The organism is Bacillus sp. C1 (assembly GCF_054570475.1).
Window position 1 is genome coordinate 115,343 of sequence record NZ_JBTMZT010000008.1, and the last position, 57,671, is coordinate 173,013.

The window sequence follows — 57,671 nt, forward strand, 5'->3', positions numbered from 1 at the left end:
AGAACATGAGAGGAGAAACAGCAATTGGATGAAATGGAATTAATGGAAGTACGTTACCTAAAAAAGAACTTGAAAAGATATTACTTTCGGTAGTCGAATAGATGCATAGCCGGATAAATCGCTACATTATATAGATGTATGTCTAAAACAACTCTCGAATATAAGACATAATAATATTATGTTAACAATATATTCTCAATGATGCTGAATTATGGAGTTTAAAAAAATTTGCTTTTTTTGTAGTTGAGCAAGTATTCTATTTTTAGAGGTGATCATGTGAGTAACCCCAAAAAAATTATAGCTATTTCAGGAAGTATTCGAGAAGGTTCGTCTAACACCAATATATTAAAAGCTTTAGCAGCTTTTATCCCAGAAGATGTTGCGTATACGATTTATACTGGAATAGAAGAACTACCTCATTTCAATCCAGATATAGATCGAGTAAAAGCACCAGTTGTTGTTGAGGATTTTCGAAAGAAGCTAAATGAAGCGCATGCTCTTATTATTTGTACACCCGAGTATGCAAAAGGGATACCGGGAGTTTTAAAAAATGCATTAGAATGGCTTGTCTCATCAGCAGAACTTTATAAAAAACCAGTCGCTGTTATAACGGCTTCTCCATCGATTACTGGGGGAGACAAAGCGCATGAATCTTTATTACTTACGCTAGGGATGTTAGATACGATTGTAGTTGCAAACGGCTCACTATTAGTTCCATCTGTGCGGACTAAGTTTAGTAATGATGCGAAAGTAACAGATGAGAGCACAAAACAGGCTCTTATCGCTTTAGTTAATAGTCTAGTCGATGAGATAAAGGACGTATAATTCATCTTTAAGAATGAAAATTAATATGAGCTAGCAGAAAGGAAGAAAAGAATGATTCATAAAATTGGTCAAATTATGTTATATGTAAATAATCAAGATGAGGCTGTACAGTTTTGGACTGAAAAAGTGGGATTTAGCTTAATTGCTGAAGAAGATAACGGTCAAGGATTTAGATGGATTGAAATTGCGCCAACAAAGGAAGCTGAAACGAGTATTGTCCTACATAGTAAAGAATTAATCGCGAAAATGCAGCCTGAATTAAATCTTAATACACCTTCGCTCCTGTTGTTTGCGGATAATTTAGATGAATTATACAAACAGTTTGTAGATAAAAAGATTACAGTCGGAGAAATTGTAAACATGCCGTCTGGTAGAGCATTTAATTTTGCTGATCATGAGAATAATTATTTTGCAATTATGGAAAAGAAGTAAATATAAAGTTGATTAAGTTGATCTTTAAACGAAACAACACCATTTTTTTAGTGGTGTTGTTTTATGTTTTTTCTGGCAATTATTTATTACAAAATGCAAATGATTGTTTACATTTAGTTGGATATTATTTACAATAGAAGTGGTTGAAAAGGAGGGAAGTGAAGTTCGAATGCTTGAAAACAGAGTTAGAGAACTACGTGCAAGATTTAGATGGACGCAGCAAGACTTAGCTGATGCAATTGGAGTGACGAGGCAGACAATCGGGTTAATTGAAAAAGGTGACTATTCTCCCTCTGTCACGATGGCGTTAAAAATAGCCGCTGCGTTTCAACTTACAGTAGAAGATGTTTTTTATTTGAAGGGAGAGAGATAAGTATGATGAAGCAAGTTTTACGATCTCCGCTTATAGGAGCTAGTATGTTTGGATTGATTATTGCATTTTTACTATTTTCTCTTATGAGTACGCAGGTCTTTTTAGCTAGATTATGCTTTTATATTTTGGTGACAGTTACTTTTTTATGGTTCAGTCTCACAAAGCTTTATAATCGGAAGAATGCGGATGAAAAGATTAAATTATTTAGCTTTATACCATCCGAATTTCGTGAAATAGATGAAGGGCAACAATGGGTAACGTATAAGGCTTGCCGAAATGTGTATATGTACTATAGCATTGCACTTCCAGTAACGGCAGGGATCTGCTTCCTCTTTTCTCAACATCATTTTGTTCCATTACTGTGCATTGGTGTATTAGGTGCAGGCCAGTATATTGTCTATTGGTTAACGACTATTCTAATTTTAAAACGTATTTAATCTAACGAAAAAAAGGAGATGAAACAATATGTTAGAGTGGGCTCAAAATGCAGGTGAAATGTGGCAGTATGTCGTTTTATTTTTATTAGCTTTTGCTCCGTGGATGGATGTGTCGATCGTTGTACCTCTTGGTATTGCATGGGGATTACAACCATTTGCCGTAGGCGTGACAGCGTTTTTCGGGAATCTTATTTTGGTTCTATTATTGGGCTTCTTTTTTAAACAGTATGCAAAATGGCAAACTGCAAGAAGATTAAAAAAGGGGATAACAACACCTTCTAAAAAGGAAACAAGGTCGAGAAAAATATGGGAACGATATGGTATTCCAGGTTTGGCTTTGCTTGCTCCTATTCTTGTAGGAACTGATATTGCAGCTGTATTAGCTTTAACGTTTGGATCTAATAAAGCGCACGTCATAAGTTGGATGACAGTCAGTCTAGCAGTATGGACAATCGTTTTTGTAGTAGCTGCGATGTATGGGTTTAGCTTTTTACAGATTATTTAGGATCGTGTGTTATGAGGGGAAATGTCATAGATTAATAGAATGTGGACGTAAAATAAGTAGAATTTTGGTTTTAAAAGTCGGAATTTTCTTTTTAATATACCTAAGATTACACATATAGAAATATGTAAGGGGGAAAAGGAGTGAATTTAGGAAATCCAATAGCCACTGGCAATACAGCGAAGATATATCTTTGTGATAATAAAATTGTGAAAGTGTTTAAAAAGCATTTTCCAAGTACAGAATCTTTGTATGAGGCGAGGAAACAAGAATACGCGTATTCTTGTGGGCTTCATGTCCCAAAAGTATTAGAGATTACAAACATAAACGGCAGACAAGCAATTATAATGGAATATGTAAAAGGGCAAACAGTAGGTGAACTCTTCAGTCATAATATGGAACGAGCGGAGCATTACATAAGTATTTGTGTTAATGTACAACAAAAGGTACATGCTGTTGTTGTTGAATCGGATTTGCTTGAACCGATGTCAGAAAGGCTACGTCGCAAAATTGAATCTGTACAGAATCTAGATGAGAAACAAAAGGGTAATTTGTTAAGACAATTGGATTCAAAGGTATTTGAATCTAGGTTGTGTCATGGAGATTTTCATCCGTTTAATTTGATCATGAGTCATGACAACGTGAAAATTATTGATTGGGTAGATGCAAGCGCAGGAGATATTCGTGCCGACGTTTGTCGAACATATTTGTTGTATGCTCAGTCTTCAGTAGAATTAGCTGAAATGTATTTACATATATATTGCAAGCATGCCGGCTTATCAAGGGATGAAGTTTTGGGGTGGGCTCCGATTATTGCTGGGGCAAGATTATCGGAAAGTGTATCTTCAGAAAACATAGAGCATTTAAAGAGGTTAGTAGACCAGTACTAGCAGTAAGGAAATGATAGTATTGGAATTTTTATACGAATCAAAAAAATAGAAAGAGCCTTAGGTGTAAAGTAATAATAAAATTATTAAATTTAGATATAAACGTATAAGAGCCTTGATACATTTCATTGTAGTAAGGCTCTTGAAAGTTGTTTAATTTTTAAAATCCATTACTTTTTCTAATATGTTATTTATAAATTCTGTTTTACTTAATGTATAAGATTTGCGGTCTTTTACTGTATTTGCTAAATTCCTTTTTATATTTTCGTACTCAATTACGGCTTGTGGGTTATTCCGTAAATAATCTCTAAATGCTACATGCTTTGCAAGTTCTTTACTATTTTTGTTACATACATAAAGGTGGTGCTCCATCCATTGTGTACCTTTTCCATCCCACGGGGTAGAGATATCCTTTCTGCCAAATGTTTCTCTACCTTCAAAACTCCATTCTTCTTGATGAAAATATCCTATCTGTTCAAGTCCTAAGATGACCTTAGGAAAAACATCATAACTTTCTATTATAATATCAATATCCAAAATTGGTTTCGCTCCAAGACCTGGGATTGAAGTGCTTCCAACGTGTTCAATCCCAATAATTAAATCATTTAAATGCGTACTCATAACTTGTTTTATTGATTGAAATGTTTCTGCCCATTGCTCATTGAATGTAACAATTTCTATGCTAGAATGTGTCACCTTGCTTCCCCTTTATTTATTATAAATGAAATAACTTTGTCGTCACTTAAGATTAGGATAGTTAACCTCACAATTCTATCCTAGGGCTTTTTCTAATACATATCTTTAGATGGATGAAAATCCTTGTCTATAAAGAATCCACAATTTTCTCATCATCTACTTCATATTTTACTAAGCAATCATTTTCCATGACTAGTTCTTTGCCAACTAAGTTGCCCGTGACACGATCAATTATTTTTTTATAAACTTTATTTTGTCTGTATACGTGACCATCTGCTTTTTTTACAAAACGATGATCTTCTTCAACGATAGAATACGTGTATGGAGGATACCGGGATGCCCTAATTTCTCCATAGATGTATTCTTCATCAAGGTGTAGATTGATTTGATAGGGGATATTTGAATTGTTTCTTAGTTTCAGATCAATAATACCATTCATCAAGGTGGCGCCTGTTCCAAATGGAATCACACGTCCATAGTCAGGGAATGGATCGAAACTATGACGATATCTTTCTACTGTTTCCAACTCTGAGTGAAGAAACATCCAATAGAGAAGATTCCCTAATTGACAGAGACCACCGCCGATTCCTTTTATTGCTTCACCATTCATTAAAATAATGCCTTCTTTATATCCAGCCTTTTCATTGGAATTACCAACAAGGTGCCAAAAGGAAAATGTTTCTCCTGGTTTAATGACAACCTGGTTTATTTTGCTGATAGCTAGCTTTAAATTGGTGATTTTGTTATATTGCAACTGGATATCCGTATCACCTAACTTTCTAATAAGCAAAGATTTATGTTTATAAATCCTGTAAGGTAATGGATTTTGCTCAAATGTTTTTGAAAATGTATATCCTTTAAGACGGTCACTTATTTTTTTAAACAGCCTACGTTGTCTAATTCTAACAGGAATTAAAAGAGGGAATCTTTGTGTTAATAATTTTCTTGCCATTGAGAGTTGAGCTCCTTTATGTGTTATTCTCCTATTATTATATTAGAATTTACATCTTATTTATTATTATAAGCAAATTTATATGTATTTCTTATAGTCTATATCAATTTAGTTTACTCATTCACGCGTCAATAGCTAGTAACGGAATCACATCTTCGTTTGTATCACTTTCTTTCCCATCCTTATGAAACAAAGTTGATTTTAATAGAGGGGATGTTATTTTCATAGAGTTGTTCCCGTATATACGGTTTGCTGTCCTCGTTTTTGACAGTTTCAAAATCTACTTTTTTAGAGTCTTGAGTGTAAGCTTATCTCATGGATTATTCTTAATGCTTATAGTAAAACCGTTCGGAAATTCCGAACGGTTTTTACTATTATTTCATAATTTAAAATATCAAATCGTAAATGTATGATGCTAAATCGTTATTTCAATCTGATTTCCTTCTGGATCAAGAATTACGCTCTCGTAATAGCCATCTCCAGTGAAACGTGGTCCATTTAATACAGGGTATCCAGCTTCTTTTAATGTTTTTGTTAATTGATTTACATTTTCTTCACTATCAACAGAAAAAGCCAAATGAGCATACCCAGTTATATTAGGATTCGGTTTATCTTCTATTCCTTTTTTTCGCATAATTTCAAGGCGTGCTCCAGATTCAAACGTAATAAAATAAGATTCGAAGTGTTTAGTTTTATTGTGATATAGATTATTTGCCGTTCCGTTAAAGTATTGTGTATAGAAAGTACGCATTGCCTCTAAATCCTTTACCCAAATTGCTATATGTTCAATTTTCATTTGTTTCACCAATCCTGTTCTTACGTGAATTTGTAGGTTAATAATTAACGAAGATGAAAAATGCCGATTCGAATTTTACTTTATGAAGTTTGAAATAATATGTCAAGAAATAAGAGTGGAGGTTGAAAGAAATCGATTTTAAACATAGAAATGAAAAAGTTATTTAGCAAAGAATTATGTTAATTTTCTGATGTGGAAATACATAGGATTTTTAATAGAGTACATCATAATTTAATATTTTTACGGTAATGACAAGTAAGGAGGGGAAAGATTTATGGGTCAATATGAACAAATGTTGCTCGTTGGAACAATTATGTCTATTATACTATCCATAATGATTTTAGGGTCATTATATTGTAATCCTCGTCTATGGTTAAATGACTATCCTAAAGATATTCAAAAAGCTGTTTTGCCAAAAACAATTAATGAAAAGAGACAAACGATATACTTTGGCATTGTATACAATGTAATTCTCTTCGGAACCCCGCTTATTTCTACTTTTTTACTAAATCATCATGAGAAATTATTATTTATCGATGCGTTCTTACATTCTTTTGGAATTTTAATGATTTTTAACTTAGTTGATTTACTCATTATAGATTGGCTTATATTTTGCTGGATGACGCCGAGATTTGTTGTTATTCCGAGTACAGAAGGAATGAAGGGGTATAAAAATTATAGGATGCACCTAAGAGGAGCTATCATTGGTACGCCTTTCCTCATAATAGTTAGTTTATTCATTGCAGGAATTGCTATTAATATTTAGTACAAGGAATATATCATATTTTACTTAGAGGAGATAAAGATGAACATTGGTATTAGGAAACTAGAAATAGAAGATTTGGATGAACTACCTGAATTTGATGATAGTTTTACGGTTGATTCTAAGCTTGTTCTTTCGCTATCAGCAATGGATCAAAAAATTGAATATACCGTCAAAAAAATACAAAGCTATGAGAAAAATTATTCAGAAGATACATATAAGGAGCATCAAGAGGATGATTTTGATTATAGTGAATACGTTGATAATCCAGACAAAATAATGTATTTGGCATTTATAAATCAACGTATAATTGGAATGGTTATATTAAAAAGAAATTGGAATAGTTTTGCCTATGTAGAAGATATAAAAGTAGATAAACAGTATAGACAGCTTGGAGTTGGTAGAAAATTAATGGAGCGAGCCAAGCAATGGGCGCAAGCCTGTAACATGGCAGGAATCATGCTGGAGACACAGAATAATAATGTTGGAGCATGCAGGTTTTATGAGAGTTGTGGCTTCGTTATAGGCGGCTTTGATTTTCTTGTATATAAAGGTATTCATGAGCAAAGTGATGAAGTTGCAGTATATTGGTATTTGCCCTTATGATGAAGTATTTCGCACAAACAAAGAGTGTCTTTAAATCGTTTTCTGACACTCTTTGTTTGTTATCATGAAATGTACAAGGAGTAGGTTCATTCACCGTATGTGAGAATTTCATTATCAGTAAAGCCAAAGTGTAAATAGAACTTTTGTCCTGAATCATTTTCAGGATGCACAGTTAAGCGAACGCGATGGCAAGATAGATGAACGATTTTTAAATGGTGAATTAATTCTTTTATTGCAGTAGCTCCAACGCCTTTTCTTTAATATCTTTGATCGATAAAAAAATGAAGCAGCCAAAAGTCCTGTTGACAATTTGGTTTGTAATGTAGGCTAAAGAACCCAACTATTTTCTCGTTATCATATATTCCGAGCGGTTCAATCATTACATCATCCGGTCTAATATATGCTTTAGCAAGTGTGATTGCAACTGGTGGTGTAACTTCAGAAACAAACCGTTGTTGTTCAATATTTACAGAAAGAGTAAGAGCTTCTCGCCAGTTTTTAGATGTTATTTTTTGTAGCGTTATTTGAGACATGAGTCGCAACCTCCAGTATAGGGGATATGCGAAGAGCTATTGAATAAATGTATTTTGTCCAGCAGCAATTTTCCACGTTTCCTTTTCTTTAACCATCACATAAATAGCAAGGCTGCCTTGCTCATCTTCTATTCTTGTTCCGTCAGAGGTTGTTGGATATTGTTTAATATGTGCAATCGCTACATCAGAACGTACAAAATGAATACTTTCGACGGTATAACAAGCGTATGAATTACGAAGTGGTCCTGGTAATAGAACTTTGTGCGTTTCATTGATTTGCTTCCAACCAGAAAGCCGCTTGCCGAAAACATTGACCCATGTGGCATTTAAAGTGAAGTGGCGATCTAGTTCATCCGCATCATGTGCATTAAATGCACTCTCGATTTCAGTAATCGTTTGCTGGATTGCATGTATTTCTTTTTGCTGATTTTCTTTTGAATCGTAGCCTTTAGACATCTTTATTCCTCCAATGTTCGTTTGATATCTTTAGATTACTAAATGAAAGATGCTGTAACATCCAGCAATAGTAGTATTTTTTGAGGTGAGACTTATACGAAGGTATGAAAGCAAGAAGTTTTTATATACATATATATTCGCTAACAAATAAGAGGAGTTAATTCAAGGATTCTAGAATATTATAATGTTATGTATAAAGAGGTGAAATATGTTATTTCAAAAAGGTAGTTTATCGATTAGGTATGCCATAGAAGATGATGTAAACGCCATATCAAAATGGTTAACAAATTCAGAAGTTTTACAGTATTACGAAGGCAGAGATCATCCGCAATCTCCAGAAAAAGTGCGCACTAGCTTTATTAATATTCCAAAAGGGAAAGAAAAGAGATGTGTGGTGGAATACGCTGAAGAAGCGATTGGTTACATACAAATTTACCCGATTGATTCAGAATGGAAAGAGCTATATGGATATAAAGAAGCCCAAAATATATGGGGCATGGATCAATTCATTGGAGAACCAACATATTGGAACAAGGGAATCGGTACAGAGCTCGTACAAGATGCAATCATATATATCACTGATGAATTAGGGGCAGAAGCAATTGCGATGGATCCAAGAGTAAGTAACGAACGTGCAATACGGTGTTATGAAAAATGTGGATTTCGCAAGGTGAAAATATTAAAAGAGCACGAGCTTCATGAAGGGGAATTAGAAGATTGCTGGATGATGGAGTATAAAAAATAAGGGGCAGGGAGCGATGGATGATGAAACAAGCATTGGTAGTAATAGATGTACAAGAAGGTATGTATACAGCAGGAGGACCAGTACACAAAGGTCAAAAGTTATTGGAAACGTTGCAAGAGTTGACTCGAAAATGCCGCTTACATAAAATTCCTGTTATATACGTACAGCATAATGGGCCAAAAGGGCACCCTTTAGAAAAAGGAAAACCGGAATGGAATATTCATTCGGCCATTGCACCGAAAGATGGTGACATCATTATCGAAAAAGAAACACCAGATTCTTTTTATAAAACAGATCTTCGTAACGTATTACAGGATAAGAAAATTGAACATGTTATTCTATCAGGAATGCAAACCGAATACTGCGTTGATACAACAACTCGTAGAGCTTTTAGTGAAGGATATAAGGTTACTTTAGTTTGTGATGCGCATAGTACGTTCGATTCTGAACAATTGTGTGCAGACGAGATTATAAAGCATCATAATGCAGTATTAGGGGCATTTGCCGATGTTATCAGTGTAAAAGAGTTACAGGTAGAAGGATAGGTTTAAAATGATATGTTAAGAAAAAGGATGTCATGATACAGGTGATGACATCCTTTAGTTTGTTGGGAAACAGGAGCTAGGGGACTTTCGTTTTTGTCGTTTTTTGTTAATTAGTCGATATCCTTTGTCGAATCGCTGATATATTTGAAAAATCGTCGATAAAATTTCATTCACCAATATATACGAACTAACCACCATGTTCCTTTTTTTATTTTTTCTTCTCTTTATCTAAGACATTTTGTTCTTCAGCAAACTCAGTTCCATACGCGAACCGACCATTCATATTCATTCTTTCAGTTTTATGCTTTTCATGCGTATGAGAAAAACGATGTACAAATACTTCAGCTAATGTAAACACAAGCGCAGATAAAATGCTCCCCCATGCGATTTGCATATAATTGTCCAATAAAATATTACCGAAAATCCATACGCTTAAATATGTTAATAAAAAATCAGCCATAATCGCCGCGGAATTGCCAATGCGGTCTAACAGGATATTATCAATAAATACATAAGAAACGATTGTTACAAATAGGCTAAAGGAAATAACATCAACAAGTGTTGCGTCGAAAAATAAATCAAGTCCGATAGCGAAAGCGATGATACATGATATAAATTTGATAAGAACAATAGTAAAATTGCTCAAATTTCACACCTCCTGTTTTTACATAGTTTTGGTATAAAACGAGAAGTTCATACATGTGTTATAGATGAACAGGGTTGTAACTAAAAATTTTTTCATGTTAAATCACTTGTCTAAATATTAAAAAAATAAACAAAAAATGTTATAGTAAAATGAGAGAAGGTGACAATTTTAGGTAAGGGGGGATCCGGATGTGGATTACTTCAGAAGTAGAAATTCCAGATGAACTATTTGATAATCTTGAGCAAGGAAGACTTGTATTATTTGTCGGAGCAGGAGTTTCTATGAAAGGGAAATCAAACTTACCGAATTTCGATGATTTAGTTGATGAAATTGCGGAAACTTTGTATGTTGAAAAACGTGTAAAGACAGAACCGCATGATTATTATCTTGGAAAAGTTGCGAAGACGAAAGATGTACATCAAGTTGCCCAAGATCTTGTGAATGTGAAAAATTCAAAACCGAATCCATTACACTATGCAATTCCACGACTTTTTTCAAATGATATAGATGTTCGTATTGTTACTACAAATTTTGATCAGCATTTTACAAGTGTAATCCGGGATATGAATCGAGATATCAATATATATTACGCCCCTGCGCTTCCGACAGGTAGAGCGTTTAAAGGTTTAGCATATATACATGGAAATGTAGAACAAGAAAAAGAAAATTTAATATTAACGGATGGCGATTTTGGAAGGGCCTACTTAACGGAGGGCTGGGCAAGAAGGTTTTTAGTGGATTTATTTTCAAATTATACAGTGTTATTCATTGGATATAGTCATAATGATCCTGTCATGAAGTATTTAGCGACAGGTTTACCACCTAGTACGAGACGCTATGCATTTGTTGCACAAGGAGATAATACATATCACTGGGAGCATTTGGGGGTAAGGCCTATTGTGTATCCAAATAAGGCAAATAACCACCAAGCACTTGTCCAAACGGTGAAGCGCTGGGCTGAATTGATGGGGGATAATTATATTACAAAAAGAATGCGAATTCGTGATATTGTGACAGTACCACCATCAGTCGAACAAGAGCAATTATCATATATAAAGCAATCAGTAAAAAAAATTGAAACCCTTCGATATTTTATCGAATTTGCGCGCGATTATGAGTGGGTAGAATGGTTAGAGGCAGAGGGGAAGCTTCAAAGTTTATTTGTAATGTCTACTACTCATAGTGAAGTGGATGAATTGTTGGCGGAATGGCTAGTAAAACAATTTCTTTTTAGCCATCAAAAAGAATTATTCCAGCTCATTTACAAAAATCATTCCAAAATTTCTCCGTTATTATGGAGAACGATTTGTACATATTTGAATGACACAAAAGAGAAAATTGAACCGTTATTATTTGCGAAATGGACATTATTGTTGTTAGAAACAGCCGAGAGGAATAGCACGTCTATCGAACTGGTTTCATATTTGTTACATAAGTGTTCTTTTCCTGAACATAAAGAGATTTTTGTCTTATTGCTTTCGTTCATTTTGGATGGGAAAATTAAATTAAAACGTGTCAGAAGATGGGAACACGATATGCAAGATTCAATTGAATTAGAGGAAACAAGCCGTTTACCTGTTCCGGTATTTTCATTTGTACAACAAGTTTGGGATGAAAAGATGAAACCACATATTGCTTATTTTGCTGATCAAATTATGGTTATGGGACTAGAAAAAATGCAAATGTTATTTTTGAGACAGGCTGCACTAGAGAAAAAGGATGGCGTGACATATCAGACAGTTGAGTTTTCTGAACATGATTTACAACCAAAAGATTTTACCTTTTTAATTCGTATTGTGGAGGAATCTCTCGCATATTTATGTGCAAATAATAAGAGGAAAGCAAATTATTATATCGCCCAAATGATTGAAACAGAGAGTATATTACAAAAACGAATTGCTATAGCTGCGATGAGTAAAAATTCATTTGCAACTAACGATGAAAAAATGAGATGGTTACTAGAACAAAAATTACTTTTACACGGTACATATAGGAAAGAAGTATTTGAATTTTTAAAGAAGTATTATCCAACTGCTTCAGAACAAAGTAAACAAGACGTACTACAAAAGGTGATGAAACACCTTTTTAATGAAAGGGATTTTGAGGCTTGTCTTATTATAGATTTACTTTACACGTGTGATTCAAATAGTAATTGTACAGCGCAGGCATATAAAAAAATGAAACAAAAAAACCCGCATTTTTCTTCAGAACGTTACGGTAAAAAGCGAGTAGGTGATGCTACGCAAAGTATTACATGTAACGTAACTGCTGACGGGTTATTGCAATTGAAAGATGATGAAATGTTGAAACAAGTTCAGCTCTTTTCTCATGATGGTATTTTTGAACAACGCCATTTTTTAGAAATTTTATCAAAAGCATGTAAATTGAATACAGAGTGGAGTATTTCGCTTGCCTACCACTTAGTAGGGGAAAATCAAATAAGTAATGAAGTATGGTTTGTCTGTATTAGAGCATGGAGGAATAATCGTAAGCTTACAAATCAACAGATACAAAAAATCATTCCACTTTTGCAACAATTTGTAAGAAATACATCTTTTCATTGGTTGATTAGCAGTTTTCTTTATGAAATCAGTAATCGATTAGAAGAATTTCAAGAAGATAGTATACGTGCTGTGAAACGCTTTGCTTTTTCTTTATTTCCTCAAGTAATGAAAAGTGATCCGCATTCCAAAATAGAAGAGCACGACTTTTATAATGAATCTATACAACATCCTATTGGAAAGATGGTGTCAGTATTATTAAAGCTATTAGCATATGATCACTTATACGATCGTAATATCCACGAATATTTGTTTTTATTTGAAGAACAAATGCGAACATTTTCACAGAGTACAAATTTTATGTTTGCACGATTAACAGCCGATATAACATTTTTGTATCATATTGAGAAACAATGGTGTAGAAAACATGTGCTATCTTATTTTGATTTAAAAAAACAAGATAATACAGTAATCAAGTATGCATGGGCAGGACTTTGTTATACACAAATAAATTTACCGTTATTTACAGAGATAAAGCGATATATTCAATATGCAGTCGAACATTTATATGTACTACATCCGCATACAAAGAAAGTATTTTTAAAGTGGATCAGCTTTGTTTTTATTAAATGTGTATTATATTGGGAGCAACGAACAGATTGGCTATATCCACTTTTTATACAAGCAGCAGAAAATGATAAAATTAAGTTTATGGAACATTTATGTTATTATGTAAAAACATTAAGTGCGAGAGAACAACAGAAATTTTGGGAATCTTGGTTAGCAGGATTTTTAATTGAACGCCCAAAAATGAGTGCTATAACTGGTAGGGAATATGTTATGTATTTGCGTTTTGTATTATGTATGGATGAAGTGGCGGAAAGAGGCGTACAAACAGTTCTTACTCATTTCTCGCCGCCATTAGAAGGGTATAATCAAGCGGAAATGAAGCAACTATTTTTGGTTATTTTGGAAAAGAAAAAGAGTATTCAATATCATGTAGAAACGTATGGTGAGTTGTTTTTTTCACTCTTAGAACACCTTCGTGATGTAAATTCCTTTGAAAACGAAATTATCGAGATTAAGCAATTGTTACTAGCGTACAAAGTGAATGAGGATTTACTAATATCTATTCAAAACGAGATGATTCGTATTGGGATTGTGATGACAAATTTACAAGATTGACCCTAGGTAAAGCGTGGAATTTTAAAAAACAAATAAAAAGTTATTGACAGTCGTTAAAGAAGCATTCTATAATACAAATCATACTTATTCAATTTCATAAGCATTTGAATAAACAAAATGCAATGAAGGGATCACAGTAGTGCTTATCTTACTGTAACAGAGAGCTGATGGTTGGTGTGAATCAGTACAGAGATAACCGTGAATTACAGTCCTGGAGCATCTTTTCCTTCATAAAGATAATCATATCTTTATGAAGGAAAAGCGGTCGAATGATCGTTAACAGTGAAGAGAGGTAGACGAAATAAGTCTACAACTAGGGTGGTACCGCGATAACTATCGTCCCTACTGATTGGATCAGTAGGGGCTTTTTGTATTTTGGTGGCCTGGCTTGAAAATGGAATATTATGCGGTGAAAGGAAAAGAAGTAGCAGTTGTTTCCCTGTAACAGAGAGCTGGTGGTTGGTGTGAACCAGTACAAAAACAAATGCGAATTACAGTCCTGGAGCATCTTTTTCGTAGTAAAGGTAATCATATCTTTATGAAGGGAAAGACGGTCAAATGATCGTTAACAGTGAAGAGAGGTAGACGAAACGAGTCTACAACTAGGGTGGTACCGCGATAACTATCGTCCCTACTGAGTAGATCAGTAGGGATTTTTTGTACACAGAAAAGGCGGTATCGATCTCATAATAAACTTTTGAAGGGAATCGATTCAGAAAATAGAGAATTTTTGTTCTCTTTCTATACATGTAAACATTAAAAGGAGGATTTTAAAATGGCAAATCATGAGTTAGAACAATTACGTAAACAGGTGGATAAAATTAATTTACAATTACTAGAGCTATTAAATGAACGAGGTAAAATCGTTCAAAAGATTGGCGAACAAAAACAAGTACAAGGTACGAAACGTTTTGATCCAGTACGTGAGCGCGAGGTACTTGATATGATCGCAGAACATAACGAAGGGCCATTTGAAACTTCAACAGTTCAACACATTTTCAAAACAATTTTCAAAGCAAGTTTGGAATTACAAGAAGATGACAATCGTAAAGCATTGCTTGTTTCACGTAAAAAGAAAAAAGAAAATACAATTGTTGATGTAAAAGGTGAATTATTAGGAAATGGAACACAAACGTTCATCATGGGACCTTGTGCGGTAGAAAGCTTAGAGCAAGTTCGCCAAGTAGGGAAAGCGATGAAAGAACAAGGATTGAAATTAATGCGCGGTGGTGCTTTCAAACCGAGAACGTCACCATACGATTTCCAAGGACTTGGGGTTGAAGGTTTACAAATTTTACGCCAAGTAGCTGATGAGTTCGATTTAGCGATTATTAGTGAAATTCTAAATCCAAATGATGTAGAAATGGCTCTTGATTACGTTGATGTGATTCAAGTTGGAGCACGTAATATGCAAAACTTCGATTTACTTAGAGCAGTAGGGAAAGTAAATAAACCAGTATTATTAAAACGTGGTTTAGCGGCAACAATTGATGAATTTATCAATGCAGCTGAATACATTATTGCACAAGGAAATGACCAAATTATATTATGTGAGCGCGGCATTCGCACATACGAAAGAGCAACGCGTAATACGTTAGATATTTCAGCAGTACCGATTTTAAAGAAAGAAACACATTTACCTGTTGTTGTGGACGTAACGCATTCTACAGGACGCAGAGATTTATTATTACCAACAGCGAAAGCAGCGCTAGCAATTGGAGCAGATGCAGTTATGGCAGAAGTTCATCCAGACCCAGCAGTTGCATTATCTGATTCAGCACAGCAAATGGATATTCCAGAGTTCCATAAGTTCATGGAAGAATTAAAAGGATTTAAAAACAAATTATCTTAATTGCATATTGAATATGCGCAGAAAGGGAAGCAGTAGTGCTTATCTCCCTGTTTATAGAGAGCTGATGGCCGGTGAGAATCAGTACAAAGATAAGCATGAATTACAGCCCTAGAGCATCTTTTTCGTAGTAAAGATAATAATCTTTATGAAGGGAAAGACGGTCGTATAGATCGTTAAAAATGATAAGAGGTAGACATGGTCTACAATTAGGGTGGTACCGCGATAATACTCGTCCCTACTGAGCGCTCAGTAGGGACTTTTTTGTACAAAAAAATAATAAAGGGGTAAGAGAAATGAGATATATTACAGCTGGAGAATCACATGGTCCGCAGTTAACGGTTATTTTAGAAGGTGTACCTGCAGGATTATCGTTACAAGCGGAACATATTAATAAGGAATTGTTAAGAAGACAAAAAGGGCATGGTCGCGGGAGACGCATGCAAATTGAAACAGATACAGTAGAGATTGTAAGCGGTGTACGCCACGGGATGACACTCGGTTCACCAATTACATTAATCGTAAAAAATGATGATTTTAAACATTGGACAAAAGTAATGGGAGCAGAACCGATTTCGGAGCAAGAAAGTAAAGAAATGAAACGCACAATTACAAAACCACGTCCAGGACATGCCGATTTAAACGGTGCAATTAAATACGGTCACCGTGATATACGAAATGTTTTAGAACGTTCTTCTGCAAGGGAGACAACGGTAAGAGTAGCTGCAGGCGCAGTTGCAAAACAAATTTTAAAAGAATTAGGTGTACAAATTGCAGGGCATGTTCTTGAAATTGGCGGAGTCAAAGCAAGTCGCATCAGTCAATTACCAATAGAAGAAATGCAAACAGTTACAGAAAACTCACCTGTTCGTTGTTTAGATAAAGAAGTAGAGAAAAAGATGATGGATGCGATAGATGATGCAAAAACAAGCGGAGATTCAATTGGTGGGATTGTAGAGGTCATTGCAGAAGGAATGCCAATTGGCGTTGGAAGTTACGTACATTACGACCGGAAATTAGATGCCAAGCTTGCAGGGGCAATTATGAGTATTAATGCTTTTAAAGGTGCTGAAATTGGTATTGGATTTGAGGCGGCAAGGCAGCCAGGAAGTTCAGTACATGATGAAATTATTTGGGATGAAGAAAAAGGGTATGCAAGAAAAACAAATAACGCAGGTGGATTAGAAGGCGGTATGACAACGGGAATGCCAATTGTCGTACGAGGAGTTATGAAGCCGATTCCTACATTATATAAACCACTTGCAAGTGTAGATATTGATACGAAAGAAGCATTCAAAGCAAGTATTGAAAGGTCTGATAGTTGCGCGGTTCCAGCTGCAAGTGTTGTCGCGGAAGCTGTTGTGGCATGGGAACTTGCAGATGCACTAGTTCACCAATTCGGACAAGATCGTATGGAATTAATCGAACAAAATATTATGCAGCATAACAAATATGCAAAAGAATTTTAAAAAGGATGGATTACAGATGAAGGTAAAAGAGCAACTATCATCATTACAGCCATATAAACCAGGGCGATCACCACAGCAAATGAAAGAAGTATATGGGGATCATTCATTTGTAAAATTAGCATCAAATGAAAATCCATTCGGTTGTTCACCTCGTGTTATGGAAGAATTACAAAAAGCGTGGCATGAACATGCCTTATATCCAGATGGAGGAGCTGTAGAACTCCGCCAAACAATTGCAGAGAAACTACAAGTTAAAAAGGATCAAATTATATGTGGAAGTGGACTTGATGAAGTCATTCAAATGATAAGCCGTACAGTGCTTTGCGCGGGCGATAATATTGTAACAGCGGGAGAAACTTTTCCGCAATATCGTCATCATGCAGTGATTGAAGGGTGCGAAGTAAAGGAAGTTCCATTAAAAGATGGAGCATATGACTTAGAGGAAATGTCTACAGTGATAGATGAAAGAACAAAGATTATTTGGATTTGTAATCCAAATAACCCGACAGGCACATATATGAATGAACAAAAACTAAATACATTTCTAAAAAAAGTGCATGACAATACGTTAATCATAATTGATGAAGCGTACTATGAATATGTTACGGCGAAGGACTTTCCAGATAGCATACATCTATTGAAAGAACATAAAAACGTTCTTATACTAAGAACGTTTTCTAAAGCGTACGGATTAGCATCATTCCGCATTGGTTATGCAATTGGGAATGAAGAAATCATAGAAAAGTTAAATGTCGTTCGTCTTCCTTTTAATGTTTCTTCACTTGCACAAAAAGCAGCAACAATTGCTTGTAAGGATGAAGCATTTATTACAGATGTCGTTCGTATAAACCGAGAAGGATTAGAGCAATATGAAAGTTTTTGTAACGAGCAGGAGATTCCATTTTATCCTTCTCAAACAAACTTTATCTTTTTACCAGTAGAAAATGCTGGGGAAATTTATGAACAATGCGCGCGCGCAGGGTTTATTATTCGTCCGTTTCCAAACGGCGTCCGGATTACAATTGGTACAAGGGAGCAGAATGAGGGAGTGATTTCAGTGTTAAAACAGCACTTTATAAATAGAAAAAACATGTCTCAGGATGAGGCAAATGTGTAACAAGGTTGTATTGATTGGTACAGGATTAATCGGCGGTTCTCTAGCACTAGCCATTAAACGAGAACATAAAACAGCAATCATTACTGGTTATGATATTCATAGGGAACAAGTGGAGCGTGCGAAAGAGCTTCACGTAATTGATGAAATTGCAGAAGATTTACAAACGGCTTGTGAGGAGGCAAAATTAATTATTTTTGCCTCTCCAGTTGAAGAAACAACGAAGTTATTCCGTCAGTTAGCATTATATGACCTACAAGAAGATGTAATTGTTACAGATGTAGGAAGTACAAAAGGGAAAATTATGAATGAAGCGGAAGCTTTATTACCAGAAGGAATTTCTTTTATTGGTGGGCATCCGATGGCAGGATCTCATAAAACGGGAGTTGAAAGTGCAAAAGCACATTTGTTTGAAAATGCATTTTACATTTTAACACCAATGGGTCATGTATTAAACAATCAAGTGGAGCAACTAAAAGAATGGCTACGGGGAACGGGATCACATTTTCTCGTATTGAATACAGAAGAACATGATTATGTAACAGGAATCGTTAGTCATTTTCCGCATCTTATTGCGGCAGGCTTAGTAAAACAAGTCGAGAAGCATGCAGGAGATAATCCACTCATTCATCAACTAGCTGCAGGTGGCTTTAAAGATATAACACGTATTGCATCAAGTAGTCCGAAAATGTGGAGTGATATTGTAAAGCAAAATCGTGAGCATTTAATGGTATTATTAAAAGAGTGGATCTTTGAAATGGAAGAGTTATATAAAACGGTTTCCACAGGAGATGCAGGTGAAATACAAAACTACTTTGCAGATGCGAAAGAATATCGTGATTCTTTACCAGTGAGAAAAAGAGGAGCTATTCCTGCCTATCACGACTTATACGTCGATGTTTTAGATAAAGTAGGGGCATTAGCTCATATTACGAGTATTCTGGCGCGCGAAGAAATTAGTATTACGAACTTGCAAATATTAGAAGCGCGCGAAGGGTTGCTTGGGGTATTACGTATTAGCTTCCAAAGGGAAGAAGATCGTATGAAAGCAAAGCTAGCGCTTGGAAAAGAAGAATACCAAACATACGAAACAATTTAAATGGGAAGGTGAAAACGTGAAAGAAAGCATAATACAACCTGTTAATAACGGATTGAATGGGACCATTACAATCCCTGGCGATAAATCCATTTCACACCGCGCTGTTATGTTCGGCGCAATTGCAGAGGGAAAAACGACAATTAAAGGCTTTCTACCTGGTGCAGACTGTTTAAGTACTATTTCTTGTTTTAAAGAAATGGGAGTAGACATTACGCAAAATGGTGATGAAGTTACTGTAATCGGAAAAGGAATTGACGGTTTACAAGAACCAAAAGCTGTATTAGATGTTGGTAATTCTGGAACTACAATACGATTAATGTCGGGAATATTAGCAAACACGCCATTCTTTTCTTGCGTACAAGGTGATGCTTCTATCGCAAAAAGACCGATGAAACGTGTGACCGATCCATTAAAGCAAATGGGCGCAAACATTGATGGCCGAGAAGACGGGACGTACACACCGCTAACAATAAGAGGTGGAGCGTTAAAAGCAATTCAATACACTTCCCCAGTTGCAAGCGCGCAAGTGAAGTCAGCTATTTTACTTGCAGGTCTTCGTGCAGAAGGTGTAACAGCTGTTACAGAACCGCACATTTCACGCGATCATACGGAGAGAATGCTTGAGGCGTTTGGTGTTACAGTAACTCGTGAAGGGAAAACTGTAAAACTAGCAGGTGGTCAGAAATTAACTGGAACAGACGTTCAAGTTCCTGGTGACGTATCATCAGCGGCATTTTTCTTAGTAGCAGGAGCGATTATTCCAAATAGTAAAATACAACTACAAAATGTAGGGATGAATCCGACTCGTACAGGTATTATAGATGTTTTAGAGAGAATGGGTGCTACGTTCACTGTAGAACCAATTCACGAAGGAGCGCCAGAACCAGCTGCAAACATTACGATTGAAACATCTTCACTAAAAGGAATCGAAATTGGTGGAGATATGATTCCAAGGCTTATCGATGAAATTCCAATTATAGCACTTGCAGCAACACAAGCAGAAGGAATTACAGTTATTAAGGATGCACATGAACTGAAGGTGAAGGAAACGAATCGAATTGATACGGTTGTAGCTGAATTAACAAAATTAGGAGCACGTATTGAAGCGACAAACGATGGCATGATTATTTATGGTAAGTCTTCGTTAAAAGGGAATAGGGTAAATAGTCATGGAGATCACCGAATCGGTATGATGCTTGGGGTCGCAGGCTCTATAGCAGAGGGGAAAACAGTACTTATAGATGCAGAAGCTGTTGGCGTTTCGTACCCGACATTCTTTACAGAACTAAACAAATTACAAACTGAATAGAAGAAATCATAAATTGAAACGTCTATAACAAGAGGGGAAACATTTGTTATAGACGTTTTTGCTTACGTTACCAGAGGGGGAAGCTTAGCTCCTTCAAAGCGTGTAATACTGCTAAGTAAATGAATTGTACCAGCTATACTAGAGGAAAAAAATACTTCAACAATATCCTCACCTTTTAATTGAGCAATAGTAGCAACTGAGATGATATTTTTAATGTCCAGGTTTGCGCCAAAGAAATCATTATTAGCAGCTACTTCCTTCCCGTTCACTTGAATGTTAATTCGTCCTCTGTGCATATCATTGAAATTAATAGGTGAAAAAAGAACACCTGCAATTAAAGAATATATACCTGGCGTTTGCGGGATGAACATAGAGGCAGCTGAATTAAATTCATTTGCTAAATCAAAATGGATATTAGGGTATAAAACTTTCACTGTAGTATTAGCAGGGATTTGTTGCAGTGTAGATATGTTGCTTGCTTTGAATGCTGACTGCTTTACGGATTCAGAAGCAGAAGTAGGGGGAGGAGTAGGAGTAGAATTAGAGTTGTCGTCCATGTTAAGGCTTCGATTTCTGCTTTGAGACAGGGAACTTTGGTTGGCATTCAATCTATTTAATCTATCATAATAAGAGCCCATAAGTATTTACTCTTCCTTTCTTTTTATTAGTAAATGATAGAGGAGGAATTGGATAAATTACGCATCAGCCATACAAACAATGCTTAAAGAAGTTGTTTGTACGGCTATAGGAAGGTACTTTTTACTTTGCATATTTTATCCAGCTATTAAAAGTACACTGATCACAGTTTCACTTTATATGGTATACAGGGGACGGGATGAAAGTGATTAATAAGTACAGTTTTTTGTTTTATGACAAATAATCGATCTGTAGGTGAATGGAGAAAAATGTAATGAATTGTTTTTTGATATCAATATATACAGTAATTATATAAAAAGTGGTTTATATTCCATCAACCTTTCGGATTTTGAGGTAGGATTTGCTATGCAGGAGTTCGAATGTATTAAGGGAATAGGAGGAGAAAAGTTATGAAAGTAGTTGAATTATTAGAGGATCGATATAGGGAAGCAATTACTTTATCTGAATACGCCTTTCGGTACAAGGTGCCAGAAGATCAAGTTGAAGAACGTCTTACATTAATGAAAAAACATCATCAGCTGTTTGGAATTTTAGAAGAAAATCAGCTTGCAGCAAAACTACACCTTCTTCCACTAGAAATACATATTGGTGATGAGATTTTTAAGATGGGTGGAATTGCAGGCGTGGCCACATACCCAGAATATAGACGAAGTGGGCATGTAAAGGAATTACTAAAGCACGTGTTGCAAAATATGAAACAAGAGGGGTTTAGTGTATCAATGCTACATCCGTTTGCAGTTTCATTCTATAGAAAGTACGGATGGGAACTATTTGCAAACCGTTTCATATGTTCAATGACGAAGAGTGATTTAATGATGCGAAAACATGTAAAAGGAAAGATAAGACGGTTTAACAAAGCGTGTCATCCTCGTGAAATTGAGTCAATATATGAAACATTTGCGCAACGCTTTGCTGGGATGTTGGTTCGTAGTCGTGATTGGTGGTTGCAAGCAATTTATGATGATTTGACAGTAGCGGTCTATTACAATGAAGAAAATGAAGCTACTGGTTATATGTTGTACAAAATAAATGAGTCAAAGATGACAGTAGCAGAATTTGTACCGTTAAATAATGAAGCTAGAAATGGACTTTGGAATTTCATTTGTCAACATGACTCCATGATCAAAGAACTTAAGATGATACTAAGTGAAAGGGAACCGTTACTTTATACGTTACAAGAACCTCGAGTTAAGGCTGAAATTACCCCTTATTTTATGGTTCGAATTGTAGATGTGGAGCAGTTTTTAAATCAATATTCATTTGTTTGGAGCAATCAACAAAATGAAGTCGTCTTGCATATTTCAGATTCATTTGCACCATGGAATAATACGACGGTTACATTGCAGGAAAAAGAAGTAATAATCAGTAACAAAGAAAAAACAGAAAACCGAAACAACAAGGGGATTCATGTAAACATAACTGATTTATCAGCAATGTTATTTGGATATAAGCGCCCGTTAGAACTTTACGAAATTGGTTATATTTCAGGAACAAAGGAAGAAGTACAAGAGCTAGAACGTTTGATACCATTATATAAACCGTTTATATATGATTTCTTTTAAGGTTTTTAATGCGGGTGTTTAGAATAGAATGTTCGGTTGCTGAAATAGAAAGATGATTAGATATACCTTTACATGACTAAATATGTTATAGTAAATGAAGTATGTATATAAAAGTATCAAAATTGGAGGAACCACATGATTACAGTTAGTAACGTAGGATTACGCTTTGCGGATAGAAAATTATTTGAAGATGTTAACATAAAGTTTACACCAGGTAACTGTTACGGTTTAATTGGAGCGAACGGCGCTGGTAAATCAACATTTCTAAAGATTTTATCTGGAGAGATTGAGCCATCAACAGGTGATGTACATATTACACCAGGCGAGCGTTTAGCAGTATTAAAACAGAACCACTTCGAATATGAGGAGTTCCCTGTATTAGAAACAGTAATTATGGGACATACGCGTCTTTACAAAGTCATGCAAGAGAAAAATGCGATTTACATGAAAGAAGATTTCAGTGATGAAGATGGTATGCGTGCTGCAGAACTTGAAGGTGAGTTTGCTGAGCTGAACGGTTGGGAAGCTGAATCTGAAGCTGCAATTCTTTTAAAAGGATTAGGCATTGGAGAAGACATTCATGATAAAAAAATGTCTGAGTTAACAGGGGCAGAAAAAGTAAAAGTATTACTTGCTCAAGCGCTATTCGGTCAACCTGATATTCTATTATTAGATGAGCCTACCAACCACTTGGATTTAAAAGCGATTCAATGGTTAGAGAACTTCTTAATGAACTTTGAAAATACAGTTATCGTTGTATCCCATGACCGTCACTTCTTAAATAAAGTATGTACGCATATGGCAGATCTTGATTTCGGTAAAATTCAATTATATGTTGGTAACTATGATTTCTGGTATGAATCAAGCCAATTAGCATTAAAATTAACACAAGATGCAAATAAGAAAAAAGAAGAGAAAGTAAAAGAGTTACAAAACTTCATTGCACGCTTTAGTTCAAATGCATCTAAAGCGAAGCAAGCGACTTCTCGTAAAAAATTATTAGATAAAATTACATTAGATGATATTAAACCATCATCACGCCGTTATCCATTCGTTGGTTTCACACCGGAACGTGAAGTAGGTAATGACCTATTAACTGTAGAAGGTCTTTCAAAGACAATTGATGGCGAAAAAGTATTAGATAATGTGTACTTTACTTTAAATAAAGGTGATAAAGTTGCATTTATCGGACGTAACGATATTGCGATGACAACATTATTTAAGATTCTTATGGGCGAAATGGAGCCAGATAGTGGTTCATTTAAATGGGGCGTTACAACATCTCAAGCACATTTCCCAAGAGATAACTCTGAGTTCTTTGAGAACAGTGACTACAACTTAGTGGATTGGTTACGTCAATTTTCACCACAAGATGAATCAGAAAGTTTCTTACGCGGTTTCTTAGGTCGCATGCTCTTCTCTGGCGAAGAAGTGAAGAAAAATGTTTCTGTATTATCAGGTGGAGAAAAAGTCCGTTGTATGCTTTCTAAAATGATGTTAAGCGGAGCAAACGTATTAACACTTGACGATCCAACGAACCATTTAGACCTTGAGTCTATTACAGCATTGAACAACGGTTTAATTGCCTTTAAAGGGACGTTACTGTTCACATCTCATGACCATCAGTTCGTACAAACAATCGCAAACCGTATTATCGAAGTAACGCCAAATGGTGTAGTCGATAAAGAAGCAACATATGATGAGTTCTTAGAAAATGAAGAACTACAAAAGCAAATAGAAGCAATGTATAACAAAAAATAATCTATAGTATAAAGTCCGCACTCTTATTATGAGAGTGCGGGTTTTTCTTTTTTAGGAGCGTAGTGAAATATCATGTTATTTTTTGGTTCATCATCGTAACATAGGGTTGATTTTTGAAAATGGTTCTTTTTAATAAACGGAACGGAAAGCGTCCACTTGGAGTAGACATGCTCTCTATATGGCACCCTCGACTTATAGTGACGAACCTATTTTTTATAAATACGAATAATTATAGAAAATAACAGGAGAGCAATGATTTGAAAGAATTAGTCTATGAATAATTTAGCAGCAAAAAATCTAATTGGTAATTTTGGAAATAACAATATTTGCGGAGTAGTGTTATAAAGGTTTATAGTAATTGTGTCGTGTTACACAGGTTGTCTTTAGATTGTAACGGGGAAAAATGTTACAAATGTATTTCATTAAATATATATCTAGGTCAACATATTTCATAAGAAATGGTTGAATAAATAAAAACTTCAACTTATAATTACTAATATTCTTCACATAGTTAAAAAATTTAGAAGACTATTTGGAGAAGACACATAAAAAAGAGAGATAGACTTATAGAAAAATAAGCCTTGGATGATTAAAAGAGGTGGAGAGATGAAACAATTATTGTTACAGAGCAAACGTGTGTTAAGTAACCATTTTGGATTTTTCATTTTTGCTGTTGTTTTATTCTGGTTAAAAACATATGCAGCATATGTGACAGAATTTAACTTAGGGATATCAAATACAATTCAAAAATTCTTGCTATTTTTTAACCCGTTAAGCTCAGCTGTCCTATTTTTAGGACTTGCATTATTTGCAAAAGGGAAACGATCCTATATTTGGTTAATTATTATTAACTTGTTACTATCAATTCTTTTATATTCAAACGTCGTATATTATCGCTTTTTCAGCGATTTTATTACGTTCCCGACATTAACACAAACAAATAACTTTGGAGATTTAGGTGGAAGTATTTTAGCGTTATTACACCTGTATGACCCGTTATATTTCTTAGATACGATTATCTTGCTTGTGTTAGTTGCGACAAAATTTGTAAATCCAAAACCGATTCGTGTTGCAAAGTATAAAGTGTCACTTGTATTTATTACAGGGATTTTGATTTTTAGCATTAACTTAGGTTTAGCAGAATCTGATCGCCCTGAATTACTAACAAGAACATTCGACAGAAACTATATTGTGAAATATTTAGGTGCATACAACTATACCATTTATGATGGGATCCAAAGTATGAAAGCATCGACAGAACGTGCTTTAGCAGATGGAGATAGTATGACAGATGTAAGAAATTATATTGCATCGAACTACGCAAATCCTAACCCAGAGTATTTTGGTAAGGGAAAAGGCATGAATGTTATCTACATTCATTTAGAATCGTTCCAAAATTTCTTGATTGATTACAAGTTGAATGGGCAAGAGGTAACACCATTTTTAAACTCATTTACGAAAGATGCGAATACACTGTATTTCGATAATTTCTTCCATCAAACAGGACAAGGTAAAACGTCTGATGCGGAGTTCATGTTAGAGAACTCATTATTCGGATTACCACAAGGGTCTGTATTTACAAATAAAGCTCATAACACGTATCAAGCTGCACCAGCTATTTTAGGGCAACAAGGATATACATCTGCAGTATTCCACGGTAACTATAAAACATTCTGGAATCGTGATGATGTGTATAAATCATTTGGTTTTAATAAATTCTTTGATGCAACATATTATGATATGAATGATAATGACGTTGTAAACTATGGTTTGAAAGATAAACCGTTCTTTAATGAGTCTATTCCATTGTTAGAAACATTGAAGCAACCGTTCTATTCGAAATTCATTACGTTATCAAATCACTTCCCTTATCCAATCGATAAGGAAGAAGCGACAATTGAACCAGCAAACACAGGTGATTCATCTGTAGATACGTATTTTCAAACAGCACGTTATTTAGATGAAGCTGTAAAAAGCTTTATGGATTACTTGAAACAGTCTGGTTTATATGATAATTCCATTATTGTTATGTACGGAGATCATTACGGTATTTCAGATAACCATAATGCTGCAATGTCACAAATAATGGGTAAAGAAATCAATTCATTTGAAAATGCTCAATTACAACGTGTACCATTAATTATCCGTGTACCAGGTGCGAAAGGGGGAGTTCAACATCAATATGGTGGAGAAATTGATGTACTTCCAACGCTGTTACATTTACTAGGTACGGATACAAAGAATTATATCCAATTTGGTACGGATTTATTATCACCTGAGCATAAGCAAGTTGTTCCTTTCCGTAATGGTAACTATGTAAGTCCAAACGTTACGGCACTGAACGGAAAATACTATGATACAAATACAGGAAAACCAGTAGAATTGACGGATGAGATTAAACAAAATGAACAAATGGTAGAGCAGAAACTTAAATTTTCTGATCAAGTCGTAAATGGAGATTTATTACGATTCTACACACCAGAAGGATTTACGCCAGTAGATCGTTCGAAATATAATTATAATCATCGTGATAAAAATAAGAAGAAAGTACAAACTACGCAGCAAGAAGGTTAAAAATAAGTCTCCTTATAAGGGTGTATATCCTTATAAGGAGACTTTTTTGTTTGGGAGACATACGGTAATTTCACATACCGTATTAATAGAGGATAATGAATGCGTGAAAAGGATACAATACGGAAGCAATAAAAAGAAAAAAAGACTTGATTTTCCGATAAAAGAAATCAAGTCTTTTCTATTACATACGCTTATCGTGCCAGAAATTTAATGGGAAATGTTCATCTTCTTTATAACTTTCTAGTTCATACCCTTTTTCTTTCAGACCTTTAACGATAGCAGGTACAGCTTTTACTGATTGTGGGTGAATATCATGCATAAGTACAACTTCAGTTGGGTTTGTTGCACCAGCAAGAACGTTTTGTACAATTTTTGCTGCAGCAGCATCGGCTGGCATTTTATTATATTGCCAGTCTAATGAATCGATTGTCCAGTCCCAAACTTTTAAACCATTCTCTACAACTTTGTTGCGAAGAGCTTCATTTAATCCTGGCATAGATCCGTAAGACGGACGAGTAAGTATTGGTGATTTTCCGATAACTCCAGCGATTAAGCCTTGGTCTTCTTTCATTTCATCTACATAATGTCCTTCTGTGTAAAGCTTCTTGTAGTTATGTGTCATACTGTGCATACCAACATAATGCCCTTCAGCGTGTTCGCGTTTTACAAGATCAGGGAATGCTTTAACATTTGCTCCGATTAGGAAAAAGGTAGCTTTCGCATCTTCTTTTTTAAGCATATCTAACAGCTCAGCTGTGTATTTTCCAGGACCATCGTCAAATGTTAAGTAAGCAACCTTTCTAACTTGCCCATTATATTGCTTTGGAGCTTCTTTTGGAGCTAGAGCCGTTTGAATTTCACTTACAAGTTGAACGGACTTTGTTTCATCATCCGTACTTGCACGAGCAATATGAGTTGATCCAGACATTGCCTCGTATAAAAATAGTACCCCGACGCAAATCAACGATGCTCTCTTTACTAAAGTTGTCATTCGAATTCCATTGTGCATAATTTTCCTTCTCTCTATAATAGTTCTACTCTACTATATTAGCAATTTTAGGTAGGTAAATGCAAAAAAAGATTTCCATAAATGCAAAAAAACATGCAAGATTTTCTATTTTTCTTGCGAGATCCATTCTCATTTAGTAGGTTTTTTAAAGTTTAAAGAAGAAATGGATAGAACAATGCATAGATAAAAAAGGAGTGATAAAAGTGAAAAAATTAGCTTGTTCACACGCTCATCATTCAAATGTTGAGTATATAGAGAGGGCATTTGCATCATTGGAGATAGAGTTGATCCATTTTTCCTTTAGATGTTTGTAAGTTTTTGCACCAGGACCTCTTGCTAGCATACAATGAATTACAGCAATTATGAGCTATTGCTTTAGTACTTATACACATTCTTATGTCTTTTTCAAACTTTGCAACAGAACGTAATATATCGCTTGGTAGGTGTTTGAAGTCATGAAAAAAATTGGCGTATGTGCTGCGATTACAGGTTCCATGACAACAAAAGAAACAATGCCCGGTCTTCCGGTTACTGTAGACGAGATTGTCCAATGTGCGTATGAGTGCTCTATTGCAGGGGCTGCAATTGTTCATGTTCATGTTCGTGACAAAAATGAAAGACCTTCTTTAGATGCTTCCTTATACAAGGAGGTGCTTATTGGAATTCGTGAAAAATGTGATATTTTAGTATGTATTTCTACCTCAAATCATCTTATCGATATATCAGATAAAGAGCGGATTAAATTAATGGAATTAAAACCAGACTTAGCATCTCTAGAAGTGACTTCTCTTAAACGACCTGGTGGCGGTATTAGAAACTCGAAAAAATTTGTTAAAGATATCCTTCTTGCTATGAAGCAATATGGTGTTAGTCCAGAATTTGAGATATTTAATCCGAAAATGTTAAAAGAGCTATGGCACCTGATGGAGCAAGGTTTCATTGAAGAAAATGCTTTTATTCAATTTGTCATTGGTTCAAGTGGTGGGATGAAGCCTGATTATAAAAATATGCAGTGGATTCTCGATTCTGTTCCAAAAAGTTGTACTTGGTCTGCCGCTGGTATTGCAGCAATGCAGTTACCGGTAAATTTTATTTCCATTTTAAATGGCTGTGACGTGATTCGAACAGGTATGGAAGACAATCGTTATTTTTTAAAAGGGATTCCTGTGAAAAACAATTTGGAATTTGTAAATAGGGCAGCAGCAATGATTCAAATGCTAGGTTGTAGTGTAGCTGATTCCTCTGAAACAGCAAAAATATTGGGAGTAAAGGGACAGAAATATGATTAAAATTGCCCAGCCACATATTGGTCAAGAGGAAATGGATGCCGTTAGTACAGTACTGAAAAGCGGGCTATTAGCAAGCGGAGAAAATGTGTTGGAGTTTCAAAAAGAGTTTTCAAAGTATTTAAACTGTGAATATTGTATTGCGACTTCTTCTGGGACGACAGCTTTAGAAATAGCCCTTAGAGCTCTTGGAATTAAAGAGGGGGACAAAATCATTACGACAGCGTTCTCGTTTATAGCGACATCTAACGTGATTGTGCATATTGGTGGCATCCCACTTTTTGCAGATATTGATGAAGCTACAATGAATATTTCTGCTGAAAGCATTGAGCATATTCTTCAAGAACAAGCAGGGGTTAAAGCGATTGTCATTGTTCATTTGTTTGGACAAAGTTGTAATATGGACAAAATGAAAGAAATTACAAACAGATACCAATTACTGCTCATAGAAGACTGTGCACAGGCACATGGAGCAGAATGGAAAGGACGTAAATTAGGAACTTTTGGGGATGCTGGTGCGTTCAGTTTTTACCCAACAAAGAATATGACAACTGCTGAAGGCGGTCTGGTAGTTTTCAAGGATGAACATGCAGCCAAAATTGCCAGTCAACTTATTCAGCATGGTATGAAAGAAAGAAATTCATTCGAACTCATCGGATATAATTATCGCATGAATGAGATTTCAGCGGCGATTGGTTTATGCCAACTGAAAAAGCTAGAACATATTAACTCAGTTAGAAGAGAAAATGCAGCTTTTTTTGATAAAAACATTGATCATTGTAACATAATCAAACCGCAGGAAGTTATTGGAGCAAAGCATGTATATAATCAGTATACATTACGTATTTTGAATGGGAGAAGGGATGCATTTATTGCATATATGGAAAAAGAGGGGATTGGAACTTCTATTTATTATCCCTATACGATTCCTGAGCAAGTCTGTTACAGAGCTATTCATTTTCTTCCGAAAAAATATGATAAAAAGCTTGAAGTTGCAAACAAAATAAAACATCAAGTAGTCTCAATACCTGTTCACCCTAGATTAATGCAAAATCAAATAGAATGTATTGTTACTACAATTAACAAGTTCTAAGTGTGTGTATTAGAAAATATTTTTAAGAAATTTGGTGAAATGCATTGCGACTTGGACTAATTGGGTTTGGAAAATGGGGACCGAATATCGCAAAAGAAATAGCATTGAATAAAAACATGCGGCTTTCAGCAATTTGTGATACCAATAAACGTCGACTACAAGTTGCTACAGATATCTATGCCAAAAATAATGATATTTTTCTAACGACAAACTACCGCTTGCTGTTATGCAATCATATTGATGCAATCGTAGTAGCTGTGGGAGTAGAGAACAGTTTTGAAATTGCAAAAGATATATTGCTTGCTAACAAACACTTATTTATTGAAAAACCATTTGCAATGACATGTGAACACGCAGTGGAACTTCAAAAGATTGCAAATGAGAGGGGTCTTACGATTCATGTTGACCATATCATGGTTTTTCATGCTGCGATACAAAAAATTAAATCTAGCATGGTTACATCTAGTAAGGTAATAAAATTTGAAACAATAAGAAATACGATCGGACAGTACAGTGTGTCGGGTGAAATGCTTAGGGATTTGGCAGTTCATGATTTAGCTGTACTAGATTACTTGTTAGACGGTCAAGAGATGGATGTTCTAAATATAGATTATTATTCTAATGAAATGATTTTAATTTTAAGTTGCGACTCAGTTTTAGGACGTATCAAGGTGGGGCAAAATGCGGCAGCCAAGGAACGTCATACAAAAATCAGTTTTGCCGATAAAGTAATTTATTTTGATGAATTGGAGAATAAAAAAGTATTCACCATCTATGAGAAAGATAGAAACGGTTATTTGTGCAATCCAATTATTCAAACTTATGATGGACCTAGTGCATTGACAGCCAGTTTAACTCATTTTATGGACTGTGTGCATCGTCGTAAAAAGTCAATTTCAGGCGCGGAACAAGCGATTCGCTGTTTAAAAGTAATGGAGAAGGCTGAAAGGATGATGAAAACAGAGATGCTAAAAAAGGGGATTCATGAAAGTGCGTATATAGGTAAAAACGTCATCATAGGAGAAAGAGTAACAATTGGAGAATATTCAATTATTAGTGATGGTGTACAAATAGGTGATGGAGTAACTATAGGCAGTCATACAAAGGTTCATGCAGCTACTTTCATTGGAAATGACACATTCATAGGAAGTTTTTGTTCTATTGGTGCCCTGCCCAATCTTAAAGATTTTGACATATCAATTGAATCCGGGCTTATTATTGGTTCAAACAATATGATTAATGATCATACAGTCATAGCTAGGTCCAAAGATCTGGGTGGCAATACGATTATTGGTGATTGCAATCATATCGGTCACGGTGCTTACATTGGCCATGATGCGATAATTGGAAAATCAACAACATTATCGGCCCACGTGCGGATTTCTGGGTACACCCGAGTCGATGATTTTGCTCATATTGGAATGTCGGCTTTTACACATCAGTTTACGAACGTAGGTAAATATGTAATGGTTGGAGCATTGGCGAAAGTGGTTCGGGACATTCCGCCTTATTTTCTAGTGGACGGCAACCCTGCGCTCATAAAAAAAATAAACAAGGTCGGTTTAGGAAGACAGGGATTCACTGTTGAACAGATTTATCAGCTTGAACGTATTCTAAAAGCATTTGCAAGTAGTTCCTATCCTGCTTTGAATACACAGGATCGAGCGAAGCTGATGAAGCAATTTCAATCATGTGAAATGTTCTCAAAGGTGATACAGTTTATTGATGATTCAAAAAGAGGGTGCATAAGAGTTGATGGATAGCGGGGGTACTGAAGCAATTTTGAATCGTTTAAAAAATAAGGATTGCGTGATTTCATTTTGTCATGATGATTACCGTAAAGCTACCGGAGGCGCCCAAAAATATGCATTAGAGCAACAAAAAATGATGAATGATCGCAGTATTTCTTTTGTGTCATTATTCATTGTTAGTAATCAAGATGTGAGTAAAGTCAGACCTATCCATTTGCTTGTTGAAATTGTGATTGATGGTGAAACAGCGGGCTTTCTGGCAGCTTGGGAAGTGGGATATTATTTCGGAAAACTTGTTGCTGAGAAAAAAATCAATCTCTTACGCATTTTTCTCAACAGCCTATGCAATATGAATATAGCGATGATTGATGGAATTATCTGTAGAATAAAACAAACAAAAGATATAGAAACGCTTCATATTATGCATGATTATTACTCTATTTGTCGTAATGTTTTTTTATTTTATAATGACGAAGAATTTTGCGGTCCGGCACCTGTCGCTTCACCGCGGTGTGCAGCCTGTCGTTATGGAGAAGGCCGTAAAGAGCATTATGATAGCATCAATGAGCTATTTATGAAACATAAAATAATCATTGTCGCCCCTTCGGAAAATGGGAAACGTATTTTTTTACGGGCATTTCAGCATCTAGAGAAACGTATTCGCGTTGTTTCTCATCAGAATATACTTCCAATGAAGAGTGCTTCTGCTGACTATTCAAATGTAGATCGTAAAATTAGAGTCGCGTATATTAGCTATTCCTCCAAATATAAAGGCTGGAATGCTTGGGTAAAGTTAAACGGTAGTACAAATAAATCCGATTATGAATTTTATCATTTTTCATTCTTAGATCAATCCTTACCTGGGACGATTTTCGTTGACACTAGTTTTCACAATGGTTCTAAGAAGGATACGACATCAAGGCTCGTAGAACATGAAATTGACGTTGTACTTCTATGGTCAAATTGGTTCGGTAACTATAATTACACTTATTACGAAAGTTTGGCAGCAAACTGTTTTGTGATCACATACAAAGACAGCGGCAATATTGCAGAACAGACAAAGTGCTTTAAAAATGGACTTGTCTTGGATTCTGAGCAAGAACTGATCGAATTGTTTAACGATACAAAGAAATTGAAAGAATGCATTGCTGCGTACAAAAATTCTAGTGAGGCCTACCGAGTAGTTGTTAATAATGAACTGGCAGATGAACTTATGGATCAGAGACTTTTTACAAACCTTCCTTAGATCATTTTATAAGGGGATTCTATCTGCGAAGAATGAAGAAAAAGAGAGTTAAAAGACGAAAAATTCCTTCTTTAAAAGGGATTTTTGTTGTTTAGGTGTAGTTAATTTCACATACCGTATTGAAAAAGAAATAGGAAAATATGAAATAATGTCGAATAATACCAATACCGTATATGCTTCTATAAGGCAAGAAGAAATAAAAAAGAGGTGACAAAATCGTACAGTATACAAAAAACATGGGTGAAAGAACCATTATTTGGTGTCAGTTTTGCAAACTTAAAGCAATGAAAGAAGGAGAACAGCATGAAGGCCATTGATGCTGCACAAAAAATTATTGAATCTCAATTTCCAAATTGTGATGTCGCTTTATTAGGAGGAAGTGTTGCAAGAGGCGAAGCGACTAAGACATCTGATCTTGATATTGTAATATTTGATGGTAGTCTATCTAATTGTTATCGGGAATCTTTTTTTAGTAATGGCTGGCCAGTTGAAGTGTTTGTACATAATTTTAAAACATATAAAGACTATTTTAAAAGTGACTGCAAGCGCGGCAAACCTACTTTGCCACAATTAGTTTCAGAGGGGATTGTTTTAACAGGAACAGCGCACATCATAGCGGGCTTAAAGCAGGAAGCACAGCAATTATTAGATGAAGGCCCTGAAAAGTGGACAGAAGAAATGGCTAGACAAAAACGTTACTTTTTAACAGATGCATTAGATGATTTTATTGGTGCGACAAAGCGGGAAGAAGAATTGTTTATTGCAAATCTTTTAGCTGATTTAGTTCATGAATATGTCCTTAGAGTAAATGGACAATGGGTTGGAAATTCTAAGTGGTTTATTAGAGTGTTAAGAAAATATGATGAGCTATTTGCAGAAGAGTTTGTTGAAGCTTTCGATCACTTTTATAGAACTGGAGAGAAGATAAAGCTTATTCATTTTATAGAAAGAACGTTGGAGAAATATGGAGGAAGGTTGTTTGAAGGGTTTTCTGTAGGAAAGTAAAAAGGAGATTGAAAAATGAATGTACCAGCTGTTAGATTAAGAGAACTTTTATTAGAAGATGTAGAAGACCGATATCAATGGTCATTAGATACAGAAGTAACAAAACATTTAGTTGTACCTGATCAATATCCACCTTTTACACGTGATGAGACAAAAAGATGGATTGGAATGTGTATACATAGGGAGAATGGATATGAACAACGAGCTATCATTGCTGAGGATGGTGTGCATATTGGGTGGGTTGATTTAAAAAACTTTGATAAAACGAATAAAAATGCTGAACTAGGAATTGCGATTGGAAATAAAGAATATTGGGGACGCGGATATGGTCTTGCGGCACTACATAGTATGTTACAAATTGGATTCTATGAGTTTGGTTTAGAAAAGGTGTGGCTCCGTGTTGATGTAGATAACAAGCAAGCAATAAAAAGTTATGAGAAGGCCGGATTCGTTTATGAAGGAATCATGAGAAAGGATAGATTACGAGAAGGGGGATATATTGATCGGTACCGTTTTAGTATGTTGAAAGAAGAATACGAAATTATAAACATATAATATTATTATGTAAACAAGAAATAATTTTAGAAACCGAATGATAAAGGGGATGCATAAAAATGATTCGAATTTTATCAGACTTAGAGGCAGTACCATATTGGGATTTACGCTTACAAGCACTACGAGTAAATCCAGAGGCATTTGTGACAACTTATGAAGAAGCGATGCAAAAAGAAAATCCTGTTGAAGAAGTTGCTCGAAATTTGAATTCAAAAACGAGTTACACATTTGGAGCTTTTAATGATGAAAATCAACTGTTAGGTGTAGTAACGTTACTGACAGAGCAAAAAGCAGCCTATAAACATAAAGGACATCTTGTTGCGATGTATGTAGATCATCAAAGTAGAGGGAAAGGTTTGGCAAAAGGTTTAATTCAGGCGTTAATTGAACAAGCAAGAGAATTAAAAATAGAACAAATTAATTTAGGGGTTGTTGCAGATAATGAAGAAGCAAAGAAGCTGTATCAATCAATGGGCTTTACAGCGTATGGTATAGAAAAAAATGCTTTAAAAATGAACGGTATATATCGTGATGACGAATTAATGGTTTTATTTCTCTAAAAGTATACTAAGAAGGAGTAGCTAATGTTTAAAAGCAAGAAGCGTATTGTATTGTTGATCGCGTTAATGGTTTTCATTGCTAGCGTACTGTACCAAGCTGTTTGTGTAAATAACGATACGAAAGTACCTGGTGAGATAATTGAAATTAACAATCATGATATGCACATTTTCACAACAGGAAAACGTGAAGATAAACCAACGATAGTTATGACAGCAGGGAGTGGTACGACTACACCGTATGCGGACTTTTACCCCTTATATAATAAACTAGAGAAAGAAAATAGAGTCGTTGTGTATGAACGACCTGGATACGGATATAGTGAACAAACAGATAGAAGCAGGGATATTGATACAGTTGTAAGCGAATTACATTCATTATTAATAGAATCTGGTGAAAAACCTCCCTTCATATTAGTAGGGCATTCAATGGGAGCGTTAGAAAGTATTCGATATGCACAACTATACCAAGACGAAATTGTTGGATTAGTTTTTATCGATGGAATTAGTCCCGAATACGCACAGCATTTCGAAATGGGTATAGGTATGAAAGTTGGTTGGTACGCAATGAATATAGCTAAAAATATTGGAATATTGCGTACGTTATCTTTGTTTGGAATTATGGATCATGTGTTTGTAGATATTCCTAATTTACCAAAGGAATTACAAACACTTAAAGTTTCGATGGCTCTTACAAACACAAATAATCGAAATATGAAAGAAGAATTAGAATGGATGAGTAAAAATGGTAAAAAGATAATAGAAAATTGTAATGTAGGCACCTTGCCAATATTACAATTTTCCGCAACAAATAATGGCTATGAAAATTGGGAGAAAACGCAGAATGAACTGTCAAAAATATCTTCACAAACAAAGCAAATTATATTTCCAAGTACAAGTCATTATATTCATCATGAAAAGGCAAATGAGATCAATGAAAAGATACAGGATTGGATGGGGGAATTGCAATGAAAGATTTATATTACGAAAATTGTATCGACAAGAAATACACGTATAAAAACATTATTTTTAGTATGAAATTTTCGGATTTTATTTCAAATCAATGATATTCTGTTATATAGTAGAGGAAAAACGGTATAAGGGGTTTTGAGATGAAAGCAATTGCAGCGGGGGTATTGGCATCATTTTTCTTTGCCTTTACATTTATTTTAAACCGAGCCATGGACTTACAAGGTGGAAGCTGGATTTGGAGTGCATCACTGCGGTATTACTTTATGGTTCCTTTACTTGTCATGATTGTCATGTATAGAGGGAACTTAAAGCAACTCTTTCAACATATGAAAAGTAATCCGAAAGAGTGGTTATTATGGAGTATTGTTGGCTTCGGTCTCTTTTACGCACCACTTAGTTTCGCAGGTGCGTTTGGGCCAGGATGGCTCGTGGCCTCAACGTGGCAAATTACGATTATAGCAGGAATTTTAGTAACTCCATTATTCGCAACAAATGCATTACATAAAAAAATTCCAATGAAAGAATTGATGATGTCTGCGGTTATATTAGCAGGTGTTCTTCTTATGCAAATCGAACATGCTTCTTCTTTAGGAATTCGTGAAACCGTTTTATGCGTAGTTCCCGTAATAGTAGCAGCGTTTGCTTATCCACTTGGAAATCGAAAAATGATGCAAGTATGTAAAGGGGAATTAGATGTCTTCCAACGAGTTCTTGGCATGACACTCGCAAGTTTACCATTTTGGTTTTTATTATCAGGGTATGAAGTTTCTACAAAAGGATTACCATCAAGTGACCAAGTTTTTCAGTGCTTTATCGTAGCTATTAGTTCTGGTTTAATTGCTACTGTATTATTTTTCTTTGCAACTGACCTTGTAAAAGATGACCCGCAAAAATTAGCTACTGTAGAAGCAACGCAATCAGGTGAGGTTTTATTTGCATTATTAGGAGAGCTCATATGGTTATCGGCTCCAATCCCATCTTCTGTATCTTGGATTGGAATGAGTCTTGTTGTAGTAGGGATGATTTTACATAGTTATGTAGCGGTTGTGGTGAAGAAGGAAGAAAAGATAATAGCGTAAAAAGTGAAGAATAGAAATTAGTATGAAAAGAATGGATTCATGATTATGAGGATCTATTCTTTTTTGCGGATTTATACTAACATGAATTGATGTAAATTCAAATTGCATATAAATTAAATGAAGTAGCAAATATTTATTATTTAAACCAAGAAAATTCTCTCCTCTAAACGAAGTGAAGGGGGGATGAATTGTTTTTTCTTAAAGTATTTGTTATGTTTTGGTAAAGAGTAGCGATTTTAAAACAGATGGATTATGCAAAAGGGAGAGGAATGTATGAATAAGATAGAAAATGATATGAATGTATTAGATGAAAATAAGGGTAATGTAGTTACTTTATATATTACTAGACATGGAAAAACAATATTAAACACTAATAAACGTGTACAAGGCTGGGCTGATTCTCCATTAGTCGAGAAGGGAGTTGAAATAGCAAAGGGGTTAGGGAATGGATTACAAGATATTCCTTTTGTCGATGCGTATAGTAGTGATAGTGGCCGTGCAATTGAAACTGCTAACTTAGTAGTAAAGTATAGCGGACAATTACACTTAAAACCTGAACAAAGGAAAGATTTACGTGAATTGAATTTTGGAATTTTTGAAGGCGATAAGATTGAAAACATGTGGAAGGCTATTCAAGATACTGCTGGTGTTCAAGCAGCAACTGAATTAATGAAGTTCTCTATTAAAGAAATTACGAATTTTATTGCAGAAACAGACACTACGAAACAAGCTGAAAATTGGGAAGTATTTTCAGCTCGTATCAAAAAAGAAATCGATAAAATTAGTGAAGCCGCTGCCAAAAATGGAGGAGGTAACGTTTTAGTCGTATCTCATGGACTGATGATTACTGCATTAGTAGAAATGCTTGATAGTAGTAAAACAAAAATGGGAGTAGAAAATGCAAGTGTAACTAAAATTCTCTATAAAGACGGGGAATATAAAGTCGAATCTGTTGGCGATATGAGCTATGCAGAAACAGGTAGCGATATTGTAAAATCGTAACAGTTTATATAGAGTGATAGAATGAAAAAAGACGGATTTCTTATGAAGATAAGGACGTCTTTTTCTTTGGGCTTTATAGTGTGAAGGTTTCATTCATTTGAAAAATATGTAATCTATGATAGATATTGTAAAGGAGAAAAATACATGGTAAGACTAGTACAAAGTGTTACTGAAGAAAAGATTGTTTCATTGTTAAAATATGCAGTTGGTCCTCAGAAGGTAAGTTTACAAAAAGCAATACAGTTTTATGACGAGAATGAAAATGCAACGTTATATACATATCTAGAACATGGTTGTATAGGTATTGAACTTATTAAGGAAAATACAGCGAGAATATGCCATATAGCAGTTTCGCCGAATAGTCGTTATAAAGGAATTGCCTTTGAAATGATAAAGAATGTGATTGATATTCACGGATTAATTTATATAGAAGCAGAGACGGATTGTGAAGCGGTAGATTTTTATAAAAAGTTTGGCTTTACTGTTATAAATTTAGGAGAGAAGTATCCAGGCGTAGAACGGTTTCGCTGTTATTGGGTGAAATAATAGACGTGATAATGGGAAAGCGCAGTCTTTATGATACGATATGCTTGTTTTCATTAACTTTTGTATATACTAACTAGATGATAAAAGTAAGGATATATTTTAGTTTGTATGAAAAAGGAGAAAATAGGAATGAATAAGAGATACTATAAAGGTTTAGTTATGAGACCGATTAAGGAAAGTGAAGTAGAGCAGTTTTCAAATTTGATGAAATACGTGTTTCAAGTTTCGAAAAAAATGATTAATGATGAAGAAAAAATGGTACAAAAGAAAAGTCATCAATTAAAGCCAGGGACTGCTTTAGGTTGGTTTGATCATGATAAATTAATTTCTCAAATTGTTGTTCTTCCTTTTCAAGTGAATATTCATGGTGTGATCTATGAGATGGGAGGTGTCACTGGAGTTGGTACGTATCCAGAGTATGCAGGGCATGGATTGATGAATGCGTTGATGAAAGAAAGTTTAACAACGATGAGAGAAAATGGACAATATATTTCTTATTTATTCCCTTATTCAATCCCTTATTATCGAAAAAAAGGGTGGGAAATTATTTCTGATATCATTGAATATCAAATTAAAGATACACAGCTTCCTAAGTATCGTGGTAACATTAGCGGGCGCGTGCGAAGAGTAGGATTAAAAAGTAAAGAAAAAGAAAAAATTTATGATGAGTTTGCCAGAAAAACAAATGGGGCAATGGTCCGAAATACAATTGCATGGGAAGAACGATTTCGTGAGGAAACAATTGATTTGCAATTGGCAATTTATTATACAGATGAAGATATTCCACATGGATATTTATTTTATCGTGTTCTTGAAGAAAAGTTTTATATAGAAGAAATGATTTATTTAAATGAGGAAGCGAGAAGGGGATTATGGAATTTTATTAGTGCTCACTTTTCGATGGTATATTATGTGAAAGGAAAGACGTGCGTTCATGAACCAGTTGCTTTTTTACTTGAAGATAGTGAAATAAAGCAAACAATCGCACCTTATTATATGGGAAGAATTGTCGATGTAGTTGGTTTTCTGAAACAATATCCATTTAAACGTGTAAAAAATGAAAAGATAATTTTACATATAGACGATCCAATGTTGGAGTGGAATAAAGGGACCTTTTCATTAGAGTGGGATTGTGATAAACAATTACATATAACATATGAAAAAGAACCAAATAGTATGGAGGGAATGTCCTTAACGATCCAAACATTAACAACTATGTTATTAAGTTATAAAAGTCCTACATTTTTATGCGATATTGGAAGGATAAAAGGAAATCCTGCAATGATAGAAGTGCTTGAGGAATTGATTCCTGATTCACCTCCATGCTTTTTTGATTACTTTTAAAAGTGAAAAATGATCTCTTCAATGTAATTGTTGTTTTAGAACAGAGTTTATTCAAATTAATGCAAATGTCCTTGATAAACGAACAAAAAGAAAGAGCCTGTTTTGAAAAAGATTGATTAAAACAGACTCTTAAAATAGTCTAACAAATTACTTTTTTATAAAAGTTTAATCGTTTTTTGTGTTGATTGTTCAATTACAGCACCTGTTAATTGATTAAACTCTAGAGAAACCAAGTAAGAAGAACTGCGATTATAAAACTTTGAACAAGATAGATGACAAATCCTTTTTCCTTGTTTCTTTTTCCTTTAAACAAGTAGGTATTAACTATAAAGCCGATAACTCCTATAAATACAAAAGTAACAATAAATGTTAAAACGAACTGATATGTCATTTTAACAGCTCCTTGTTTTTAAACTAATATCACAACAATACCACAGTTACCTTGATTTATTAATTACTCTTCTCTGTTAGCTCAATAAGAAAAAAATCGAAATAACAGATAGATTTCAGTTCATCATTTTTATAAATGGTTAAACTTTTTTAAAACGGTGCGACTTTTTTATAAACAGTTCAATTTTGCTTCAAACCAACAGTAATCTTTGAAGAGATCATTTTTTAGTTAGAGATACTATTGTTATTTTTTGTCTTGTTGTGATGTTACTCCTTCATTTTGCTTGATCTCAAAAATCTTTTTACCGTTCTCATTTACAATCTTTACAGAGTCTCTTAGTTTATTCACGCCGATATACATAACAGGATTTTTATCTGTACCTTTATCGTCTTCCATATGTAATACAATAACGGATTTATCTTTTTCATCTCTTACTTCTTTTACTATAATTTTATCATTTTGATATTTTTCGCCAAATGCTAAAAATATCATCATTTTTCCTTCGCTAATTCTTTCTAACGAGTAATGAACAAGTGTTGGATCTTCTTGTGCTTTTTCATACAGATTAGTTGGCCCAAAGTCGCCTTCATGATATCTAGACTTTTCTAGAACCCAATAACTTTCATAATCGCTTGCAAATAGAGTACAGCCGCTTAATCCGATAATCCCCAATACCCAAAAACTTAATATGAGTTTTTTCATTCTAGCCACCTCGTAGCCTTGATTTTATTTATTCAATTATACTATAAATTACCTTTTATTTTCCTGTTTGTAATGTGATTTTCTAATACTATCGGATCAGAAAATAGAGGGCATGGAAGAAGAATAGTCTATAATGTTAGTAATAACAGAATTTTTTAGGAGTTCTCTTTGTTATTTGAATTAAAGATTAAGAAAAATATGATAATATGTTGAATGAGAGCTAAAATTCAATTTGATAGTTTAGAAGTGTTGAGAGAGAACTTAATGGGGGAGTAATCATGAAACTAAACGACATAGTAACAGAAACAAAATTACCAAATACAATAGAAACGATAACAAATGATTTGAAAAGCTTAGGACTTAAAAAAGGAATGACAGTAATCGTCCATTCTTCATTAAGTTCAATCGGTTGGGTGTCTGGCGGAGCTGTCGCTGTAGTTGAAGCTTTAATGAACGTCATTACTGAAGAGGGTACAATCATTATGCCAACACAAACGTCGGATTTATCAGATCCGAAAAACTGGGCGAGACCTCCTGTTCCAGAAAGTTGGTGGCAAATTATTCGAGACAATGTTCCTGCATTTAATCCAGATGTAACCCCAACACGTGCAATGGGGCAAGTTGTAGAATGTTTCCGTACCTATCCAAATGTAAAACGCAGTAATCATCCATTAAATAGCTTTGCTGCTTGGGGGAGAAATGCAGAGGCTATTATAAAAGAGCATTCGCTTTCATTTAGTCTTGGGGAACATTCTCCACTAAAGAAAATATATGATTTAGACGGTTATGTATTATTGATAGGTGCCGGCTATGACTCGAACACTTCCATTCATTTATCTGAAATCCGTACAGGGGCACGGGAATTAGTGAAAGTTGGAGCACCTATTATAGAAAATGGCGCGAGAGTATGGAAAGAATTTGACGAAATGGACTATGAATCTGAAGTGTTTGTTGAAATTGGGGAGAAATTTGATCGTGCAGGAGCTGTAGCATCCGGTAAAGTTGGAAATGCAACGTGTAGATTGATGAAACAACGAGAAGTTGTTGACTTTGGTGTACAGTGGTTTCTTTCAAAAAACAAGTAAGGGATGGTCATCATGAAGGGGAAAAAGATTTTAATTACGAGTGGTGGATGTTTAGAAAAATGGGATCAAGTGCGCGGCCATACAAATTTAGCAAAAGGTACAATTGGAAGAATGCTTGCTGAAGAAGCAATGAAAAAAGGAGCGTATGTTATATATTTACATGGTTATTTCGCTGAAAAGCCGAATGCTACAAATACGCAATTAGAATTGCACCCATTTGAAGGTATTATTGATTTACAAGATAAAATGAAAAGTATGATTATACATGAGAAAATCGATGCCGTTATTATGGCTGCGGCGGGGTCAGATTGGCTTGTGGAAAAAATCTGTGACCAAGAAGGCAATGTGCTTGATATGAATGGCAAAATTTCAAGTGATATCGCGCCAATTATTCATTTTCAAAAAGCGCCGAAAATATTAAAACAAATTAAACAATGGGATCCGGAAACAGTTTTAGTTGGATTTAAACTTGAAAGCGCTATGAATGAGGGAGAGCTAATCAGGCGTGCAAATGAAAGAATGGGACAGGCGAAAGCAAATCTTATGATAGCTAACTCTCCTCATTCATTATATTCGCATGCAGCTATTCATCATGTGATTGGAGAAGATGGGAGTGTTTCGTTATGCGAAGGAAAAGAAGCAACGGCAAAAGAGGTTGTAAGTAAGTTAGAAGCGTTATGTAATCGTGTCGAAGAGGGAAGTTTGAGCCGTTTATAAACGGGAGAGGTTCCAAATCATGAACTTTAACGTTTCAAAAGAAAATGCCGTTCTAAATTGGTGTCAAAAGCATGAAATCAGTGCCAAACAAGTAATGGCATTTGGTGATGATTGGAATGATATCGGTTTATTCAAAGAATGTTGCTATCCAATTGCGATGGAAAATGCAATTTCAGAGTTAAAAGAATTGGCATATTATATAACAGCTAGCAATAATGATAACGGTGTAGCATCTATTCTGGAACAAATAAGGAGCGATGCAAGTGAAACAGTTACTTGAACAGGCGATTAAGTTTCGGCATGAAAAGAAATATGCGCAAGCAAAGGACATACTCATTGGATTAGCAAACTTCACTCAAAGTCCAGAAGTTCTGTATGAGTGTGCTTGTATACATGATGTAATGGGATTTGAAACGGAGGCTGCGCCATACTATGAAAAAGCAATTGCTAATGGACTTACAGGAGAATCATTGTGCGGCGCATATATTGGACTTGGAAGTACATATCGCAGTATTGGTGAATATGAAAAAGCGATCGTTACATTAGAAGCTGGACTCAAACAGTTTCCAGACAATGATACGATGAAAGTATTTCTTTCCATGGCGAAATATAATGTCAACGAATACGAAGAAGCGATGAAACTATTGATTGAAACGGTTGTAAAACTAGAAAGTGTAAAAGAGTATGACAAAGCTATTTTGCTGTATAAAGATCATCTGAATGAGATTTTTAAATAAAAAGGCGGGATTGAATGAGTGAATCTATTTCACGTAAAAGAAAAGGGATAGGAATTGTTGTTATCGGTCTAATTGTATTATCAAATTATCTTGCATATGCACTTCCAATTGTACCCGCTGTACCGAAGGAAATGGTATTAGGGTCTTTATTAGATTTTCTAATTGTCATTCCAGTTGTTACGTATTTCCTTATCATACGGAAACATTATTCATTAACCTATATATTCCCGGTTATAATTGCAGGATACCTTGCCGCAAGGTTCATTATTCCAAGCGACTATTTCCAGTCGTTTTCGTTTGTTTCTTATATTGTAGTTGCAGGGGAAATTGCGTTTATCGGTTTAGAGGTATTTATTCTATATAAGATTGCTAGCGCCTTGCCGGAAATTATACGATGTTATAAACAATATAAGAATGAATACCCATCATTCTCTTTTGCGATTGATAAAGCGTTTGAGACTACATTGAAAAGAAATACTGTAGTAGATGTAATTGTTTCGGAATGTAAATTACTTTATTACGCTTTATTTTCTTGGCGTACAAAGATGCCAGAAAGCCAATATGTTTTTTCGTATCATAAAAAGACCGGAGCAATCCCATTTTATATTATGCTGATTCACGCGACAGTAATTGAATCGATTGGATTTCATTATTTACTTCATCAGTGGAATGAAGTGGTTGCTTGGATTTTACTCGTTTTAAATATATATGGAATTTTATATTTTTTAGCGGAGATTCAAGCAATTCGTACGAATCCATATATGATGACGGAAACAGAAATAATCGTCCAAGTTGGATTTGGAAAGAAAATCATTATCCCATTTACTCAAATAGAAGAGATTACGCATTATAAAGGTGAAGCATTAACTAAGGAAGAAGGAAAAAAAGTATTTGAAGCAACGGTAATGGAGTTTATAAAGGAACCAGCTACATTTGAAATAAAATTAAAGAAACCTTTAACAGCACAGTTATTGTATGGATTTTCTAAAACAGTGAACCGTGTGCATGTCAATGTGGACGATGAGCGGAATTTTTATGGGGCGGTTGTTGAAAAAATAGGGAAAGAGTAGCAAATTAGTAAAACCGGTAAGCCAGAGGCCTACCGGTTTTTATCGTAAACTATTAAAAATCATGGTAAAATGAAGAGGTAACTTATGGTAAGGTTGGTTGTTCAATTATCACTTCTCCAGGGCTTGAAGGGAGGTGATAATGAATGAGTGAAATTGCGTTATTGTTGCAAGGCGGATTATTTCTCGTTGCACTGTTAACGTTTGTTGTTGTCTTAATTGACAAGCTCAAAAAATAACAACCCACCTACGCCAATAGAATGTGGGTTGTCTCGTTTGTAAGAAACAAATAGGATAAATGAACAATCCAATCTGCTAAGTTACGGGGACTAGTGTGTAGCCGCACACTAGTCTTTTTTATATACAATTTATCATTATTTTATATGATTGTATTGTTCTTTTCATGCTCATTATAACATAGTGCCTTTTTATTAAGAAAGGAGACCGTACGTTCTAGTTTGTAGCTAAATATGAGTTTTCGGACTCTTTTGTTTAAATAACCCATCCATATATTCTTTTAAATTCTCAATATAGAATTCTTGTGTTTCTACATTGTTCACTCCAACAATTGGAGAAGGAAGTTGATAATTTTTTTGAGAAAGATGGACAACGACATCAAAGATATCGAATAAACGGATGAAGCAGAATAGACCATCTTTATCGCTTAATAAAATAAAGTAGTGGTTATCACTCGTTGTATTAAGGGTATTCCACAATGAACTTTTACTCAAATCACGAACAATATTTCGTTCTTTTAGTTCGATAAAGTCAACATTAGATATAATAGTAGAAATATCAATTGCATCTGAATCATGAAGATAACCGTCAATTGTATGGGCTGCGAATGTATAAGCCATTTTTAAGATGCTCATTTTATATTTACGGTTATCTAAAAGTAATTCACGTTGAATGGAGCTCGCTACTTTTGTTACGCGTTCTTCTTTCCAAATTTCATTATGTAGCGAAATATCGTGTTTTTTACATAGTTTCATAATGAGCTCATTAGAATAGTATACTTCGTCGTTTACTGCAACTTCTTCCGTTTCCGCCGCTGCTAATTCTTGACCATATTCATTTGTATAAAGAGGAGAATCAATTTGTTGTTTCATTTGTTCGATTTTGTACTGAATCAGCTTATGACGGATTAATGGTCGATCAACGTTTGTTGTGAGATGTTCATAACAAGTATCACAAATTGAATTTGTGAAATAATATCCACATAAAATCTCCGGAATCACATGTTGTTCACTAAATTCTTTCGTTTCTTTTCTGCATATGATGCATTGTTTCATATTTATCACCTTTACCTGCAAATTTGTATCTAGTTTCATTGTAGTGTATTTATTCGCGTTTTGGAACATTGAAGATAAAAATATCGTGTAAAATTCGTGAATGATTTGATACAATAAAAAGAAGTGCTAATTTAAAGGAGGCTGTTTTTTTGAAATCGAAAGTGCACTTTTGGACATTGGAAGTGCTAATGGTTGTAGGAATTATATTGATTTGCACAAAAATATCATTTTTATTTCAACCTATTGGCATATTTATTTCAACTTTATTTTTCCCTATTTTAATCGCTTTGTTTTTATACTTTATATTTAATCCGGTGCTCGTATTTTTAGAAGGGAAGAAAGTTCCTAGAAATTTAGCGATATTGTTACTATATGTTTTTATTATTAGCCTAACTGCTGTTTCGATTGGCGTAGTTGTTCCAACAGTTTCACAGCAGCTAATGGATTTAGTGAAAAATATGCCAACATATATTAAAGAAGGAAAAATATACATACAAGAATTATCGCATCATAAGTTGTTTGAATGGTTAGCTACACAAAACTATGTATCAATTGAAACAATTGAAAAGAACATAATGGAGTATTTAAAAGATATACCAAATACAGTAACGTCGAGTGCAACGGCTTTATTTGGCATTATTACGAACGTTGCATTAGTCATTTTTACAGTACCGTTTATTTTGTTTTATATGTTTAAAGATGGACATGCATTTCCAGGAAAAGCTGTTAGTTTTTTACCAGAATCGTACCGTGAAGAAGGACTTCGTATTATAAAGGAAACGAACGAAACGTTATCTGCGTATATTCAAGGGCAAGCGCTTGTTTGCTTGTTCGTCGGTGCATTTACATTTGTTGGGTATATTATTATTGATTTGCCGTATGCTTTTGTTCTGGGAATCATAGCGGCATTTACGAATATTATTCCGAACTTAGGGCCATTTATCGGAGCAGCTCCAGCTGTTATCGTTGGATTATTTGTCTCTCCAGTTCAGGCGTTATGGGTAATTCTCATTGTAACCATTGTACAGCAATTTGAAAGTAACATTATTTCACCACGTATTATGAGTTCAAAGTTAAATATCCACCCATTAACAATCATTGTGTTAATTCTTGGTGTAGGGAATTTTGCTGGAATTATAGGAATGATTTTAGCGGTACCTGCGTATGCTGTGACAAAAACAGTTGTTTCGAACTTGGTTAGATTATTTAAAACGAAACGAAGTAAGCGAAAATAAAGAAATAGGTTTTGCGTAAGGTGCATCACTTTTTAGTGGTGTGCCTTTCTGTTTTAATAGAAAAACAACACACATCTTTAAAATTTGTGAAGGGGGATGTGTGCTGTTATTGTGTAACTTTTTTATATTTATTTAGAGGAAATATGCTTTTAACATATGATGCAGTCTACGTAGAATCCCTCTCTATAATCCAAATCATTTCTTTACAACGTACCATTAACATTTTAATCCGCTCCTCTCATTATATTTAGGTTGCATCATTATAGATGCGTATAATACTCACTTCTACGATCCCGGATTTCTTCCATAATCTTTTCAGATTGTTGTTCTTGCGCAATTTCAGCGTCAGATAATCGCTTCTTTTGAATGGTGATCGTTAAAAAGAAAACATGAAATTTCATAAGTGAATTCCTCCTTTCATAAAGGAATTATAAATGGCTACAATAAGGAAGTTGACGTTCTTTCACTTCATTCATAGCGTTTTGAATGTGTTGTCCGTGTAACATTTCGAGCTCGGAAAATTTGTTTTTTTGAATCGTAATGGTTAAAAAGAATACTTTGAATTTCATAAGGTGATAGCTCCTTTTGTATAAGTTTTTAGTACATGTGATTGTAATAAGCAATTTGACGCTCTTTTGTTTCCTCTATCATTTTCTGAACTTGTTGTTCATGTGAAATTTCAGTCTCAGAAAATTGATGTTTGTGAATGGTAATGGTTAAAAAGAATACTTTGAATTTCATAAGATGATAACTCCTTTTAAAAATTATTTTTTAATACATGTGATTGTAATAAGAACTCTTACGATCTTTTACTTCGTCAATAATCTTTTTCACTTGTTGTTTACGTAAAATTTCAGTTTCAGATAAAGATTTTTTCTGAAGCGTAATCGTAAAAAAGAAAATATGAAAAGTCATAAATGAATTCCTCCTTTCGTAAAGGAATTACAGGTGACTACTATAAGGGATTTGACGCTCCTTTACGGCATTCATCGTCTGTTGAATGTGTTGATCGTGCAGCATTTCTACTTCAGATAATTGTTTACGCTGGATTGTAATACTGAAAAACAATACGTGAAAAGTCATGGGATAATCGCTCCTTTTTTAGAAAATTGATGTCAGAGACTAAAAAATCGCACAAAAAAGCCACAGAAGGATACAATGCTACTGTGGCAGGGCATGAAAAAGCCACAGTAGTATACGACCTCCTGTGGCGAATTTGTTAATTAAAGAAAATACCGGACGATTTTCAATTCTCCATTAGGGTGGTCGAATTCATATTGAATTGTAAAACGAAAACAGGTGCAACATGTAATTGTAATTTCATCATTTCCTTCGACCTCCTTTTAGAATTTTTTTCTTACGTTAGTAAGTATATACAATTAATGGATAATTGTAAACATAAAAAATGAAAATTTTTAATTTTGATTAAAATGTGTATATTTCGAAAGGATGTGTTGATGAGTTGGCGTATTAGTTAGGGGGGATTGAATGTGATGCTATGAATGATTACAGAGATGAGGTTTTTCGCATAGATTAATTGAAAAAAAGATGAGTGGCATAATGGGGGGATAAAGATGGATCTATTTTATAAGATTGTCTATCACAGAATGTATGATCATTATTTGCCTAAACTACTGAAAACAATTGGACATTTACATACAGAAGAATTATGGAAGCAAGAGGATTCAGCAAATTCAATTGGTGGTATCATATTACATGTTTGTGAGTATATAAAAAGGAATAGTAGCCGTTATTCAAATCCAAATATACATTTTGAAAATGGGATTGAAGAATATTTTCCGATTATGCATTTGAGTCCCGGAGTGTTATGTAAAACTGTACAAGGAACATTTGATGAATGGAAACAAGAGTATGTGAAAGCTTGTAATGAAAATACTTATATAGATATGCATAACTTGTTTCATTTAGTGGAGCATACAAGTTATCATGTAGGACAAGTGGTAGATCGTACGAAATTATTAAAAGGAAAGAAGTTTGATTTTTGTCAAAGTGGTTTGAATGAAAAGAACTTAAGGTTACGTATAGAAAATATAACGGTTTTATAAAGAAGTTTTTCGGGCAGTTTCATAGGGTTACAGTTTTTATTTAGGTGGAGGGGGAGATTAGGGATGCGTACCATTTTACTTTTTCTGCAGGGTATTCCTATGGATGAAATTGAAGCAATTAGAAAACAGCATGATCCTTTATTTCGTTTTATTCAGCCGCATATAACACTTGTATTTCCTTTTGAAAGTATAATTTCTAATGATGAATTAAGAGCATATATAACTCAAACAGTACAAGGGATTCATCCGGTAGAAATTGAGTTTAGTGATTGTATAAGTTATGAGGGTGAGTATTTGTTTTTACGTATTGAAAAGGGGAAGGAACAAGTAAGAGAGTTACATGATAAGTTATACAAGGGACTTTTAGCAGAATTTTTACGAAGTGATATATTGTATATACCGCATGTTACAGTTGGGCGGAAAGAAAATGAAAAACAGGCAATAGAAATTGTAGAGAAGATGCCAAAATTAAGCACGCGCTTGCGATGCGTAGTTGAAAAAGTGAGTGTGGAACGGATTGGAGAAGCTGGGGAATCGCTAATAGAATTTGAAGTAGAGCTTCCAAAATAAAAAGGAGATACAAATTTGTATCTCCTTTTTATTGATTTTTCATATATATGTGTTAAAATGGAAAAACGCTCATTGTTTATTTTTATCAAAAGTCAATAATTATCCAATTTAATTATAGCAAAACAATTACTCGTTTGTCAAACTTTTTATTGAATTTTTTATTGCATCAAACGATGAGCATGAGAACAATCAGTTGATAGGGAGTGGCGATATGGAGAAAACAAGTCAAGAATGGAAACAGGAACAACATCGTGTGAAAGAAGTGGTTGGAAAGATTGAAAAACATATTGATACATTAGAGCAATATAAAAGTGCAGCAATGAAAGATGTTGTTCAAGTTCGAAAACATTTTTGGGACGATGTAACAGTGAATGTTGATAATACAGAAGAAGCTATTGAAACGGCAGCGAGCATTAAACAACAAGCAGAGTTATTAGCTGAACGGGAGCAAAGTCATCGCCATGCATACAATCAACTAAAGGGGTTAAAAAGATTACAGCAATCACCTTACTTTGGAAGGGTAGACTTTTTAGAAGACGGTGAAAAGCAAGAGGACGCGATTTATCTCGGCATTCACTCGTTTTATGATGAACATACAGAACAGTTTCTTGTATATGACTGGCGAGCTCCTATATCAAGCTTGTATTACGATTATTCTGTAGGAAGAGCAGAATATGTGGCACCTCAGGAGACAATTTCAGGTGAAATGACATTAAAAAGACAATATGTGATTCGGAACGGTCAAATTGTAAGTATGTTTGATACGGGTGTTACGATTGGTGATCAATTACTGCAAGAAGTATTAGGAAATAACGCGAATCTACAAATGAAAAGTATTGTTTCAACGATTCAAAAGGAACAAAATCAAATTATCCGGGATGAAAAAAGTCGTTTACTTGTTGTGCAAGGAGCTGCGGGAAGTGGAAAAACATCGGCAGCACTTCAGCGCGTTGCATACTTATTATATCGTTATCGAAAGACATTACATGCTGATCAAATTGTTCTTTTTTCTCCCAATTCGATGTTTAATAGTTATGTTTCCACAGTACTACCAGAACTTGGTGAAGACAATATGAAACAAACGACATTCCAAGAATACTTAGAGCGTCATATCGATAAGAAATTTGAAGTAGAAGATCCATTTACACAAATGGAATATGTATTGACAAGAGTGGAAGACAACAATTATGAAGCGCGATTAGAAGGGATTAAATATAAAGCAAGTTCTGATTTTATTGAAGTAGTGGATCAGTATGTATCTCATTTAAAGCGAGAAGGTATGTTATTTAAAGATATTAAATTTAGAGGAGACGTATTAATTTCTAAAGAACAAATAAAAGAAAAATTTTATGAATTTGATTCTTCAATACGGATTCCAAATCGAATAAAAATCATTTCGGAATGGCTACTAAAAGAGCTGAAAGAACAAGAGAAACTAGAGAGAAAAAAACTTTGGGTGGAAGAAGAAGTACAGCTACTAGATAAAGAAACATACGAAAAAGTTCACCGGAAATTACAGCAAAAACAAGAATATTCCGATGGAACGTTTGATGATTTTGAACGTGAACAAAATATGTTAGCAGCTCTCGTTGTGAAAGAACAGTTTAAACCACTCCGAAGACGTGTGAAAAAGTTACAGTTTATTCATACACAAGCGCTTTATATGCAGTTATTTAAAAATCCGCAATTTGGAGGAGAAAATAACTTACCGCAAAAGTGGAATGAAATATGTACAGAAACAATAGAAAAAATACAAGGTTTTTATATGTCATATGAAGATGCAACACCGTATTTATATATGAAGGATCAAATAGAAGAACTGCAAAGAAATACATCTGTGCAGCATATATTTATTGATGAAGCACAAGACTATTCTGCATTTCAATATGCATTTTTGAAGCGAATATTCCCTCATACAAAAATGACAATACTAGGTGATTTTAATCAGAACATTTATGAATATGCATCAGAAAGTAAATTTTCACAATTAAGTGAGTTGTACGGAGAAGAGATGAGTGAAAGAATTGTTCTTACACGTAGTTATCGCTCTACAAAACAAATTATTGAATTTACGAAGCAGTTAATTATAGAGGGACATGACATTGAACCGTTTCAGCGTGAAGGGGCAAAACCAGTTATCGTGGAAGTGAAAGAGGGAACATCACATCACCAACAGATTGTAAATCAAATCAAACAGTTGCAACAAGATGGTCACAACACAATTGCGGTTATTTGTAAAACAGCAGAAGAAAGTGAAGAAGCTTATCTGGCACTGCAAACATCATTACAAGTTCGGCTCATTAAGAAAGAAACGAGTTCGTTTGATACAGGTGTTTTAATTATCCCATCGTATTTATCAAAAGGAGTAGAATTTGATGCGGTTATCATTTATGATGCATCAAAGAAAAAATATAATAAAGAAAGTGAACGGAAATTATTTTATACTGCTTGTACACGTGCGATGCATGAGTTATACATTTACTCTGTAGGGGAGATGAATACATTTTTACAGTCGGTTTCTTCGGAAACGTATTGTTATAAGAACATGTAGAAGTAGAATAAAAGAGGTTGTTACATGTTAAGTTACCTAAGTTTGCTTTAAAGGAGTAGATTATATGGGGTTAATAAATAGTAATGGGAAAACTTATAAAATAGAATGTATTCCTTTTGAAGATAAGGGTGAACAAGATGAAGAAGGGTATTACGAATATTATTATACAGGAATACGTATATTGTTCTACTTGGATAAAGAAATAATAACAGCTAGAATGTATGATGGAGAAACAGTGATTTCATTTTCAAAAAATCCTATTCTTATTTTTGGTGAAGAATTTGAAGCGATGAGAAAATATATAGTGCAGGAGTTTGGGGTAACTCGTTTTAAATATCTTGGTGGAGAAAACGGTTATATAGAGTTATAGTTCAAAAAAAGCTGGCATAAAACCAGCTTTTTTTGATGTGAAAATAAAGTTTCTATCGTTCAGGAAAGAGTGCATGATTTTACTGGACTATATACTACTCTTATTAAGACTTGAATGAATAGCTTTTTTTATAAGTACATTTTGATTTTGTTCCGTACGATTAATAGAATGCCACCTAAAATGGACAACAACCCTAGAGGCATCGTATCAGAGTTTACACCACCGGCTCTAGGAAGTTCTTTAGCATCATTGTTATCTTTTGCAATTGGTTTGTTATGCTGTAACTCAGTTGCTTTGTCTTCTATGTTTTGTTTCGTTTGCTGGAGTTCAGCTATTTTGTTTTCTATATTTTGTTCGGTCTGTTTCAGTTCAGCTATTTTGGTTTCTATATTTTGCTTTGTCTGTTGTAATTCAGCTAATTTATCTTCTGTTATCGTTTGTTTGTCACGTTTTAATTCAGCCAATTTATTTTCTATATTTTGTTTGATCTGTGCTAATTCAAATAATTTATCTTTTATTTTTTGTTTAGACTGTGCCAATTCTGTTAATGTAGCATCTATATCTTGTTTAATTTGTGTTAATTCAGCTACTTTCTCTTTAGCATGTTGCTTGTTTTGCTTGATTTCAGCTACTTTGTTTTCGGCATTTTGCTTAATCTGTTTGATTTCAGCTACTTTTTCTTCAACATGTTGCTGCGTTTGCTTGATTTCCGCTGCTTTTTCTTCAGCGTGTTGCTTAATTTCCGCTATTTTTTCTTCAGCGTGTTGCTTGTTCTGTTTGATTTCCGCTATTTTTTCTTCAGCGTGTTGCTTGTTCTGTTTAATTTCAGCTACTTTTTCTTCAGCATGTTGCTGAGCCTGCTTGATTTCCGCAGACTTTTCTTCAGCATGTTGTTTAATTTGAGCTACCTTTTCTTCAGCATGTTGCTGAGCCTGCTTGATTTCCGCAGATCTCTCTTCAGCACGTTGTTTAATCTCCGCTGCTTTTTCCTCAGCATGTTGCCGAGCTTGCTTGATTTCTGCAGATTTTTCTTCAGCATGTTGTTTAATTTCAGCTACTTTTTCTTCAGCATGTTGCCGAGCTTGCTTGATTTCCGCTAATTTGTCTTCAACATTTTGTGTAGTAGATTCATTGGTTTGAGCATGAATCGTATTAGCCCCTGTTAGCATTGCTAAAGCGAGTGTGGATATTGCTACTGTTTTTTTTGTACTCACTAGTTTGTACCTCTTTTCTTTCCTAAGTAATGAATTGTTATGTATAAAAGTTCAGGTGAAAATACATATTACGATATCAGTATATACTATAGAGAATGTTTGGAGAAAGTATTTGCGATTGAAGTGGATAGAGATATAAAAAGTTGTTATTTTAAGATTAATAAAAAAATTATCGCGATTTATAAAGCGAGTGTAATGATTTATAGACTAAAGTATTCTCTTTAGCTATTAAAAATTAACAAATCTTAATCATCTTGGAGTGAATGGTTGTCTAAATAATAATAGAACTTTCATGTGATTTATATATAAATCCAAATTAAAAAACGAACATCAACCCATTCTTTTTAGATGGATGAGAGGATCCGGCCATGGATAGAAGCGGTCAGTGCTTTTTTAGCCCCATCCCATGTGAAAACAGAAGGAGAAAATGAGTGAAGGTCTCTGTCTGTTCTTCATAACCATCATGTATCTGTTAGAAAATCAAATTGGATTTATATAGTAAAGAGAGGGGGAGTGAAATGAATGCGTGACTTACAAAGGGGAGCGTTATGAAGAATAAAACATTAGCAAGATAAGGTAGATGAAAAGTCACTACAAAAGAATGTTATTGTTCCAGAAAAGGGTACTTTAATTGAATAAAAGAAGAATACATATGCTAGTCATAATATGTATTCTCCTATATTTTTAAGTTTGGTATTCGTTAAAACCAATTGAATATTGTATATACTCCAATACAGGCACACACAAGAATTATTAGTAAAGTAGAAATACAACCAATAGGAACGAGTTTATCTTTCCACGTTTCTTCTGGGATTCGGACAATTTGTTCCGCTACACGACCTTGAGTAGGGCTAGTATATGTAAAGGAAAGATTATGAATTGTTGCAGAATCACCTTTGAATTTTAAAGTTTTTATAATTTCATTATGATTATTGCCTAGAGATTTTTCAAATTGCCGACATGCTTGAAGCATCTCAGGTGTTTTATTTTCTTCGAGATACCAATATCGTCCGGCCATTGTTGGATATTGTAACCGGAAATAAATATCGCCTAATTTTTTGCGAAGGGAAAGATCATCGGGATAAGCTTGAATTAAACCGTGAAGTCGTTCTCTCGCTTTTCCTAAGTCATGATTTTCAATATCTTTTTCAATTTTAATTAATGTCTTTTCTTTCACATAAGCCTCCTTTTCATTTTGTGATATGTAATAAAGCTCCAATAGCCCCACTAAAGCCATGATCTTGCAAGAAGATAGGTTTTTTATTTTGATACACTGTATAATTACCTATAATATTTTGCAGTTGTTTATTGTTTGAAAGTGTAGATCCAATATAAACAATATCATCTATGGCTTTTGCGTCTGCAAATTGAAGGCTTAATGCAGTGACTACTTCACCAACAAGGCCTTGAAGAGTGGCGAGTAAGTCAGATTTGCTATACTCACTTTCATTATTAACAGCTTTCCCAAAATTACTAGCTGTTAAATGACTATCAATAGGGGAGAGCATTCCGTTATAAATATCTCCAACTGTTATATCAAGAGTCTGCCTAGCACCTAGCTTTGTGTGCTGAATTACTTCTTCAAAACGATCGATGTTCGTTAATAGTTTTGATAATCCCATGATAGTTCCTCCGCCAATCCCTGTTCCTCCAGCGCGAATATAATGTTTGTCATAGACATAATGAATGGATGTTCCTGTACCGATATTTGTTAAAATAAAGTTATGTACGGAATGTTGTTCTTTCTCAATGAGATAATGAACACCTCCAAGAGTAGCTTCAAATTCGGCGAGGGATTCTATTTGGTATATTCCTGAAAATAATGTATGTAATGAATCAGCTTTCCCGCCAGTTATAGATAGTCTCTTTATATCTTTATTGTTATGTAACAACTCTTTAATTTTATGTTGTTCATGAGAGTAAAATTTTTCGAAATGTAATTCATTGTCTTGATTAAAATAAGCAATTTTTGTTAGTGTTCCTCCAGCATCAATACCGACAGCGCTCTTCATCTTTGTACTCCTTATCATTGTGTCGTTGTAATAATGAAAAAGTTTAATTAGCAATATAAACTAATAATTTTTCAACTATAACAATTGGTTCACCATTTACAGAAGCAATCCCTTTTCCAAGAATAAATCCACGTTTGTTTCGCAAAACTTCATATTGCAAATCTAGCTTGTCGCCAGGCATAGCAGTTCCAGTAAATGTTACCCCGTCTAATGAAGAGAGAAAACCGAGTCTACTAGAATCACTTGTCCCCACGAACGCTCCAAGCTGTGCAAGTGCCTCTACAATTAACACGTGGGGCATACTGTTTTGATTCTCATTTATAAACCATTCGTTACTTGTGATGAATTTGTATCCTTTTACAGATTTTTCGTTTTCAATTTCTGTGATTCTATCAATCATTAAAAACGGGTAGCGATGTGGGAGTGTATCGTTAATAGTTGTAATATTCATATGTTCCTCCAGTCGTAATCCTTAAATGAAAAAATAATAGCCCCTGCTAAAAAGGAAGCAGGGGAGTTGTGATTAATTTCTGACTAATGTATCTGCTTTTTCGGTCGAGAAAATGCCGCTATCTTTAATGTTCTCAACAACTTGTTGTAACACTTCTTTGTCTTGAACAAGCGCAATGCGCACAAAACCTTCACCATGTGGTCCAAAAGCATGACCAGGAGTTACAACAACATGCGCGCGATCCATTAATGCGTAAGCAAATTGTAATGAAGTCCAGCCGTTTGGTATTTCAGCCCATATGAACATACTGCCAGCTGGTTTCTCAACATGCCATCCAAAAGAAGCAAAGCCATCAACTAAAGTATCTCTTCGTTCTTGATAGATGGTGCGATTTTTGGCACAGAAGTCGGCACCTTGGCGTAAGGCAACGGATGCTGCCTTTTGAATTGGTAAAAATACGCCGTAATCTGTATTCGATTTAAATTGCGCTAG

62 protein-coding genes, 1 pseudogene and 3 other annotated features (1 of these 66 cut by a window edge) are annotated in these 57,671 nt (G+C 34.6%); of the genes and pseudogenes, 42 read left to right on the forward strand and 21 right to left on the reverse strand.

The window, feature by feature from the left end; translation table 11 throughout:
- The first annotated feature begins 276 nt into the window (after positions 1-276).
- From ACX5JI_RS19555 to ACX5JI_RS19580, 6 genes are all read left to right on the forward strand, one after another.
- A complete protein-coding gene (locus ACX5JI_RS19555; RefSeq protein WP_459502704.1) occupies positions 277-825 on the forward strand; it encodes an NADPH-dependent FMN reductase in 549 nt (182 codons plus the stop codon).
- A 51-nt stretch (positions 826-876) separates the two neighbouring features.
- On the forward strand, positions 877-1,257 hold the full coding sequence (locus ACX5JI_RS19560; RefSeq protein ID WP_459502705.1) for a VOC family protein: 381 nt from the start codon (positions 877-879) through the stop codon (positions 1,255-1,257).
- Between the two features lie 169 nt (positions 1,258-1,426).
- Entirely contained in the window at positions 1,427-1,630 is a 204-nt protein-coding gene (locus tag ACX5JI_RS19565) for a helix-turn-helix transcriptional regulator (protein ID WP_459502706.1), read from the forward strand.
- Between the two features lie 2 nt (positions 1,631-1,632).
- Positions 1,633-2,067, forward strand: a complete 435-nt coding sequence (locus ACX5JI_RS19570; RefSeq protein ID WP_459502707.1) for a hypothetical protein — start codon at positions 1,633-1,635, stop codon at positions 2,065-2,067.
- Positions 2,068-2,095: 28 nt separating this feature from the next.
- Positions 2,096-2,572, forward strand: a complete 477-nt coding sequence (locus ACX5JI_RS19575) for a small multi-drug export protein (RefSeq protein WP_459502708.1) — start codon at positions 2,096-2,098, stop codon at positions 2,570-2,572.
- A gap of 140 nt (positions 2,573-2,712) precedes the next feature.
- Positions 2,713-3,459, forward strand: coding sequence for a phosphotransferase family protein (locus ACX5JI_RS19580; protein WP_459502709.1), 747 nt, complete (start codon positions 2,713-2,715; stop codon positions 3,457-3,459).
- Positions 3,460-3,609: 150 nt separating this feature from the next.
- On the opposite strand, the gene ACX5JI_RS19585 is transcribed toward ACX5JI_RS19580, so the two are convergent.
- The 3 genes from ACX5JI_RS19585 to ACX5JI_RS19595 all read right to left on the reverse strand — a co-directional run bounded on the left by ACX5JI_RS19585 (position 3,610) and on the right by ACX5JI_RS19595 (position 5,900).
- The gene (locus ACX5JI_RS19585; protein ID WP_459502710.1) at positions 3,610-4,152 is read right to left on the reverse strand and encodes a GrpB family protein; all 543 of its coding nucleotides are present in this window, start codon (positions 4,150-4,152) and stop codon (positions 3,610-3,612) included.
- Positions 4,153-4,279: 127 nt separating this feature from the next.
- Complete coding sequence (locus ACX5JI_RS19590) at positions 4,280-5,104, reverse strand: VanW family protein (protein ID WP_459502711.1); 825 nt, start codon at positions 5,102-5,104, stop codon at positions 4,280-4,282.
- Between the two features lie 415 nt (positions 5,105-5,519).
- Positions 5,520-5,900 (reverse strand): VOC family protein, encoded by a 381-nt coding sequence (locus ACX5JI_RS19595; RefSeq protein ID WP_459502712.1) that lies wholly within the window; start codon positions 5,898-5,900, stop codon positions 5,520-5,522.
- 274 nt (positions 5,901-6,174) lie between these two features.
- Between ACX5JI_RS19595 and ACX5JI_RS19600 the strand changes: the two genes are divergently transcribed.
- Together ACX5JI_RS19600 and ACX5JI_RS19605 are read left to right on the forward strand one after the other, a co-directional pair.
- A complete protein-coding gene (locus ACX5JI_RS19600; protein ID WP_459502713.1) occupies positions 6,175-6,666 on the forward strand; it encodes a nitroreductase in 492 nt (163 codons plus the stop codon).
- 39 nt (positions 6,667-6,705) lie between these two features.
- Entirely contained in the window at positions 6,706-7,269 is a 564-nt protein-coding gene (locus tag ACX5JI_RS19605) for a GNAT family N-acetyltransferase (RefSeq protein ID WP_459502714.1), read from the forward strand.
- A gap of 86 nt (positions 7,270-7,355) precedes the next feature.
- On the opposite strand, the pseudogene ACX5JI_RS19610 reads toward ACX5JI_RS19605, so the two are convergent.
- The 3 genes and pseudogenes from ACX5JI_RS19610 to ACX5JI_RS19620 form a co-directional block, all read right to left on the reverse strand.
- A pseudogene (locus tag ACX5JI_RS19610) lies at positions 7,356-7,514 on the reverse strand (N-acetyltransferase); the annotation flags it as partial.
- Positions 7,515-7,526: 12 nt separating this feature from the next.
- Positions 7,527-7,802 carry a hypothetical protein gene (locus ACX5JI_RS19615; protein WP_459502715.1) on the reverse strand — a complete coding sequence of 92 codons (276 nt, stop codon included), beginning with the start codon at positions 7,800-7,802 and terminating at the stop codon, positions 7,527-7,529.
- Between the two features lie 36 nt (positions 7,803-7,838).
- A complete protein-coding gene (locus tag ACX5JI_RS19620) occupies positions 7,839-8,258 on the reverse strand; it encodes an SgcJ/EcaC family oxidoreductase (RefSeq protein WP_459502716.1) in 420 nt (139 codons plus the stop codon).
- A gap of 208 nt (positions 8,259-8,466) precedes the next feature.
- Between ACX5JI_RS19620 and ACX5JI_RS19625 the strand changes: the two genes are divergently transcribed.
- Both ACX5JI_RS19625 and ACX5JI_RS19630 read left to right on the forward strand, forming a co-directional pair.
- Positions 8,467-9,003, forward strand: coding sequence for a GNAT family N-acetyltransferase (locus ACX5JI_RS19625; protein ID WP_459502717.1), 537 nt, complete (start codon positions 8,467-8,469; stop codon positions 9,001-9,003).
- 20 nt (positions 9,004-9,023) lie between these two features.
- Positions 9,024-9,548: a cysteine hydrolase family protein gene (locus ACX5JI_RS19630; protein ID WP_459502718.1), complete on the forward strand. Its 525-nt coding sequence runs from the start codon at positions 9,024-9,026 to the stop codon at positions 9,546-9,548.
- 208 nt (positions 9,549-9,756) lie between these two features.
- Here ACX5JI_RS19630 and ACX5JI_RS19635 read toward each other — a convergent pair whose 3' ends face one another.
- A complete protein-coding gene (locus ACX5JI_RS19635) occupies positions 9,757-10,194 on the reverse strand; it encodes a YndM family protein (protein WP_459502719.1) in 438 nt (145 codons plus the stop codon).
- A gap of 188 nt (positions 10,195-10,382) precedes the next feature.
- Between ACX5JI_RS19635 and ACX5JI_RS19640 the strand changes: the two genes are divergently transcribed.
- The 6 genes from ACX5JI_RS19640 to aroA all read left to right on the forward strand — a co-directional run bounded on the left by ACX5JI_RS19640 (position 10,383) and on the right by aroA (position 20,720).
- The gene (locus ACX5JI_RS19640; RefSeq protein WP_459502720.1) at positions 10,383-13,880 is read left to right on the forward strand and encodes a DUF4020 domain-containing protein; all 3,498 of its coding nucleotides are present in this window, start codon (positions 10,383-10,385) and stop codon (positions 13,878-13,880) included.
- A 113-nt stretch (positions 13,881-13,993) separates the two neighbouring features.
- Positions 13,994-14,227: a binding site (T-box leader), on the forward strand.
- A gap of 53 nt (positions 14,228-14,280) precedes the next feature.
- Positions 14,281-14,516 (forward strand) — a binding site (T-box leader).
- A 139-nt stretch (positions 14,517-14,655) separates the two neighbouring features.
- The gene (locus ACX5JI_RS19645) at positions 14,656-15,732 is read left to right on the forward strand and encodes a bifunctional 3-deoxy-7-phosphoheptulonate synthase/chorismate mutase (protein WP_459502721.1); all 1,077 of its coding nucleotides are present in this window, start codon (positions 14,656-14,658) and stop codon (positions 15,730-15,732) included.
- 9 nt (positions 15,733-15,741) lie between these two features.
- Positions 15,742-15,972 (forward strand) — a binding site (T-box leader).
- 53 nt (positions 15,973-16,025) lie between these two features.
- The gene (aroC, locus tag ACX5JI_RS19650) at positions 16,026-17,198 is read left to right on the forward strand and encodes a chorismate synthase (protein WP_459502722.1); all 1,173 of its coding nucleotides are present in this window, start codon (positions 16,026-16,028) and stop codon (positions 17,196-17,198) included.
- Between the two features lie 16 nt (positions 17,199-17,214).
- On the forward strand, positions 17,215-18,315 hold the full coding sequence (gene hisC / locus ACX5JI_RS19655) for a histidinol-phosphate transaminase (RefSeq protein ID WP_459502723.1): 1,101 nt from the start codon (positions 17,215-17,217) through the stop codon (positions 18,313-18,315).
- Entirely contained in the window at positions 18,308-19,411 is a 1,104-nt protein-coding gene (gene tyrA, locus ACX5JI_RS19660) for a prephenate dehydrogenase (RefSeq protein ID WP_459502724.1), read from the forward strand. The genes hisC and tyrA overlap by 8 nt, the downstream gene beginning before the upstream one ends.
- 16 nt (positions 19,412-19,427) lie before the next feature.
- Entirely contained in the window at positions 19,428-20,720 is a 1,293-nt protein-coding gene (aroA, locus tag ACX5JI_RS19665; RefSeq protein WP_459502725.1) for a 3-phosphoshikimate 1-carboxyvinyltransferase, read from the forward strand.
- 62 nt (positions 20,721-20,782) lie between these two features.
- Here the strand turns inward: aroA and ACX5JI_RS19670 are convergent, their stop codons facing one another.
- Positions 20,783-21,358: a hypothetical protein gene (locus ACX5JI_RS19670; protein ID WP_459502726.1), complete on the reverse strand. Its 576-nt coding sequence runs from the start codon at positions 21,356-21,358 to the stop codon at positions 20,783-20,785.
- Positions 21,359-21,766: 408 nt separating this feature from the next.
- On the opposite strand from ACX5JI_RS19670, the gene ACX5JI_RS19675 reads away from it, so the two are divergent.
- The 3 genes from ACX5JI_RS19675 (at position 21,767) to ltaS (ending at position 27,274) form a co-directional block, all read left to right on the forward strand.
- Positions 21,767-22,939: a GNAT family N-acetyltransferase gene (locus tag ACX5JI_RS19675; RefSeq protein ID WP_459502727.1), complete on the forward strand. Its 1,173-nt coding sequence runs from the start codon at positions 21,767-21,769 to the stop codon at positions 22,937-22,939.
- Between the two features lie 135 nt (positions 22,940-23,074).
- Entirely contained in the window at positions 23,075-24,700 is a 1,626-nt protein-coding gene (locus ACX5JI_RS19680) for an ABC-F family ATP-binding cassette domain-containing protein (protein WP_459502728.1), read from the forward strand.
- Positions 24,701-25,306: 606 nt separating this feature from the next.
- Positions 25,307-27,274 carry a lipoteichoic acid synthase gene (gene ltaS / locus ACX5JI_RS19685; RefSeq protein WP_459502729.1) on the forward strand — a complete coding sequence of 656 codons (1,968 nt, stop codon included), beginning with the start codon at positions 25,307-25,309 and terminating at the stop codon, positions 27,272-27,274.
- 181 nt (positions 27,275-27,455) lie between these two features.
- Here the strand turns inward: ltaS and ACX5JI_RS19690 are convergent, their stop codons facing one another.
- The gene (locus tag ACX5JI_RS19690) at positions 27,456-28,283 is read right to left on the reverse strand and encodes a peptidoglycan-N-acetylglucosamine deacetylase (protein ID WP_459502730.1); all 828 of its coding nucleotides are present in this window, start codon (positions 28,281-28,283) and stop codon (positions 27,456-27,458) included.
- Positions 28,284-28,738: 455 nt separating this feature from the next.
- Between ACX5JI_RS19690 and ACX5JI_RS19695 the strand changes: the two genes are divergently transcribed.
- The 12 genes from ACX5JI_RS19695 (at position 28,739) to ACX5JI_RS19750 (ending at position 40,719) form a co-directional block, all read left to right on the forward strand.
- Positions 28,739-29,572: a beta-keto acid cleavage family enzyme gene (locus ACX5JI_RS19695; protein ID WP_459502731.1), complete on the forward strand. Its 834-nt coding sequence runs from the start codon at positions 28,739-28,741 to the stop codon at positions 29,570-29,572.
- Positions 29,565-30,662: a DegT/DnrJ/EryC1/StrS family aminotransferase gene (locus ACX5JI_RS19700; RefSeq protein WP_459502732.1), complete on the forward strand. Its 1,098-nt coding sequence runs from the start codon at positions 29,565-29,567 to the stop codon at positions 30,660-30,662. Before ACX5JI_RS19695 ends, ACX5JI_RS19700 begins: the two co-directional genes overlap by 8 nt.
- Before the next feature lie 44 nt (positions 30,663-30,706).
- Complete coding sequence (locus ACX5JI_RS19705) at positions 30,707-32,425, forward strand: Gfo/Idh/MocA family oxidoreductase (protein ID WP_459502733.1); 1,719 nt, start codon at positions 30,707-30,709, stop codon at positions 32,423-32,425.
- Positions 32,415-33,659, forward strand: coding sequence for a hypothetical protein (locus tag ACX5JI_RS19710; protein ID WP_459502734.1), 1,245 nt, complete (start codon positions 32,415-32,417; stop codon positions 33,657-33,659). The genes ACX5JI_RS19705 and ACX5JI_RS19710 overlap by 11 nt, the downstream gene beginning before the upstream one ends.
- A gap of 303 nt (positions 33,660-33,962) precedes the next feature.
- On the forward strand, positions 33,963-34,664 hold the full coding sequence (locus ACX5JI_RS19715; RefSeq protein WP_459502735.1) for a nucleotidyltransferase domain-containing protein: 702 nt from the start codon (positions 33,963-33,965) through the stop codon (positions 34,662-34,664).
- Between the two features lie 15 nt (positions 34,665-34,679).
- The gene (locus tag ACX5JI_RS19720; RefSeq protein WP_459502736.1) at positions 34,680-35,219 is read left to right on the forward strand and encodes a GNAT family N-acetyltransferase; all 540 of its coding nucleotides are present in this window, start codon (positions 34,680-34,682) and stop codon (positions 35,217-35,219) included.
- Between the two features lie 59 nt (positions 35,220-35,278).
- Positions 35,279-35,779, forward strand: coding sequence for a GNAT family N-acetyltransferase (locus ACX5JI_RS19725; protein WP_459502737.1), 501 nt, complete (start codon positions 35,279-35,281; stop codon positions 35,777-35,779).
- 24 nt (positions 35,780-35,803) lie between these two features.
- Complete coding sequence (locus tag ACX5JI_RS19730; RefSeq protein ID WP_459502738.1) at positions 35,804-36,748, forward strand: alpha/beta hydrolase; 945 nt, start codon at positions 35,804-35,806, stop codon at positions 36,746-36,748.
- A 140-nt stretch (positions 36,749-36,888) separates the two neighbouring features.
- The gene (locus ACX5JI_RS19735; RefSeq protein ID WP_459502739.1) at positions 36,889-37,827 is read left to right on the forward strand and encodes a DMT family transporter; all 939 of its coding nucleotides are present in this window, start codon (positions 36,889-36,891) and stop codon (positions 37,825-37,827) included.
- A gap of 273 nt (positions 37,828-38,100) precedes the next feature.
- Positions 38,101-38,829 (forward strand): histidine phosphatase family protein, encoded by a 729-nt coding sequence (locus tag ACX5JI_RS19740; RefSeq protein ID WP_459502740.1) that lies wholly within the window; start codon positions 38,101-38,103, stop codon positions 38,827-38,829.
- Positions 38,830-38,973: 144 nt separating this feature from the next.
- Complete coding sequence (locus ACX5JI_RS19745; protein ID WP_459502741.1) at positions 38,974-39,375, forward strand: GNAT family N-acetyltransferase; 402 nt, start codon at positions 38,974-38,976, stop codon at positions 39,373-39,375.
- A gap of 129 nt (positions 39,376-39,504) precedes the next feature.
- A complete protein-coding gene (locus ACX5JI_RS19750) occupies positions 39,505-40,719 on the forward strand; it encodes a GNAT family N-acetyltransferase (protein ID WP_459502742.1) in 1,215 nt (404 codons plus the stop codon).
- 634 nt (positions 40,720-41,353) lie between these two features.
- Here ACX5JI_RS19750 and ACX5JI_RS19755 read toward each other — a convergent pair.
- On the reverse strand, positions 41,354-41,812 hold the full coding sequence (locus tag ACX5JI_RS19755) for a hypothetical protein (protein ID WP_459502743.1): 459 nt from the start codon (positions 41,810-41,812) through the stop codon (positions 41,354-41,356).
- Positions 41,813-42,090: 278 nt separating this feature from the next.
- Here ACX5JI_RS19755 and ACX5JI_RS19760 point away from each other — a divergent pair, with 278 nt between their 5' ends.
- The 6 genes from ACX5JI_RS19760 (at position 42,091) to ACX5JI_RS19785 (ending at position 45,657) form a co-directional block, all read left to right on the forward strand.
- The gene (locus ACX5JI_RS19760) at positions 42,091-42,897 is read left to right on the forward strand and encodes an AAC(3) family N-acetyltransferase (RefSeq protein WP_459502744.1); all 807 of its coding nucleotides are present in this window, start codon (positions 42,091-42,093) and stop codon (positions 42,895-42,897) included.
- A 3-nt stretch (positions 42,898-42,900) separates the two neighbouring features.
- Positions 42,901-43,614 carry a phosphopantothenoylcysteine decarboxylase domain-containing protein gene (locus ACX5JI_RS19765; protein WP_459502745.1) on the forward strand — a complete coding sequence of 238 codons (714 nt, stop codon included), beginning with the start codon at positions 42,901-42,903 and terminating at the stop codon, positions 43,612-43,614.
- A 16-nt stretch (positions 43,615-43,630) separates the two neighbouring features.
- Positions 43,631-43,894 (forward strand): HAD family hydrolase, encoded by a 264-nt coding sequence (locus tag ACX5JI_RS19770; RefSeq protein ID WP_459502768.1) that lies wholly within the window; start codon positions 43,631-43,633, stop codon positions 43,892-43,894.
- A complete protein-coding gene (locus ACX5JI_RS19775; protein WP_459502746.1) occupies positions 43,878-44,351 on the forward strand; it encodes a tetratricopeptide repeat protein in 474 nt (157 codons plus the stop codon). The genes ACX5JI_RS19770 and ACX5JI_RS19775 overlap by 17 nt, the downstream gene beginning before the upstream one ends.
- Before the next feature lie 14 nt (positions 44,352-44,365).
- A complete protein-coding gene (locus tag ACX5JI_RS19780; RefSeq protein ID WP_459502747.1) occupies positions 44,366-45,421 on the forward strand; it encodes a hypothetical protein in 1,056 nt (351 codons plus the stop codon).
- Positions 45,422-45,564: 143 nt separating this feature from the next.
- On the forward strand, positions 45,565-45,657 hold the full coding sequence (locus tag ACX5JI_RS19785; RefSeq protein ID WP_001289320.1) for a putative holin-like toxin: 93 nt from the start codon (positions 45,565-45,567) through the stop codon (positions 45,655-45,657).
- Between the two features lie 225 nt (positions 45,658-45,882).
- Here the strand turns inward: ACX5JI_RS19785 and ACX5JI_RS19790 are convergent, their stop codons facing one another.
- Positions 45,883-46,710, reverse strand: coding sequence for an HNH endonuclease (locus ACX5JI_RS19790; protein WP_459502748.1), 828 nt, complete (start codon positions 46,708-46,710; stop codon positions 45,883-45,885).
- 149 nt (positions 46,711-46,859) lie between these two features.
- On the opposite strand from ACX5JI_RS19790, the gene ACX5JI_RS19795 reads away from it, so the two are divergent.
- Positions 46,860-47,945 carry an AI-2E family transporter gene (locus ACX5JI_RS19795; RefSeq protein WP_459502749.1) on the forward strand — a complete coding sequence of 362 codons (1,086 nt, stop codon included), beginning with the start codon at positions 46,860-46,862 and terminating at the stop codon, positions 47,943-47,945.
- A 260-nt stretch (positions 47,946-48,205) separates the two neighbouring features.
- Here the strand turns inward: ACX5JI_RS19795 and ACX5JI_RS19800 are convergent, their stop codons facing one another.
- The 5 genes from ACX5JI_RS19800 to ACX5JI_RS19820 are packed head-to-tail and all read right to left on the reverse strand — an operon-like array spanning position 48,206 to position 49,028.
- A complete protein-coding gene (locus ACX5JI_RS19800) occupies positions 48,206-48,346 on the reverse strand; it encodes a YrzI family small protein (RefSeq protein WP_459502750.1) in 141 nt (46 codons plus the stop codon).
- Positions 48,347-48,373: 27 nt separating this feature from the next.
- Entirely contained in the window at positions 48,374-48,514 is a 141-nt protein-coding gene (locus tag ACX5JI_RS19805) for a YrzI family small protein (protein WP_459502751.1), read from the reverse strand.
- 28 nt (positions 48,515-48,542) lie between these two features.
- Positions 48,543-48,686, reverse strand: a complete 144-nt coding sequence (locus ACX5JI_RS19810) for a YrzI family small protein (protein ID WP_459502752.1) — start codon at positions 48,684-48,686, stop codon at positions 48,543-48,545.
- A gap of 30 nt (positions 48,687-48,716) precedes the next feature.
- Positions 48,717-48,860 (reverse strand): YrzI family small protein, encoded by a 144-nt coding sequence (locus tag ACX5JI_RS19815; protein ID WP_459502753.1) that lies wholly within the window; start codon positions 48,858-48,860, stop codon positions 48,717-48,719.
- A gap of 27 nt (positions 48,861-48,887) precedes the next feature.
- Positions 48,888-49,028: a YrzI family small protein gene (locus ACX5JI_RS19820; protein WP_459502754.1), complete on the reverse strand. Its 141-nt coding sequence runs from the start codon at positions 49,026-49,028 to the stop codon at positions 48,888-48,890.
- Between the two features lie 491 nt (positions 49,029-49,519).
- Here ACX5JI_RS19820 and ACX5JI_RS19825 point away from each other — a divergent pair, with 491 nt between their 5' ends.
- The 4 genes from ACX5JI_RS19825 to ACX5JI_RS19840 all read left to right on the forward strand — a co-directional run bounded on the left by ACX5JI_RS19825 (position 49,520) and on the right by ACX5JI_RS19840 (position 53,502).
- Positions 49,520-50,011 carry a DinB family protein gene (locus ACX5JI_RS19825; RefSeq protein WP_459502755.1) on the forward strand — a complete coding sequence of 164 codons (492 nt, stop codon included), beginning with the start codon at positions 49,520-49,522 and terminating at the stop codon, positions 50,009-50,011.
- Positions 50,012-50,074: 63 nt separating this feature from the next.
- A complete protein-coding gene (locus ACX5JI_RS19830) occupies positions 50,075-50,581 on the forward strand; it encodes a 2'-5' RNA ligase family protein (RefSeq protein WP_459502756.1) in 507 nt (168 codons plus the stop codon).
- Between the two features lie 211 nt (positions 50,582-50,792).
- Entirely contained in the window at positions 50,793-53,132 is a 2,340-nt protein-coding gene (helD, locus tag ACX5JI_RS19835; protein WP_459502757.1) for an RNA polymerase recycling motor HelD, read from the forward strand.
- A 64-nt stretch (positions 53,133-53,196) separates the two neighbouring features.
- Positions 53,197-53,502, forward strand: a complete 306-nt coding sequence (locus ACX5JI_RS19840; RefSeq protein WP_459502758.1) for a hypothetical protein — start codon at positions 53,197-53,199, stop codon at positions 53,500-53,502.
- 128 nt (positions 53,503-53,630) lie between these two features.
- Here ACX5JI_RS19840 and ACX5JI_RS19845 read toward each other — a convergent pair whose 3' ends face one another.
- From ACX5JI_RS19845 to ACX5JI_RS19865, 5 genes are all read right to left on the reverse strand, one after another.
- On the reverse strand, positions 53,631-54,716 hold the full coding sequence (locus ACX5JI_RS19845; protein WP_459502759.1) for a coiled-coil domain-containing protein: 1,086 nt from the start codon (positions 54,714-54,716) through the stop codon (positions 53,631-53,633).
- A gap of 700 nt (positions 54,717-55,416) precedes the next feature.
- Positions 55,417-55,953 carry a DUF6584 family protein gene (locus tag ACX5JI_RS19850; RefSeq protein WP_459502760.1) on the reverse strand — a complete coding sequence of 179 codons (537 nt, stop codon included), beginning with the start codon at positions 55,951-55,953 and terminating at the stop codon, positions 55,417-55,419.
- On the reverse strand, positions 55,907-56,728 hold the full coding sequence (coaW, locus tag ACX5JI_RS19855; protein WP_459502761.1) for a type II pantothenate kinase: 822 nt from the start codon (positions 56,726-56,728) through the stop codon (positions 55,907-55,909). The genes ACX5JI_RS19850 and coaW overlap by 47 nt, the downstream gene beginning before the upstream one ends.
- Before the next feature lie 43 nt (positions 56,729-56,771).
- On the reverse strand, positions 56,772-57,179 hold the full coding sequence (locus tag ACX5JI_RS19860; protein ID WP_459502762.1) for a 3-hydroxyacyl-ACP dehydratase FabZ family protein: 408 nt from the start codon (positions 57,177-57,179) through the stop codon (positions 56,772-56,774).
- A gap of 72 nt (positions 57,180-57,251) precedes the next feature.
- On the reverse strand, positions 57,252-57,671 hold the 3' portion of the coding sequence (locus tag ACX5JI_RS19865) for an LL-diaminopimelate aminotransferase (protein ID WP_459502763.1). 780 nt of this gene lie beyond the right edge of the window; 420 of the gene's 1,200 nt are visible here — the last part of the coding sequence; the start codon falls outside the window, past its right edge; its stop codon occupies positions 57,252-57,254.

What these genes read in the sequence shown, in the direction of transcription:
- ACX5JI_RS19560 (WP_459502705.1), top strand. Translation starts at nt 877, where the DNA reads ATGATTCATAAAATTGGTCAAATTATGTTATATGTAAATAATCAAGAT.
- ACX5JI_RS19565 (WP_459502706.1), top strand. Translation starts at nt 1,427, where the DNA reads ATGCTTGAAAACAGAGTTAGAGAACTACGTGCAAGATTTAGATGGACG.
- ACX5JI_RS19570 (WP_459502707.1), top strand. Translation starts at nt 1,633, where the DNA reads ATGATGAAGCAAGTTTTACGATCTCCGCTTATAGGAGCTAGTATGTTT.
- ACX5JI_RS19575 (WP_459502708.1), top strand. Translation starts at nt 2,096, where the DNA reads ATGTTAGAGTGGGCTCAAAATGCAGGTGAAATGTGGCAGTATGTCGTT.
- ACX5JI_RS19590 (WP_459502711.1), bottom strand. Translation starts at nt 5,104, where the DNA reads ATGGCAAGAAAATTATTAACACAAAGATTCCCTCTTTTAATTCCTGTT.
- ACX5JI_RS19595 (WP_459502712.1), bottom strand. Translation starts at nt 5,900, where the DNA reads ATGAAAATTGAACATATAGCAATTTGGGTAAAGGATTTAGAGGCAATG.
- ACX5JI_RS19600 (WP_459502713.1), top strand. Translation starts at nt 6,175, where the DNA reads ATGGGTCAATATGAACAAATGTTGCTCGTTGGAACAATTATGTCTATT.
- ACX5JI_RS19605 (WP_459502714.1), top strand. Translation starts at nt 6,706, where the DNA reads ATGAACATTGGTATTAGGAAACTAGAAATAGAAGATTTGGATGAACTA.
- ACX5JI_RS19615 (WP_459502715.1), bottom strand. Translation starts at nt 7,802, where the DNA reads ATGTCTCAAATAACGCTACAAAAAATAACATCTAAAAACTGGCGAGAA.
- ACX5JI_RS19620 (WP_459502716.1), bottom strand. Translation starts at nt 8,258, where the DNA reads ATGTCTAAAGGCTACGATTCAAAAGAAAATCAGCAAAAAGAAATACAT.
- ACX5JI_RS19625 (WP_459502717.1), top strand. Translation starts at nt 8,467, where the DNA reads ATGTTATTTCAAAAAGGTAGTTTATCGATTAGGTATGCCATAGAAGAT.
- ACX5JI_RS19630 (WP_459502718.1), top strand. Translation starts at nt 9,024, where the DNA reads ATGAAACAAGCATTGGTAGTAATAGATGTACAAGAAGGTATGTATACA.
- ACX5JI_RS19640 (WP_459502720.1), top strand. Translation starts at nt 10,383, where the DNA reads ATGTGGATTACTTCAGAAGTAGAAATTCCAGATGAACTATTTGATAAT.
- ACX5JI_RS19645 (WP_459502721.1), top strand. Translation starts at nt 14,656, where the DNA reads ATGGCAAATCATGAGTTAGAACAATTACGTAAACAGGTGGATAAAATT.
- aroC (WP_459502722.1), top strand. Translation starts at nt 16,026, where the DNA reads ATGAGATATATTACAGCTGGAGAATCACATGGTCCGCAGTTAACGGTT.
- hisC (WP_459502723.1), top strand. Translation starts at nt 17,215, where the DNA reads ATGAAGGTAAAAGAGCAACTATCATCATTACAGCCATATAAACCAGGG.
- tyrA (WP_459502724.1), top strand. Translation starts at nt 18,308, where the DNA reads ATGTGTAACAAGGTTGTATTGATTGGTACAGGATTAATCGGCGGTTCT.
- ACX5JI_RS19670 (WP_459502726.1), bottom strand. Translation starts at nt 21,358, where the DNA reads ATGGGCTCTTATTATGATAGATTAAATAGATTGAATGCCAACCAAAGT.
- ACX5JI_RS19675 (WP_459502727.1), top strand. Translation starts at nt 21,767, where the DNA reads ATGAAAGTAGTTGAATTATTAGAGGATCGATATAGGGAAGCAATTACT.
- ACX5JI_RS19680 (WP_459502728.1), top strand. Translation starts at nt 23,075, where the DNA reads ATGATTACAGTTAGTAACGTAGGATTACGCTTTGCGGATAGAAAATTA.
- ltaS (WP_459502729.1), top strand. Translation starts at nt 25,307, where the DNA reads ATGAAACAATTATTGTTACAGAGCAAACGTGTGTTAAGTAACCATTTT.
- ACX5JI_RS19690 (WP_459502730.1), bottom strand. Translation starts at nt 28,283, where the DNA reads ATGCACAATGGAATTCGAATGACAACTTTAGTAAAGAGAGCATCGTTG.
- ACX5JI_RS19695 (WP_459502731.1), top strand. Translation starts at nt 28,739, where the DNA reads ATGAAAAAAATTGGCGTATGTGCTGCGATTACAGGTTCCATGACAACA.
- ACX5JI_RS19700 (WP_459502732.1), top strand. Translation starts at nt 29,565, where the DNA reads ATGATTAAAATTGCCCAGCCACATATTGGTCAAGAGGAAATGGATGCC.
- ACX5JI_RS19715 (WP_459502735.1), top strand. Translation starts at nt 33,963, where the DNA reads ATGAAGGCCATTGATGCTGCACAAAAAATTATTGAATCTCAATTTCCA.
- ACX5JI_RS19720 (WP_459502736.1), top strand. Translation starts at nt 34,680, where the DNA reads ATGAATGTACCAGCTGTTAGATTAAGAGAACTTTTATTAGAAGATGTA.
- ACX5JI_RS19725 (WP_459502737.1), top strand. Translation starts at nt 35,279, where the DNA reads ATGATTCGAATTTTATCAGACTTAGAGGCAGTACCATATTGGGATTTA.
- ACX5JI_RS19730 (WP_459502738.1), top strand. Translation starts at nt 35,804, where the DNA reads ATGTTTAAAAGCAAGAAGCGTATTGTATTGTTGATCGCGTTAATGGTT.
- ACX5JI_RS19735 (WP_459502739.1), top strand. Translation starts at nt 36,889, where the DNA reads ATGAAAGCAATTGCAGCGGGGGTATTGGCATCATTTTTCTTTGCCTTT.
- ACX5JI_RS19740 (WP_459502740.1), top strand. Translation starts at nt 38,101, where the DNA reads ATGAATAAGATAGAAAATGATATGAATGTATTAGATGAAAATAAGGGT.
- ACX5JI_RS19745 (WP_459502741.1), top strand. Translation starts at nt 38,974, where the DNA reads ATGGTAAGACTAGTACAAAGTGTTACTGAAGAAAAGATTGTTTCATTG.
- ACX5JI_RS19750 (WP_459502742.1), top strand. Translation starts at nt 39,505, where the DNA reads ATGAATAAGAGATACTATAAAGGTTTAGTTATGAGACCGATTAAGGAA.
- ACX5JI_RS19755 (WP_459502743.1), bottom strand. Translation starts at nt 41,812, where the DNA reads ATGAAAAAACTCATATTAAGTTTTTGGGTATTGGGGATTATCGGATTA.
- ACX5JI_RS19760 (WP_459502744.1), top strand. Translation starts at nt 42,091, where the DNA reads ATGAAACTAAACGACATAGTAACAGAAACAAAATTACCAAATACAATA.
- ACX5JI_RS19765 (WP_459502745.1), top strand. Translation starts at nt 42,901, where the DNA reads ATGGTCATCATGAAGGGGAAAAAGATTTTAATTACGAGTGGTGGATGT.
- ACX5JI_RS19780 (WP_459502747.1), top strand. Translation starts at nt 44,366, where the DNA reads ATGAGTGAATCTATTTCACGTAAAAGAAAAGGGATAGGAATTGTTGTT.
- ACX5JI_RS19785 (WP_001289320.1), top strand. Translation starts at nt 45,565, where the DNA reads ATGAGTGAAATTGCGTTATTGTTGCAAGGCGGATTATTTCTCGTTGCA.
- ACX5JI_RS19790 (WP_459502748.1), bottom strand. Translation starts at nt 46,710, where the DNA reads ATGAAACAATGCATCATATGCAGAAAAGAAACGAAAGAATTTAGTGAA.
- ACX5JI_RS19800 (WP_459502750.1), bottom strand. Translation starts at nt 48,346, where the DNA reads ATGAAATTTCATGTTTTCTTTTTAACGATCACCATTCAAAAGAAGCGA.
- ACX5JI_RS19805 (WP_459502751.1), bottom strand. Translation starts at nt 48,514, where the DNA reads ATGAAATTCAAAGTATTCTTTTTAACCATTACGATTCAAAAAAACAAA.
- ACX5JI_RS19810 (WP_459502752.1), bottom strand. Translation starts at nt 48,686, where the DNA reads ATGAAATTCAAAGTATTCTTTTTAACCATTACCATTCACAAACATCAA.
- ACX5JI_RS19815 (WP_459502753.1), bottom strand. Translation starts at nt 48,860, where the DNA reads ATGACTTTTCATATTTTCTTTTTTACGATTACGCTTCAGAAAAAATCT.
- ACX5JI_RS19820 (WP_459502754.1), bottom strand. Translation starts at nt 49,028, where the DNA reads ATGACTTTTCACGTATTGTTTTTCAGTATTACAATCCAGCGTAAACAA.
- ACX5JI_RS19825 (WP_459502755.1), top strand. Translation starts at nt 49,520, where the DNA reads ATGGATCTATTTTATAAGATTGTCTATCACAGAATGTATGATCATTAT.
- ACX5JI_RS19830 (WP_459502756.1), top strand. Translation starts at nt 50,075, where the DNA reads ATGCGTACCATTTTACTTTTTCTGCAGGGTATTCCTATGGATGAAATT.
- helD (WP_459502757.1), top strand. Translation starts at nt 50,793, where the DNA reads ATGGAGAAAACAAGTCAAGAATGGAAACAGGAACAACATCGTGTGAAA.
- ACX5JI_RS19840 (WP_459502758.1), top strand. Translation starts at nt 53,197, where the DNA reads ATGGGGTTAATAAATAGTAATGGGAAAACTTATAAAATAGAATGTATT.
- ACX5JI_RS19850 (WP_459502760.1), bottom strand. Translation starts at nt 55,953, where the DNA reads ATGGCTTTAGTGGGGCTATTGGAGCTTTATTACATATCACAAAATGAA.
- coaW (WP_459502761.1), bottom strand. Translation starts at nt 56,728, where the DNA reads ATGAAGAGCGCTGTCGGTATTGATGCTGGAGGAACACTAACAAAAATT.
- ACX5JI_RS19860 (WP_459502762.1), bottom strand. Translation starts at nt 57,179, where the DNA reads ATGAATATTACAACTATTAACGATACACTCCCACATCGCTACCCGTTT.